The organism is Aeromonas sp. 159 (assembly GCF_963862045.1).
Taxonomy (GTDB): Bacteria; Pseudomonadota; Gammaproteobacteria; order Enterobacterales; family Aeromonadaceae; genus Aeromonas; species Aeromonas veronii.
In genome coordinates, this window is sequence record NZ_CAWLMI010000031.1 from 1 (window position 1) to 56,567 (window position 56,567).

Consider the following 56,567-nt stretch of genomic DNA (forward strand, 5'->3'; position numbering starts at 1 on the left):
AATCCCTCCCTCACCGCCAAATTGCAAAGCCCTGATGGAAACATCAGGGCTTTTTGCTTTCTGGCGCAATCCCCGCGTGGTTGCTGGCATAGGAATGCAAATCTTCATTCTTAATAGCGCAGCATCTGGCTAAGCCGCTTGGGCAATCGCAGTGAAATGCCTCGGTGACCTTGACGCCACGGCCAACCCATTGGTCGATCCTTTTAAAGTTTCCGCCCAATTCAGTAAAAGGGCCTCTCGAAAGAGAGGCCCTTTTCATTGCTCGCTGATTTGCTCTGCTCGGCACTTGAAAGGCATTCAGTGGTGATACCGGTTAATGCTCCACAGTCAGCGGATCCGGGGGCAGGTTCAGATGCTTGGTGATGGCCTGATAGAGCTGGGGGTAGTTATCGTCAAAATGGTGTCCTCCCGGCAGGGTGACGCTGGTGACGTTGGGTTGGTTGAGACGGGGGCAGAGGCGGTCGCCGTCATCATCATCGGCACCTTGCAGGCAGAGCATCGGCAGATCGCGGATGGTCTTCACCTGCGGCTCGGTCGGGTAGCTGCGCGCCTTGTGGGTCAGCATATCGCTGACGTGGATCTCGAAATCCGAGCTGGTAGAGGGGGAGAGCATCACGGCCCCGACCAGCCCCTGACGATAGTGCTCCGGCAACCGGTTGATGACGAAGGGGGCAATCTCTGCACCAAACGAGAAACCGACCAGCAGCCAGCGGGGGCGCTGCCAGCGGGCCTGATAATCGTCGAGGATCCGCTCCAGATCGGCGGTCACCTGCTCCGGGGTTTTTTTCTTCCAGTAGTAGGTGAGGGAGCTCCAGCCCACGACCGGCATGCCGTGCAGCTGAAACTGGGTGCTCAACCCCTTGTCGAGGGCTGCCCAGCCACCATCGCCGCTGAGAAAGATCACCATGGGGGCGTCGGAGGGCTGCTTGACCGGCAGCTCAATCAGGCTCAGGTCATCCTTGACCGGGGCGGCGTGCGCCGCAAAAGATGAAACGGGCAGTACGAGACTGAGTAACAGCAATATCAAGGCTCTCATTGGCCATGCTCCTATTTCTTGATCAGCCCCAGCGGGCCGCGGCTAATCAGGGTGATCAGGTGAGTCAGGGTTCTGGGCAGTACCAGCTTGCTGCTGCAGAGCAGGTAGCGGGGTTCCCAGCGGGGCGAAAATTTCTCCTTGTAGCGTCTGAGCCCCTGAAAGTTGTAAAAACGGCTGCCACGCACAAATAGGGTATTGCCAAGGCGGGCCCAATAGCTGCCGAGCGGGTGATCGTTGAAGCCGGACATGGGGGCCATCCCCAGATTGAAGCTGGCGTACCCCTGCGCCTTACCCCACAGCAGCAGCTCGACAAAGAGAAAATCCATGATGGGGGCGGTGCCGGTATCCAGGCTGTAGCGCATCAGATCGATGGAGAGCATCTCCTTGTTATCGCTCACCCAGAGGTTGGCAAAGCCGACAATCTGCCCCTCGTGCCATACCAGCGCAGCCGGGCTTAGGGTCATGTAGTCAGGCTCGAAGTGGCCGACCGAGAAGCCCTTCTCCTTGCCCATCTTGCTCTGCAGCCAGGTATCGGAGACGGTTTGTAATCTGGGCAGCAGGGGGGCCACGGCACTTGCCTCGACCACCTCGAAGGTCAGTCCTTCCCGTTTGCCCTTGGCGTGGCTTTGGCGCAGGTTGCGCAGCCGGCTGCCCGCCAGATCGAAGGTGGCCAGATCGACCATCGCCTCTTCACCGAGCTTGAAGGGGATCAGCCCCAGCTCCAGATAGAGCGGAAGATAGCGGGCCGAGACCTGATAAAAGACCGGGTTGGCGTCGTGCTCGTCGCACCGCTCGCGAAATTGCCAGAGCAGCTCTTCGATCTGCTCGGGGCGGCCGACCGGATCCCCCATCACAATCCAGCTGTTGCCCTCGATGCCATACATCAGGAAAGCGTCGCCGGCGGGATAGAACAGCAGGGACTTGTCCTGCAGCTGGGCCAGATAGCCGTGGATCCCCCCTTCGCGCACCACCAGATCGTGGGCGCGCGCAAGCGTCTCCTTGTCCGGCTTTTCACCGACTACGCGCAGCGGCGCAAGCAGCTGGGCAACCCCGGCCACGGCCAGCACGGCCACCACGCTCCCCATGGCGCGCAGGCCGCGGGCAGCCCCGCCGTGGGGCGAGAAGTGGAACCAGAGGGCGTGGTCATACTCCACCTGACGGTAGGAGAAGAGCAGCAGCCACAGCGCTCCCGGCAGCACGGCGCCGACCGAGATGAGCCAGCCCGGGGTGTACTGGGGATAGAGCAGCGACCCCTTGCGATAGAAAAGAGAGCGGCAGGGAGTCATGATGAGCAGGAAGCTGCCGAGCAGCAGGGCTGACTCCCAGTCCCCCCCCTTGAGCAGGGAGAAGGCGATACCCAGAGCCAGCAGCAGCTGGGTGATGCGAAACGCGGCGTCGTGACGGCGATAGAGGCTGCGAGCCAGCAGGATCAGGAGGATACCGCTCACGCTGCCGAGCACGTGGGAGAGCTCGAGCAGGTGGAGCGGCAGCACTTGCAGCCACACCTCGATGTGGCTGCGCATGGTCGGGATCATCCCCGAGCAGAGCAGCAGGCTACCGGCGGCGAAGGTGCCCATGCTGATAAGGGCAGGCAGAAATTCGCGCACTGCGCTCATCAGCCCCTGTAGCCGCTGCCAGCGCGCTTTTTGTTGCAGCATCTCCTGACTCGCAAAGAGCAGCAGGGCACAGAGAAAGGGAAGCATGTAATAGATGCAGCGATAGAGCAGCAGCGAGGCGAGCAGCTTGTCGGTTGGCAGATAGTTAGCCAGCAACAGGCTCATGCTCGCTTCGAACACCCCAATCCCGCCCGGCACGTGGGCCAGCACCCCGAGGAAGCTGGCCAGCACGAAGGCACTGAGCAGCACGGGGTAGGGGACGCTATCGGCGGGCAACAGCACAAACAGCACGGCAGCGGCGGCCATCCAGTCAGCCAGCGCGACCAACAGTTGCAACAGACGAACCTTGAAGCCGGGCAGGGTCAGCGTGTGTTTCCGCCAGGAGAGACGTGGGGCGGGCCAGCAGAGGTAGCTGGCCACCAACAGCAGAGCCATGACGCCCGCCAGCCTGAGTAGAGTATCTGCCCATTGCGGCCAGTCAGGCAGCAGCTGTGATACATCGCAGGTCAGTAGGGCACCACCTCCCCACGCCAACAGGCCGAGGAAGAAGGTGATGGAGCAGAACAGCACCACGCGGGCCACTTCCCCGGTGGCGAGCCCCAGTGCGGAGTAGAGGCGATAGCGTACCGAGGTGCCGGTCAGCAGGGCAAATCCCAGGGTGTTGGAGAAGGTGTAGGCGATAAAGGAGGTGATGCTGACCTGTTGCCAGGGAAGGCGCTTGCCCAGCGCATGGATCGCCAGTATGTCATAGCTGCAGAGGCAACCATAACTGAGCAGGGTCAGCAACAGGGCGCCCGCTAGTCGCGGCAGGGGTTGGGACCAGATGGCCACACGAATATCGTGCCAGTGCCATGCCTGAGTCAGGTGATACAGCACGGTCAGTGCGGTGCCGAGCAGCAGCAAGCTGCACAAGGGGCCGAGCCATTTAAGCAGATGACGCCACATGCCATGTTCCTGTGGTCATTGACCGTTTCCCGCAAAGGGGGAGCCGGGTTGTGGATCCGGTTTGGACGAGGGAGGCGCTCGTCAGGAAAATTTCGGGAAGAGATGGAAAGGGAGGCGTCAGCCTCCCTCTGTGTTATCCAGTGACCGGTTGGATCACTTGGTTTTCGGCGCGACTTTGACGGCAGGGGTCTTGGCGTGGGTGGCTTTATGGTGTTTTTTCACCACCTTGGTCTGGGTCGTCTGCGGCGTGGCTGTCTTGGTCGGGGTGGCCGCCATGGTGAAACCGGAAGTGAGGGCGAAGACGGCTGCCAGGGTCAGGGGAATGATCTTTTTCATGTTCAATTTCCTTATTCGGGTTGATGTTATGGAGCGTTCTCCATGACAGTCATCCTATGACGGTTGCAGCGGCCCTTCAGTGAGCGGTTGGTGACGGTTTGTATCCAAATGTACAGGCAGGGTGAGGCAGAAGCGGGCGCCGTGGTCACTGGCCAGCAGCTCCACATCCCCCCCGTGATGACGGGCAATGCTGCGCACGATGGCCAGCCCCAGTCCGGTGCCGCCGGTGCGACGATCCCGGCTCTGATCAAGGCGCACGAATGGTTCGAAGATCTGGGGCGCCAGCGCCGGATCGATCCCCGGTCCATCGTCGCTCACCTCCAGCAGATAGTTCTCCTGCAGCCGCGATATGGAGAGGGTAACCTCGCTCTCGGCGTAGCGCAGAGCATTGCCGATGAGGTTCTCCACCGCGCGCGTCAGCAGACGCTGATCGCCGCACCAGGGCATGTGGCGTGGCGGCAGATCGAGGGTGAGCCTCTTCTCGGGTGCCAGCGCCTGCCAGTCGCCAAGATGCGCTTGTGCCCAGTGGCTGAGTTCAAGCTCGTCCTGCTGCAGCGGCAGTTCGGGTCTATCCAGCTTGGCGTAAGTGAGCATCTCTTCGATCAGGGCGTCCAGCGCCCCCAGATCTCGCTCCAGCGCCTGTTGCTCCTGCTCGGCAGGGGCAGGATCGAGCATGGCAAGCCGATAGCGCAACCGGACCAGCGGGGTGCGCAACTCGTGTGCGATGGCATCGGTCAGTTGCTTGCGGCTGGCAATCATGGCCTGCAATTGGGTCGCCATTTGATCGAAGGTGCGTCCCACCCGGGCCAGACTGCTGCCCGGTGGCAGATTGGTTCGGCAGGAGAGATCCCCATCGCCTACGCGACGTGCGGTTTGCTCCAACTGCTGCAAGCCGCGCCAGTGGGGACGCAACCAGAGCAGAATGGGCAGGCCGAGGGATAGGCCGATCACCAGCAGCAGCCCCACATCGACCCAGTGCAGCTCGTGCAGGTAGGAGAGGTAGGGTACAGGGCCGACAATCAGCACCCGATCGGTATCGGGGATGCGCTGCAGGAAGGTGTCATCCTCCTCGACGATGACAATGTTGCCGGCGGCCAGAAAGGCCTGATCCTCGCTGGCCAGGGGCTGGCGCACCAGCTCACCGATCTTGAGGGGGAGGGTAAACTGACTGCTCTGCTCGGCCAGCCGATCGGGCCAGCGCTCTGGCGGGGTTCTTGCCAACTCGCCGGTCAACAGGCCAAGAGAGCCCTGCATCATGCGTTCGAGATAGCGATCGCCCGCCCGTTCGGCGGTCACCTGATAGACCACGCCCACCAGCAGGATGGCCAGGGTGAAGCAGCCGATCAGCAACAGATAGAATTGGATAAAGAGACGGCGCATGGCGGTGCTCCCGAAAGAGGGTTATTCCCAGGCGTGGGGGACGAAGAGGTAGCCTTTCTGGCGCACCGTCTTGATCTGGGTCGGGTTGTCGGGGTTATCACCCAGTTTGCGGCGCAGGCGGGAGATGGCCACATCCATGCTGCGATCCTGACCGTCGTACTCCCGGCCGCGCAAGCTGCGGAACAGGGCTTCCCGACTCAAGATTTGGCCCGCGTGGCAGGCGAGCTCCCACAGCAGATCAAAGTCGGCGGTCGAGAGGGCAATGCTCTCGCCATCGAGGCGCACATCTCGTCCCGGACCATCCACCCGCAGCCGACCAAATTGTAGTTGCTGGGGAACGCTGCTGGTGGCTGCCGGTTGGGTTGATGCTTGCTGGTGCTGGCGAAACTGCACCCTCAGTCTGGCCAGTAGCACGGGGGGCGGGGTGGTTTTAAGGATGTAGTCGTTGGCGCCCAGCTCCAGACTTAGGATCTGGTTCATGTCGCTATCCAGCGAGGTGAGCATTACGATGGGGCCGTCGAAGCGCGGCCGCAGATCCCGACAGAGGGACATGCCATCCTGCCCCGGCAACATGATATCGAGCAGCACCAGATCGGGCTGTTCGGCCTCGACCCGAGCCAGCGCCATATCCCCTCTGGGCTCGAGGAGCACATCCATATCGTGGCGACCGAGCCAACTGCTGATGAGCTGGCCAATCTCGGGATCATCTTCGACAAAAAGAATGCGTTGCATAGAAAAGCTCCAACGGGAAGCAGGAGAGAAGAAGAGCGATCAGCATATCAATGGCGCCTGGGAAATACAGAAAAAGAACCAGGCAGGCTGATGTGTGGGGGAGTGTGGCTGTGTGTATCGATGGGGAGGCGCACATCGTGACAAATGGGCAGAGCCGCGTTTATCGATCTGGAGGATGATGGCCTTGCAGACAAGGTAAGGCGCTGTCGAGCGCAAAAACAAAAAAACCGGCCAAGGCCGGTTTTTCGCGGAGCAGACCAGAAGGTCACTGCACCAATTCGATGGACGTCACCTTGCGGCGATTATCGACAGAATAATGGGGTGGCTGATGGGGCTCGAACCCACGACAACCGGAATCACAATCCGGGACTCTACCAACTGAGCTACAGCCACCACTGAAATTTTCATCAACGCTCGCCAATCCAGAAGGATTGGGGAACATCAATGGCGCGCCCTGCAGGATTCGAACCTGCGACCCACGGCTTAGAAGGCCGTTGCTCTATCCAACTGAGCTAAGGGCGCTTTGTATCAACACGTCTTAGGGACGAGTCGATGAACATGGTCGGTGATAAAGGATTCGAACCTTTGACCCTCTGGTCCCAAACCAGATGCGCTACCGGACTGCGCTAATCACCGAAAATCCCTGACCAGCATATCGACATGAGTCGTACTGGGCAACGGGCGGGCATCATAGCCAAGCGTAAGGGGCAGCGTCAACGACTTTTTCCCCCAGTAAATTCAAGTGCCTACTTATTGCCCGCTACAGGTCTGGCGTGCGTCTGCCGCTAACATCCCGGCTAAAAAAATGCGACAATGCGCGGCAGTTGAACACATGGTGAGTGGAGAACGATGTCTGCCAAAATCATAGATGGAAAACAGGTTGCGCAAACGATTCGCAGCCAGGTCGCGGCGCAAGTCCAACAGCGGTTGGCGGCAGGGAAACGGGCTCCAGGGCTGGCAGTCATTCTGGTGGGGGCGGATCCCGCCTCTCAGGTCTATGTCGGCAGCAAACGCCGGGCATGCGAGGAGGTGGGGTTTCTCTCCCGCTCCTATGATCTGAGTGCCACTGCCAGTCAGGAAGAGCTGCTGGCGCTGATCGACCAGTTGAATGCGGATAGCCACGTAGATGGCATTCTGGTTCAGCTGCCGTTGCCGGATCACTTTGATACCACTCAGGTGCTGGAGCGGATCCAGCCTGACAAGGATGTAGATGGATTTCACCCGTATAACGTCGGTCGTCTGGCCCAACGTATTCCGGCGCTGCGCCCCTGCACTCCGAAAGGGATCATGACACTGATCGAGACCACCGGCGTGAAGACACATGGTCTGCATGCGGTCGTGGTGGGAGCGTCCAACATCGTCGGGCGTCCCATGACCCTCGAATTGTTGCTGGCTGGCTGCACAACCACGACCTGTCACCGCTTTACCCGGGATCTGGAAGAGCAGGTTCGCCGTGCCGATCTGCTGGTTGTTGCGGTCGGTAAGCCCAACTTCATCCCTGGGGAGTGGATCAAACCGGGGGCACTGGTGATCGATGTGGGCATCAACCGTCTGGCTGATGGCTCGCTGGTCGGGGATGTGGAGTTTGAGACGGCGCGCAGCCATGCCTCCTTCATTACTCCGGTACCCGGTGGCGTGGGCCCGATGACGGTCGCCAGCCTGATGGAAAATACCCTGATCGCCTGCAGTGAATATCACGACTGATCATGGTTGGTGATAACCCTGTGATCCCGTGAGGAGGCAGGATTCGCCAGAAATATGACAATAAAAAACCGGTTGCTCAGAGAGGAACCGGTTTTTTATTTATCCAACGGGTGTTATTTACATATTTTGTGCTTCGTTTGGCACAATCACAGAGGCGTGATTTCCTTTCGGCCCCTGTTGCAGTTCAAAATTGACAGCCTGACCCGCTTTCAGGGTCTTGTAGCCCTCCATTTGAATCGTGGAGTAGTGAGCGAAGATATCCTCACCGCCCCCTTCCGGACAGATAAACCCAAATCCTTTTGCGTTGTTAAACCACTTAACTGTGCCGGTTGCCATACTTCTACATCCTTTTATTGATTACCCAGAAGTCGTTGAGTAACCTGCGCCAGCCCTTTATAACTAGGGACATGGGCCCATAGCAGACGGGCACAGATTAGCAAGTAACCAATCTAGTCTAACTTTTGAGCGAGTCAAGAAGTTGTTAACAGCTGATGTGATCTGGTTAACAAGTCTATTGACAACCTTGTGTTAGACGGTAGTAATCTAGAGGTACCAAAGCGCGATTATGAGCAAGCAGAAAGAACTCTTTGCTAATGAAGAGATTGCAGAAGCAGAGAAAACAAAGCTGCAGCCGCCACCCATGTATAAAGTTGTGTTGAACAACGATGACTACACCCCGATGGAGTTCGTGGTGGAGGTGCTGCAAAAGTTCTTTGGTATGGATTTGGACAAGGCGACTCAGGTCATGCTGAGTGTGCATTATAGTGGTAAGGGTGTCTGCGGCATGTTTACCGCAGAGATCGCCGAAACCAAGGTTGTCCAAGTCAACACCTATGCACGTAACAACGAACATCCACTGCTCTGTACTATGGAAAAGGCTTGAATCTGATGACTTGATGGCGAGTGTGACACCACATTGTAGCTGTACTAGGGGAGGTGCCTATGTTGAATAAAGATCTAGAAAAGACGCTGAACGAGGCTTTCAAACTGGCCCGTGACGAGCGTCATGAATTCATGACCGTCGAGCACCTGTTGTTAGCCCTTCTGGATAACAGTTCAGCCCATGAGGCGCTGAGCTCTTGTGGTGCCGATGTTGAGCAGATGCGCAAGGAGATCCGCGCATTCATCACCCAAACTACTCCGCTCATACCGCGCGATGATGAAGATCGTGAAACCCAGCCGACACTGGGCTTCCAGCGCGTGTTGCAGCGTGCCGTCTTCCATGTGCAATCCTCCGGCAATACCGAAGTAAGCGGCGCCAACGTGCTGGTCGCTATCTTCAGTGAGCAGGAGTCACAAGCTGCCTATTTCCTGAAAAAAGCCGAGATCAGCCGTCTCGACGTCGTCAATTTCCTCTCCCACGGGGTGCGCAAGGACAGCAAGCCGGATCTCGGCAGCAATAACAATCCCGAGTCTGATGATGATGTTTCGGCCGCACAGATCGAGAGCTTTGCCACCAACCTGAACCAGCTGGTGCTGGAAGGGCGCATCGATCCGCTGATTGGCCGTGATCAGGAGCTCAATCGTACCATTCAGGTGCTCTGCCGCCGTCGCAAGAACAACCCGCTGCTGGTGGGTGAAGCCGGCGTGGGGAAAACCGCCATTGCCGAAGGGTTGGCCTATCGCATCGTCAAGGGGGATGTGCCCGAGGTGATTGCGGGCAGTACCATCTATTCGCTGGATATGGGTTCTCTGCTGGCGGGCACCAAATACCGTGGTGATTTCGAGAAGCGCCTCAAAGTACTGCTCAAGCAGATTGAGCGTCAGGAAGGGGCCATCCTCTTTATCGACGAGATCCATACCATCATTGGTGCCGGTGCTGCTTCCGGTGGTCAGCTGGATGCGGCCAACCTGATCAAGCCGCTGCTCTCCAATGGTTTGCTCCGCTGTGTGGGATCCACCACTTATCAGGAGTACGCCCAGATCTTCGAGAAAGACCGTGCGTTGGCCCGTCGCTTCCAGAAGATCGATATTGTCGAGCCGACTATCGATGACACCACTCGCATCCTGATGGGGCTCAAGAGTCGCTACGAAGCCCACCACGGTGTACGCTATACCGCCAAGGCGATCCGTGCAGCTGCCGAGCTCTCTGCCAAGTACATCAATGATCGTCACCTACCCGACAAGGCGATCGATGTGATCGACGAGGCGGGTGCCGGTCAACGGTTACTGCCGGCGAGCAAGCGCAAGAAAGTGATCAATGTGCAGGAAATTGAGTCCATTGTGGCCAAGATCGCCCGCATTCCGGAAAAATCAGTCTCCTCTTCAGATAAAGAAGTACTGAAGAACCTGGAGCGCAATCTGAAGATGGTGGTCTTTGGTCAGGATAAAGCCATCGAGGTGCTGACCGATGCGATTCGCCTCTCTCGTTCAGGTTTGGGTAACGAGCGTCGCCCGGTAGGGTGCTTCCTCTTCGCTGGTCCGACCGGGGTGGGCAAGACCGAGGTCACCCAGCAGTTGGGTAAGGCGCTGGGTGTCGAGATGCTGCGCTTTGATATGTCCGAGTACATGGAACGCCATACCGTATCTCGTCTGATTGGTGCGCCTCCCGGCTATGTCGGTTTTGAGCAGGGTGGTCTGCTGACTGATGCGGTGATCAAGCATCCTCATTCCGTCGTGTTGCTTGACGAAATTGAGAAAGCTCACCCGGACGTATTCAATCTGCTGTTGCAGGTGATGGACAACGGCACCCTGACCGACAACAACGGGCGCAAGGCGGATTTCCGTAACGTGATTTTGGTCATGACTACCAACGCCGGTGTGCAGGAGACTCAGCGTAAATCGATTGGCTTCCAGCAACAGGATTTGAGCCACGATGCCATGGCGGTGATCAACAAGACCTTCAGTCCGGAGTTTCGCAACCGGCTTGATCACACCATCTGGTTCAACCATCTGGATATGACGGTGATCCATCAGGTGGTCGACAAGTTCATTGTCGAATTGCAGGTTCAACTGGATGCGAAGGGAGTCTCTCTCGAGGTGTCAGAGCGTGCCCGCCACTGGTTGGCAGAGAAGGGATATGACAGAGCCATGGGCGCCAGACCGATGGGTCGGGTAATCCAGGAGCACCTCAAGAAACCCCTGGCCAACGAGATCCTGTTTGGTTCACTGGTTGACGGGGGAATTGTGAAGGTTGAGTTGGTAAATGACAGCCTCAGCTTTGATTTTCAGGTCAATGTTGAAGCTGTTTCCCACTAAGCGTTAGTGATCAGAAAACGACAAAAAACCCCAACCGAAAGGTTGGGGTTTTTTGCTGAATTCCTGGCTTAGCGAGAGCGGAAAACAATACGTCCCTTGGAGAGATCGTAGGGAGTCAGTGCTACCGTTACTTTGTCTCCAGTCAGGATACGAATGTAGTTTTTGCGCATCTTGCCTGAAATATGAGCGATAACCACGTGACCATTCTCCAGTTCCACACGGAACATGGTATTGGGCAGGGTTTCGAGAATAGTGCCCTGCATCTCAATACTGTCTTCTTTAGCCATTGAATCCTCTTGATAAGCCACAACAAAAAACCGCTGGATCATGCCGGATTTAAGGCTATGTGTAAAGTTTACTCGGGCTTGGTGTCGATATTTTTCCATTCCCCCTGAATTAACAGTTCATGAGGGAGGTAATTGCGTTTGTAATTCATCTTGCGACACGCCTCTACCAGATAGCCAAGATAGAGCCAGCTTCGCCCGGTTCGCCTGGCCAGATCGAGCTGGCAGAGGATGGCAAAAGTGCCCAGGGAGCGATCGGCATAGTCAGGATCGAAGAAGGTGTACATGGCGCTCAAGGAGTGGGGCAGCAGGTCTGTGGTGGCTACACCGATAAGGCGGCCCTCTTTGCGCATCTCCAGGTAGAGCGGCGGCATCCAGTCACAATGGAGAAACCCACGATACTGGCTGCGGTTGGGGGGATACATGCTGCCATCGTGATGGCGTTCGCGGATATAGCGTTCGTAGAGCAGGTAATACTCGGGTTTGTCATCGTAGCTCAGGACGATCTCGATATCCCTGTTGAGCTGGCGGATCCGCTTCTGGCCGCGGCTGGGGCGAAAGCGCTCGCTGTGAATACGAAGGGACTGGCAGGCATGGCACGCCGGGCAGTGGGGACGATAGATGTCGTTGCCACTGCGGCGAAAACCGGCAGTCAACAATCGCTCGTAACCGTTGGCGTTGAGCAGATTGTGATCCATCAGTACCAGCAATTGCTCCTGTTCATGGTCCAGATAACTGCAGGGATGCTTGGGAGTCAGCCCTACTTTGAGGATCACTTCTTCAGTCATAGGCTGATTTCCCCCTCTTGCCAGCAGGAAGCCAATAGTGGTTGATGGCCAAGGCGTGCCAGTTCGGCCAGAAAACGGGCCCTTGGCCACTCCTCGATACCCAGGGTCGCCAGAAACGGGTTTTGCATCTGGCAATCGATGAGGGCGCCGCGATGGCGGGCGAAGTGGCGACAGAGTGCCACCATGGCAAGTTTGGCGCCGTTATCAATCCGGCTGAACATGGATTCACCGCAAAACAGTCGGCCGATAGAGAGGCCATACAGTCCCGCTTGCAGCTCTCCCTCCTGCCAGATCTCGATAGAGTGGGCATGACCCAGCCGGTGCAACTGCTGGTAGGCCTCGATCATGGGCTGGCTGATCCAGGTGCCATCGGCAGTGCGACGAGGGGCGGCGCAGGCGGTAATGACTTCATTAAAGGCGCGATTGACGGAAATATCGAATGGGGTACGGCGGATAATCTTCTGCAGTGTGCGCCCCACATGGAGTTGGTCGGGACGGATCACCCCACGGGGATCCGGTGACCACCACAGGGTCGGCTGGTGGGGTTCATTCCACGGGAAGATCCCCTTGTGGTAAGCTGCCAGCAATCTGGCAGGGGAGAGATCCCCGCCGATCGCCAGCAAGCCATTGGGCTCTTCCAGCGCATGGCTGGGGTCGGGAAACCAGCAAAGCTCATCATCCAGTTGGGTAAGATAGCGAGACATAAGGCAACGAGGTTCATAGATGAAGGCCATTATCCTGATAGTATCCAGCTTGCTCTGCTTTGTCACGGCGCCCGCCGGGGCGGAAGTTTACCAGCGCAATACCGCGCGGCCGGTCAATCAGGTGGTGTTTGGTCAGGTCGAAACGGTGCGCAATATTACCCAGCGCCAGATCCTGGAGTCAGAGCACTCTGGCTGGAAGACGCTGGGTGGTGCCGTGTTGGGCGGTCTGCTTGGCAACCAGTTTGGCGGCGGTCATGGCCGTGAAATCGCCACCGCCGTCGGCGCGCTCGCAGGTGCTGCAGCTGCGCAGCAATACCAGTCCGGGGGAACCGTGGTGGAAAACAAGTTGGTGGAGCTGCTGATCCGCAACGAGCAAAATGCCCTTATCAACGTGATCCAGGATTATGATCCCACCATGGTCTTTGCCAATGGGGACAAGGTGCGCATTCTCTACTTCGATGATGGGGTGCGGGTCGACAAGACTTACTGACTTTCGATAGTCTCGGTGATGGGGAGACTGTGGCAGGAAAGGAACCCGCAGACTCTCCTGCTGGAAAGTCTGTCGGGCGGTAATACACGGGACTGATGCCCTGAGGATTCAGATAGTTATCTCTTGAGAGACTATCTTGTCGCGACCGGTGTTCTTTGCCTGATAGAGCAGCCGATCCGCTACGCTCAGCGCCTCGTCCATGGATATCCGCCCGACACTGATCACGCCGTAACTGGCGCGAACAAAGAGCGGGGTTTCCGGTGACAAGGGTTGCTGGCGCAGCTGCTGACGCAGCCCTTCAAGACGCTTGATCAACACGGGGACGGTACAGTGAGGCACCATCATGGCAAACTCCTCTCCGCCAAAGCGGGCGATCATGGCATCGGGGAAGAACTGGGTCAGTAGCCGGGTCAGATGGCAGAGCAGTTGATCGCCGATGGCATGGCCCCAGTGATCGTTGACCTGCTTGAAGTGATCCACATCAAGCACACAGAGTGCGAGAGGCGTCTGCTGGCGCTGATGTTCTTCAAACCATTTTTGCCCTTCGTTGAACCAGTAGCGCCGGTTGTAGAGACCGGTCAGATAATCACGATTGGCTGACTCCTGAATGCTGTTGAACTGCTCGAGCGCTTCCAGATTGTGGCTGACCCGACACTGTAGCTCTTCCGGCTCGAACGGCTGGTTGAGAAAGTCGTTGGCGCCCTGCTTGAGGTAGCGAGCAGAGAGACCGCGCTTGTCCGAGACCGAGATCCCGATAATCGCGAGCTGCTGCTTGCTGTAACGCTCTCTCAGCATCCGCACCAGACTGATGCCATCGATATCCGGCATATAATAGTCGACCAGTGCCAGCCGGATGTCCGGGTGTTGCTCCAGCATCGCCATCGCTTCACGGGCATGACTGGCCTCATGCACCTGCAACAACTGCTTGCGCAACTGGGCCATGGTGCGGTGACGGGAGGTGCGTGAGTCGTCGACCACCAGCACTTCGATAGACTGGTTGAGATAGAGGCGGTGCACCAAACTGACGGCATATTGCAGCGAGTGGCGCGAATCCTTCATCACATAGTCCAGCACGCCGGTTTCCAGCCAGGCGGCACGTTTATCCTCGCTGATGTCGGCAGTGAGGATCACCACCGGCAAACCTCGAGCCAGCAGCTCGTTGACCGCTTCGCCACGGGGCGCATCCGGCAAGGTCAGGTCCACCAGCGCGACCACATACTCCTCGCCCCGGCAGTGACGGGCACCTTCGAGGGTATCGAAGGCGTCAATCTCGAGGCCTGTCTGCTGGGCAATGGCCTGAGTCAGCATACGGCGGATGGTCAGGCTATCTTCGACAATCAATATCTTCTGTTTCATTAGACTCCTTTAAATAAAAAAGGCATACCGACTGGTATGCCTTATATCACAACTACGCTTGTTTATTGCGCGTCGAGGTAGCGTTCGGCATCGAGGGCTGCCATGCAGCCGGTACCGGCAGAGGTGATCGCCTGACGGTAGTTGTGGTCGGCCACGTCGCCGGCAGCGAAGACACCTTCAATGCTGGTCTGGGTGGCAAAACCGTCGAGGCCGCCACGTACCTTCAGATAGCCGTTTTGCATCTCCAGCTGGCCATCGAAGATCTGGGTATTGGGCTGGTGGCCGATGGCGATGAAGACGCCCATCAGCGGCAGCTCGCTGGTGCTGTTGTCCTGAGTGTTGCGCAGGCGCACACCGGTGACCCCCATCTGATCGCCCAGCACTTCGTCCAGGGTCTGGTGGGTGTGCAGCACGATATTGCCGCTCGCGACCTTGTCGTGCAGACGCTTGATCAGGATCTTCTCGGCACGGAATTCGTCGCGGCGGTGGATCAGGTGCACCTTCTTGGCGATGTTGGCCAGATACAAAGCTTCTTCAACAGCGGTGTTGCCGCCGCCGATCACCGCCACTTCCTGATTGCGGTAGAAGAAACCGTCACAGGTGGCACAGGCAGAGACGCCGCGCCCCTTGAAGGCCTCTTCGGAGGGCAGACCCAGATACTTGGCGGAGGCGCCGGTCGCGATGATCAGGGCATCGCAGGTGTACTCGCCGTTGTCGCCCTTGAGACGGAACGGGCGCTGAGTCAGTTCGACACTGTTGATGTGATCAAACAGGATGCGGGTGTCGAACTTCTCTGCATGCTCTTTCATGCGCTCCATCAGGGCCGGGCCTGTCAGCCCTTCCGGATCACCTGGCCAGTTTTCCACTTCGGTGGTGGTGGTCAGCTGACCCCCTTGCTGCATGCCGGTGATGAGCAGGGGATTGAGGTTGGCGCGGGCGGCGTAGACGGCCGCGGTGTAACCGGCCGGGCCTGACCCTAAGATCAGCAATTTGCTGTGAGTGACTTGGCTCATGATGTCATTTCCGGGATGTGATGAGTTTGCGCGATTGTAGGTAATTCGTGATCCGGGGTCAAAGGCTGGTGAGTCGATTGCACTAATCGTGTTCACAAGGGGTGACATGCAAAATAAAGGCATAAAAAAACCGCCCATCGCGGGCGGATTTTCACTCATCTCCAACTGGCGCAGGCCAGCGCAGATCAGTTCAGCAGGGTCAGGGGATCCGTGTAGGCAAGGCCATGTGCCACGGCCACTTCCTTGCAGGTGAGCTTGCCCTCCATCACGTTGAGCCCGTGCAGCAGGTTGGGATCGCTCAGCAGTGCCTGACGATACCCTTGCTGGGCCAGCTTGATGATAAAGGGGAGGGTGGCATTGTTGAGCGCCACGGTCGAGGTGCGGGCCACCGCCCCCGGCATGTTGGCGACACAGTAGTGCACCACTTCATCGACGATATAGGTCGGATCCTGGTGGGTGGTGGCGTGGGAGGTTTCCACACAGCCGCCCTGATCGATGGCCACATCGACGATGGCAGAACCCGGCTTCATGCGCGCAATGTGGTCACGGCGGACAAGTTTTGGCGCAGTGGCGCCCGGTACCAGCACGCCGCCGATGACCAGATCGGCCGCCAGCAGATGGCGCTCCAGCGTCTCGCTGTTGGAGTAGACTACTTTGGCCGCTCCCTGGAACTCGTTATCGAGACGGCGAAGGGTATCGACGTTGTTGTCGAGGATGGTCACATCTGCGCGCAGGCCAATGGCCATGCGGGCTGCATTAGAGCCGACCACGCCGCCACCGATGATCACCACCTTGGCCGGTTCGACACCGGGTACGCCGCCGAGCAGCACACCGCTACCACCGCGCGATTTTTCCAGTGCCTGGGCACCCGCCTGAATAGACATGCGACCTGCGACTTCCGACATGGGGGCCAGCAAGGGCAGGCCGCCACGGCCGTCGGTGACGGTTTCATAGGCGATACAGATGGCGCCGCTTTTCAGCAGGGCTTCGGTCTGGGGCAAGTCTGGCGCCAGATGCAGATAGGTAAACAGGGTTTGACCCGGGCGCAGCATGGCACATTCGACAGGCTGAGGTTCCTTGACCTTGACGATCATCTCGGCTTTGGCGAAAACCTCTGCTGCAGAGGCCAAAATTTCGGCTCCAACAGCGATATAATCTGCATCGCTGAAGCCAATGCCGTTTCCGGCACCGCTTTGGACGAAAACAGTATGGTTTCGTGCTGTCAGTTCACGTACACTGGCCGGAACCATGCCTACGCGGTATTCATGGTTTTTTATCTCTTTAGGTACACCGATAATCATGCTATCCCTCGTCTATAGATTGGTGTTTCATGTTGCCAAAATGTTAACCAACATTTGCGCCTAGTATATTCAGGTATTGACAGGATTTGTGACCATAATTATAAAATGACTGGTGATTCTTACCAAAAAATAGCCAAAGGATGGAATAAAATGATGGAAGCTAAGAGTCGGCTAAAGGATTTGGACAGGATTGACCGCAACATTCTTAATGAACTGCAAAAGGATGGCAGGATTTCGAATGTTGAGTTGTCCAAGCGAGTTGGCCTGAGTCCTACACCGTGTCTGGAACGGGTTCGTCGCCTCGAGCGACAAGGTTATATCGAAGGATATGCCGCTATTCTGAACCCTCATTATCTGGACGCATCTCTGCTGGTGTTTGTAGAGATAACCCTCAATCGCGGGGCGCCTGATGTGTTTGAACAGTTCAACAAGGCTGTTCAGGTGCTCGAAGAGATCCAGGAGTGTCATCTGGTTTCCGGTGACTTCGACTACCTGCTCAAGACCCGAGTCAGCGACATGTCGGCTTACCGCCGTCTGTTGGGGGAAACCCTGCTGCGTCTGCCCGGTGTCAATGACACCCGCACCTATGTGGTGATGGAAGAGGTCAAGCAGAGCAGTCGTCTGGTGATCAGCACCCGATAAAGCAGGTTATGCCGTGGTATCTTTTCCATATGAGACACCATGACAGTCAGAAACGAGCGGCCGGTCCGCTCGTTTCTTCTTGTAAAGATAATTGCAAATATGGCCCCGTCCCATCAGGCTCTGGCTGACAATCGATGGGCTTTTCGGGGATACTAGGCCCCCTTATTTCCTGCATTACATGTTTTCAGAAAGGAGCCGGAGTTTGGCCGATAAAAAGCTGTTTACTCCTTTATCAGGTACACAACGGATCTTCGAAGCCGTCTTGATCGCCATCACCCTGATGGCTGCTTATCTTCTGCTTGCCCTGTTGTCCTATCACCCCGCGGATCCCGGCTGGTCCCAGACCTCCTGGCAAGGGGAGGTGAAGAACCTCGCCGGTAGTGCCGGTGCCTGGCTCGCCGATATCACCATGTTTACCTTTGGTGCCTTCTCCTATCTGGTGCCGCCGCTGGTGGTGCTGCTGGGCTGGAGTCTGTTCTGGCGCCCGAGCCGTCTGCTCGATGTGGATTACCTCACCCTGGGGGTGCGGATCATCGGCTTTATCCTGACCGTGCTCGGCATGTCGGCCATTGCCAGCATGAACTTCAACGATATGCAAAACTTCTCCGCCGGTGGTCTGGTGGGGGATGTGATCGCTTCTGCAGTGGTGCCGCTGTTTGGCGGCGTCGGGGCCAACCTGATGCTGCTCTGCTTCGTGGCAACCGGCATCACCCTGTTTACCGGCTGGTCCTGGCTCACTATTGTCGAGCAGATCGGTGCGGCCTGTACCGGTTCGGTCAGCGCTGTTTACCACTTCCCGACCACCCTCGGCCGCTGGCTGACCGGTGGCTGGCGTCAACCCCGCAACGAGGGGCCGGATCCCTTGCTAGAAGGCGGGGTAGGGGCCATCGCGTTTGATGACGAGGAAGATGAGCCGCACACCAGCTGGACGCGCAAGCCCAAGGCCAAGAACCAGAAGGCTGCCGCCGAAGAGTGGCTGCCGGAACTCGACGACGATACCTTCGAGTTCGATCCCCAGTTTGATGATGAAGATGATGAGCCGGCTCCGGCTGCCAAGCCGAAACGTGCGGTGGCGGCTGCCAATGGGCGCCGTCAGCCGGTACTGGCTGTGGCCGATGACGATGATGATGACGATCTGGATCTGCCGTGGGCCGAAGGGGACGACGAGGTCGCCGCGCCGGTCGCTGTTGCACCGACCAAGCCCAAGCGTCGTCCGCAGTCAACAATGCCGCCGTTGCCGAGTATCGAGCTGCTCGACCGTCCACCCGCCAAGACCCAGATGATGAGCAAGGATGAGCTGGATCGAATGGGCCGTCTGGTGGAGGCCAAGCTTGCCGACTACAACGTGCAGGCCAAGGTGGTGGGTGTCTATCCGGGCCCGGTCATTACTCGTTTCGAGCTGGATCTGGCGCCGGGCATGAAGGCGAGCAAGATCACCAACCTCTCGCGCGATCTGGCCCGCTCTTTGTCTGCCAGCAGCGTGCGGGTGGTTGAGGTGATCCCGGGCAAGACCTATGTGGGGATCGAGCTGCCCAACCGGGTGCGTCAGACCGTTTACCTGCGCGAAACCCTCGACTGCGATGCTTTCCGCGATAGCCGCAACCCGCTCACCATGGGCCTGGGTCAGGACATCGCCGGCGAGCCGGTGGTGGTGAACCTGGCCAAGATGCCGCACCTGCTGGTGGCCGGTACCACAGGTTCCGGTAAGTCGGTGGGGGTCAACACCATGATCATCTCGATGCTCTACAAGTCATCCCCCGATGATCTGCGCTTCATCATGATCGACCCCAAGATGCTGGAACTCTCGGTCTACGAAGGGATCCCGCATCTGCTGACCGAGGTGGTGACCGACATGAAGGATGCCGCCAACGCCCTGCGCTGGTGTGTGGGCGAGATGGAGCGCCGTTACAAGCTGATGTCGGCAGTCGGGGTGCGCAACCTCAAGGGCTACAACGACAAGGTACTGGCTGCCATCGAGGAGGGGGAACCCCTGCTGGATCCGTTGTGGCGTCCGGGTGACTCCATGGATCAGATGCCGCCGGAGCTGGAGAAGCTGCCCCACATCGTGGTGGTGGTGGACGAATTTGCCGACATGATGATGATCGTCGGCAAGAAGGTGGAAGAGCTGATCGCCCGTATCGCCCAGAAGGCGCGGGCCGCCGGTATTCACCTTATTTTGGCGACCCAGCGTCCGTCAGTGGATGTGATTACCGGTCTTATCAAGGCCAACATCCCGACCCGTATTTCGTTCCAGGTATCGAGCAAGATCGACTCGCGCACCATCATCGATCAGGGCGGCGCCGAATCCCTGCTCGGTATGGGCGACATGCTCTACATGCCGGCCGGTACCTCCAACCCGACCCGGGTACACGGTGCCTTTGTCGATGACCACGAAGTGCACAAGGTGGTGGCGGATTGGAAACTGCGCGGCGAGCCGAACTACATCGAGGAGATCCTCTCCGGTGAGTCGGGTGGCGAAGGTGGCAGCGGCGAATATGGCGGTGGTGGCGATGAAGAGCTCGACCCCCTGTTCGACGAAGCTGTCGCTTTTGTGGTGGAGTCCCGCCGTGGCTCGACCTCCAGCGTCCAGCGCAAGTTCAAGATTGGTTACAACCGGGCAGCCCGTCTCATCGAGCAGATGGAGAATCAGGGCATCGTCAGCTCACCGGGTGGCAATGGTCAGCGCGACGTGCTGGCACCGCCGCCGGTGCGGGACTAAGCCTCACCGTTTCATACTATCCCTGGCCATGCCCTCCGCGGGCGTGGCCTTTTATCGAGAGCGTCTTTATGAAGAGCGTGATGAAAAAACAACTGTTGATGGGTACCGTGCTGCTGATGGCCAGCAGCCAGGTGTGGGCCGATGCGGCCAGCGATCTCAAACATAAGCTGGCGGGGGTGAGCCTCTTCTCCGCCAAGTTTGCCCAGACCGTCTATGACAGCAAGGGCAAGGAGCTGCAAAAGGCCAGCGGCGATCTGCTGGTGCAGCGGCCAAACCGTTTCAACTGGCACACCACCTCGCCGGACGAGAGCCTGATCGTGGCCGATGGTCAGGATGTCTGGGTCTATGATCCCTTCGTCGAGCAGGTGACCGCCCTCAAGCTGAAAGATGCGGTGCTCAACACCCCCTTTATTCTGATCGCTGGCAATGACGACAAGTTCTGGAAGAACTATGACGTGACCCAGCAGGGGGATGTCTATACCGTCACCAGCCGTCACAAGGATGAGCTGATCGCCTCCTTCCGTGTCACCTTCGACAGACAAGACAACATCAGTCGTTTCGATGTGAAAGAGGCGCAAGGGCAGTGGAGTGAATTCACCCTTAGCAACTTCAACCGCAAGCCGGTGCTCAAGGGCAACGAATTTGTTTTCAAGATCCCGAAGGGGGTCGAGCTGGACGACCAGCGCTAATGAGCAAGCGGTCGTTGGATTGCTCGCCACTGCGCCAGTCAAAGGCGAGTGGCGTGACGCTGGGTGGTCAATACAGATGAGCAACTTGACGCTGGATTTCTCATCGGACTTTCGTCCGCTGGCGGCCCGGATGCGGCCGCAAAACCTCGACCAGTATATCGGTCAGCAACATATCCTGGGGGCTGACAAGCCCCTGCGCAAAGCCATTCTGGCGGGTCACTGCCACTCGATGATCCTGTGGGGGCCGCCCGGTACCGGCAAGACCACGCTGGCGGAGCTGATGGCTCACTACTGTCAGGCGGAAGTGGAGCGACTCTCTGCGGTCACCTCCGGGATCAAGGAGATCCGCGCCGCTATCGACAAGGCGAAGGAGAACAGCTGGCGCGGAGTGCGCACCATCCTGTTTGTGGATGAGGTGCACCGCTTCAACAAGAGCCAGCAGGATGTGTTCCTGCCCCACATCGAAGATGGCACCATCACCTTTATCGGTGCCACCACTGAAAACCCCTCGTTCGAACTCAACAACGCACTGCTCTCACGAGCCCGGGTCTATCTGCTCAAGCGACTGGAGGAGAGCGATATTCTCGCCATGCTCGATCAGGCGATGACCGATCCCCGTGGTCTCAATGATCCGGCACTCACCTTTGCCCCCGGCGTCAAAGAGGCGTTGGCCAAGGCGGTGGATGGGGACGGGCGAAAATCCCTCAACTATCTGGAGCTGTTGGCCGACATGGCCGAAACCGACAGCACAGGGGCGCGGGTGATCGACAGTGCCCTGCTCGCTGCCGTGGTGGGGGAGCACGTGGCCCGCTTCGACAAGGGGGGCGATCACTTCTACGACCTTATCTCGGCGGTGCACAAATCCATTCGCGGCTCGGCGCCGGATGCGGCGCTCTATTGGTACGCCCGTATGGTGAGCGCCGGTTGCGATCCCCTCTATATTGCCCGCCGCTTGCTGGCGATTGCCTCGGAAGATGTGGGCAATGCCGATCCCCGTGCTATGCAGGTCGCCCTGTCGGCCTGGGATTGCTTCCACCGGATCGGGCCAGCGGAAGGGGAGCGGGCTATCGCCCAGGCGATCGTCTATCTCGCCTGCGCCCCGAAAAGCAATGCGGTCTATACCGCCTGGAAGGCGGCGCTTCATGATGCCAAAAACCTCCCTGACTTCGAGGTGCCGGTACACCTGCGCAATGCGCCGACCAAACTGATGAGCGATCTGGGCTATGGCGCCGAGTATCGCTACGCCCATGACGAGCCGGGCGCCTATGCCGCGGGCGAGCAGTATTTCCCGCCCGAGCTTGCCGGCAAGCAGTACTACCAGCCCACCGATCGCGGCCTTGAAAAGCAGATTGGCCAGAAGCTCGATTACCTCCATGAACTGGACAGGCAAAGTCCGCAGCAACGGGGCAAATAGCCCCTTTGTTACCCCGTGTGGCTGAAAATTGGTCAGGCGTTTGAATATGCAGGACGGTTTGCGTGTCAAAGTCGGTAAAAACGACACAAATAGTCCCTGTTCGGGCGGGGGGGCGGTCTGCTACACTGCCCGTCTGACCCCGCTTGTCTTGGCCTTGCGCCATCTTCTTGATCTCGAAGGCCTGATTGTTGAGGCCCGATTCTGAAGACGATTGGGGTGCGCCAACCGATGTTAACTTCCGGATCTGTTTCCCAGCCCGTCATGACGACTCAGGCCCAGATCCCATTTTAAAAAAGTAGGTAAACCATGCTGGATCCCAAATATCTGCGCAGCGATATCGAAGAGGCTGCCGCTCGTCTGGCGACACGTGGCTACGTTCTGGACGTAGCGGCTGTCAATGCTCTGGAAGAGAAACGCAAGGATCTGCAGTCCCGTACTCAGGAGCTGCAGGCCGAGCGCAACGCCCGCTCCAAATCCATCGGTGAAGCTGCCCGTCGTGGTGAAGATGTTGCCCCGCTCAAGGCCGAAGTGACCAAAATCAACGACGAGCTGGAAACCAGCAAGGTCGAGCTGGATGCCCTGCTGGCCCAGCTGAAAGCCATTGCCGACGCCATCCCCAACCTGCCGAGCGAGACCACTCCGGTGGGCCGTGACGAGAACGACAACGTGGAAGTGCGCCGCTGGGGGACCCCGCGTGAGTTCAGCTTCCCGGTACGCGATCACATCGATCTGGGCGAAGCGGCCAAGGGCGTTGACTTCAAGAATGGCGTCAAACTCTCCGGTACCCGTTTTGTGGTGATGAAGGGTCAGATTGCCCGTCTGCACCGTGCCCTGGCTCAGTTCATGCTGGATCTGCACACCCAGCAGCACGGTTACACCGAGTGCTACGTGCCCTATCTGGTGAACCCGGACAGCCTCTATGGTACCGGCCAGTTGCCGAAATTTGCTCAAGACCTGTTCAATACCGGTATCGAAGGTGAAGGGGAAGAAGAGGGCAAGGTGCGCAAGTTCTCCCTGATCCCGACCTCCGAAGTGCCGCTCACCAACATGGCCCGTGACGAGATCTTTGACGCGCAAGAGCTGCCAATCAAGATGACCGCCCACAGCCCCTGCTTCCGCTCTGAAGCCGGTTCCTACGGTCGTGATACCCGTGGCCTCATCCGTATGCACCAGTTCGACAAGGTTGAAATGGTTCAGCTGGTTCACCCGGAGAAATCCTGGGATGCGCTGGAGGAGATGGTGGGTCACGCCGAGAAGGTGCTGCAACTGCTGGAGCTGCCGTATCGCGTGATGGCGCTCTCTACCGGTGACATGGGCTTCTGCGCTTCCAAGACCTACGATCTGGAAGTGTGGCTGCCGGCCCAGAACACTTACCGCGAGATCTCCTCTGTCTCCAACTGCACCGACTTCCAGGCGCGCCGCATGCAGGCTCGCGTGCGTATCGACGGCAAGCCGCAGCTGCTGCACACCCTGAACGGCTCCGGTCTGGCGGTGGGTCGTACTCTGGTTGCCGTGATGGAGAACTACCAGCAGGAAGATGGCCGCATCGCCATCCCGGCTGCGCTGCAATCCTACATGGGTGGCCTGACCCACATCGGGTAAGTTCACGCCGCTGACCACAACGCCATGGCATTGCCATGGCGTTGTGCATTCTGGCGCCGATCAACCGTTTTAGTGCTGAAAAAATGCGGCTTTTCGGCGTCGCTTTGAACAGTTAACACATTTTTATCAAGCAATGCGCAATCGTTTTTGTTAGACTGCGCCGCAATTTCGCAGGACATCTTTTTCTATGGTCTGGATTGATTACGCCATCATCGGCATCGTCGGTTTCTCTGCTCTTATCAGCCTGGTGCGCGGCTTCGTCAAGGAGGCCATGTCTCTTGTCACCTGGTTCGTCGCCTTCTTTATTGCCAGCCATTTCTATCCCGATCTCGCCGTCTATTTCACCTCCTTCTCCGACGCGCTGGTTCGCAACGGTCTGGCCATCGCGGCGCTGTTTGTGGCGACTTTGATCCTCGGCAGCGTGGTCAACTATGTGGTGGGCCTGTTGGTGGACAAGACGGGTCTCTCCGGTACCGATCGGGTGCTGGGGGTCTGCTTCGGTGCAATTCGCGGGGTGCTGATCGTCAGTGCCCTGCTTTTTTTCATGGATACCTTCACCAGCCTCTCCCAGAGCGACTGGTGGGTGGCGTCCAAGCTGGTGCCGGAGTTCAAGCCGGTGATCCAGTGGTTTTTCGGGTTCATGTTGAACTCATCCAGTTTTCTTAAACAGGTATAGTGACTTCGAGGTAGCAAAGACATGTGTGGTATTGTCGGTATAGTTGGCACCACCCCCGTCAATCAGGCCCTCTACGACGCCTTGACGGTGTTGCAGCACAGGGGACAGGATGCCGCCGGGATCGTGACCATTGATAGTGGAAACTTCCGGCAACGCAAGGCCAATGGCCTGGTGAAGGACGTGTTTGAAGTGCGCCACATGCAGCGTCTGCAAGGGAACATCGGCATAGGTCATGTCAGATACCCCACCGCAGGCAGCTCAAGTGCCGCTGAAGCCCAACCTTTTTATGTGAACTCGCCCTACGGCATGGTGCTGGCCCATAACGGCAACCTCACCAACGCCAAGGAGCTCAAGGAGCAGCAGTTCAAGGTCGCCCGCCGTCACATCAACACCACCTCCGACTCGGAAGTGTTGCTGAACGTGTTGGCCCACGAGCTGGATCGCTGTGACAAGATGGCCCTGCGTCCCGAAGATATCTTCGCCGCGGTGCGCAGAACCCATCAGCAGATCCGCGGCGCTTATGCGGTGGTTTCGCTGGTGATTGGTCATGGTCTCATCGGTTTTCGCGATCCCAACGGCATTCGCCCGCTGATCCTGGGTCGTCGGGTCGACGAGCAGGGGCAGGTGGAGTACATGCTCGCCTCAGAGAGCGTTGCGCTCGACGCCATCGGTTTCGAGACGGTGCGGGATATTGCGCCGGGTGAAGCCATCTACATCACCGAGCAGGGCCAGCTCTTCTCCGAGCAGTGTGCGGAGAACCCGCAGATGAGCTCTTGTATATTCGAATATGTCTATTTCGCCCGTCCCGATTCGTGCATCGACAAGGTCTCGGTCTACGCCGCCCGCCTCAACATGGGTCGCAAGCTGGGTCAGAAGATTGCCCGCGAGTGGGAAGATCTCGATGTAGACGTGGTCATCCCCATCCCCGAGACCTCCTGTGACGTGGCGCTGGAGATCGCCCATACCCTCGACCTGCCGTACCGTCAGGGCTTCGTGAAGAACCGCTACATCGGCCGTACCTTCATCATGCCGGGCCAGACCCAGCGCAAGAAGTCGGTGCGTCGCAAGCTCAACGCCATCAGCTCCGAATTCAAGGGCAAGAAGGTGTTGCTGGTGGATGATTCCATCGTGCGTGGTACCACGTCCGAGCAGATCATCCAGATGGCCCGTGAAGCGGGGGCAGCCAAGGTCTACTTCGCCTCGGCGGCGCCGGAAATTCGCTTCCCCAACGTCTACGGCATCGACATGCCCACCGCCAACGAGCTGATCGCCCATGGCCGCGAAGTGGAAGAGGTGTGCAAGCTGATTGGCGCTGACGGCCTGATTTTCCAGGATCTGGAAGATCTGGAAGCCGCCGTGCGGGAGATCAACCCGGATCTGCGTCACTTCGAGACCTCGGTCTTCAATGGTCACTACGTCACCTCCGACGTGGACCAGTCCTATCTGGATCACCTCAACGCCCTGCGCAACGATGACACCAAAGCGGTGCGTGAGTGGCAGGAAGGCACCAGCAATCTGGAAATTTTTAACGAAGGCAGTTAAACGTTTGCGGTTTTGCCGGATGGGATAGCGAGATGGGGGCCAGTGGCCCCCATTGTCGTTTTTGCCTCGCACCGCCAGAAGGGGTAGGGTGTATCTGTTTGAAAAATATCCGCTTATCTTGCCGGATATGGGCATGGCCAGCGGGATCCGCTAGCATAGGCGGCAACATATATGACCGATACGCTTTTAACCTGCGTGTTTAACAAACGAGAGTTTAGATGGATGACCTGTTAGCCCCTGTGCGCCAGTTTTTGCAGTGCGAGACCCCGGATGAGTGGGTGGAGATGGCGCGGGATCCGGCCCGTTTACCGACCCTGCTCATCGATCACGCCAACTGCGAGACCAAGGCTGCACTCACTGCCCACAGTCTGGTGCGCCGCTACTGCCTGCCGAAGGGCAAGCGCCATCTGCTGCCCAAGCTGGAGTTTTATCGCGAGCTGGATGCCATCCCGGAGAAGGCCGAGATCCTGGGCAAACGCAGCATGGGGGAGTCTGATCGCACCGTCTTTGCCGAACTGGAACGCAATCCGCTGCTGTTTCCCATGGTGCGACTCATTCAGGAGGAGCTGCACCACTTCGAGCAGGTGCTGGAGATCATGCAGGCCCGCGGCATCGAATACGGGCCGGTGACGGCCTCCCGCTATGCCCGCCAATTGATGCAGCATGTGCGCACCCATGAGCCGGCCACCATAGTCGACAAGATGATCATCGGCGCCTATATCGAGGCCCGCTCCTGCGAGCGCTTTGCCAAGCTGGCGCCCCATCTGGACGAAGAGCTGAGCCGTTTCTATGTCTCTTTGCTGCGCTCTGAAGCGCGCCACTATCAGGATTACCTGAGCCTGGCCGAACAGTACGCAGGGGAGGATATCAGCGAGCGGGTGGCCTTCTTTGGCAAGCTGGAAGCCGAGCTAATCTGCTCGCCGGATCCACAGTTCCGGTTTCATAGCGGCCTGCCTGTCACATCTGACAGTTGTTGACGCACAGGGGGCAAACTACTATTGCCCTGTTCCTACTACGAGCGACAAGTAGTTACTTTTGAGCGCAATTCCCGGCCCTGAGCCGGGATCTTTTTTTCTGTCGTACCTCCTTCCTGCCTTTGGCGCTCTATGCTGAATCCCTGGCTATTTTTGCGTATTCCCCTTGCGATGAAATCCTGTTCGATCAGCCGGTTATTGTGGTGATAAAGTGCTCATTCAATTGGCTCACCCTTGTAGAAACGGGCGAAACCGTGTACTTTTTTGCCTTCGCAAGATTTGAATAACCAATCAATAGGAGCGTGTATGCGCATTGTTCTGTTGGGGGCTCCGGGCGCCGGCAAAGGTACCCAGGCTCAGTTCATCATGGAAAAACACGGTATTCCCCAGATCTCCACCGGCGACATGCTGCGTGCGGCGATCAAAGCGGGCACCGAGCTCGGTCTGAAAGCCAAAGCTGTGATGGACGCAGGTCAGCTGGTCTCTGACGACATCATCATCGGTCTGGTCAAAGAGCGCATCGCTCAGCCGGACTGCGCCAAAGGCTTCCTGTTGGACGGTTTCCCGCGCACCATTCCCCAGGCGCAAGCCATGAAGGACGCCGGTGTCGTGGTTGATTTCGTGCTGGAGTTCGATGTGCCGGACGAAGAGATCGTCAAGCGCATGAGCGGCCGTCGCGTTCACTCCGGCTCCGGCCGTACCTACCACGTGGTGTTCAACCCGCCGAAAGTGGAAGGCAAGGATGACGTGACCGGTGAAGATCTGGTGATCCGCGCCGACGACGAAGAGACCACAGTACGCAAGCGTCTGGATGTATATCATCAGCAGACCGCGCCGCTGATCGGTTTCTACGGCAAAGAGGCGGAAGCGGGCCACACCCGTTACGTCAAGATCGACGGCACCCAGCCGGTTGATCTGGTCAGCAAGCAGCTTGCCACCATTCTGGGCTGATCTTTGCTGCCGGCACTGTTTCCCGTGCCATCAGATAAATAAAGAGAAGGGCCCTGTCGGGCCCTTTTTGCATAATGACAGATAGACAGGAAGCCAACGTGACCACGAAAACCGGAATATTGCTGGTCAATCTGGGTACCCCAGCCGCACCGACCACCGCTGCCGTCAAAGCATTCCTCAGCCAGTTCCTGCACGATCCCCGTGTGGTGGACCTGCCCCGTTACCTCTGGTGCCCGCTGCTCCACTTCATCATCTTGCCGACGCGCTCGCCCAAAGTGGCCAAGCTCTATCAGCAGGTGTGGACCGAGCAGGGCTCGCCGCTGATGGTGATAAGCAAGCAGCAGCGTGCTGCGCTGGAGCAGGAGCTCAAGCGGGAGGGGGTTGAGGTGCCGGTGGAGCTGGCGATGACCTATGGTTCCCCGTCAGTGAATGATGGCTGGCAGGCGCTCAAGGCCAAAGGGGTCAACCGGGTGATCCTGTTGCCGCTCTATCCGCAATATTCGGTCAGTACCACCGCCTCGGTCTTCGATGCCTGGGGCAAGGCGATGAAGAGAGAGCGCAATCTGCCGGTGGTACGGCTCATTCGTGATTATCACGCCCATCCCGAATACATTCAGGCGCTGGCCATGAGTGTGCGCCGTCACTGGGAGCAGCACGGTCAGGGTGATCACCTGCTGATGTCGTTCCACGGTATTCCAGAGCGCTACGAGAACGAAGGGGACCCCTATGGTCACCAGTGTCGCCATACCGCCAGCTTGCTGGCCGAGGCGCTCGGGCTGGAGGCCGGGCAGTGGACGGCCAGTTTCCAGTCCCGCTTTGGCAAGGAGGAGTGGCTCAAACCCTACACAGACGTGACCATTGGCGGTATGCCTGCTGCGGGCATCAAGCGGCTCGATGTGATTTGCCCTGCCTTTGCGGCCGACTGCCTCGAAACCCTTGAGGAAATTCAGGTACAGAATCGGGAGATCTTCATGGAGGCCGGTGGCGAGCGGTTTGAATATATTCCGGCCCTCAACAGCGATCAGGCCCATATCAGGATGATGGTCTCGCTCATCTGCCGCGAATTGGCATGAGTGACCGGCAGTCAGTCAAACAAGGAGTCGAGTCATGGTACATATCACGCTGATCTACGCAGGCCTGCTTGGGCTGCTGTTTCTGGGGCTCTCCTTCTGGGTGGTCAGACGCCGCGCCCAGTTCGGGGTGATGATAGGGCAGGGGGAGGCCCCCGAGCTGCTGGCGGCGATCCGGGCCCACGGCAATTTTGCCGAGTATGTGCCGCTGACCCTGCTACTGATGGCGCTGTGCGAGCTCTCCGGTGCCGGTGCGCTCTGGCTGCATGCCGGTGGCTCCATGCTGCTGGTCGGTCGCATCCTGCATGCCATTGGTATCCAGATCCCCAAAGCCCCCAATGTGCCCCGTTTTCTGGGCACTTTGCTGTTCTGGCTCGTCCTCGGCCTCTTCTCGCTGCTGGCCCTGTTGCAGGGCATGGCGGCCGCCTGAAAACAGGCGCTTTTTTATGCTAAGGAACCACCCCGGGTTGGGTGGTTTTTTTATGGTGAAAAGGCAAACGTTTTTCCTTGCGGGCCTTGTCTATACTGACTCCATTATTTAAACAGGGCGACTTTTCGGGGCGGCGGATTGTGTTAAAATCCCGCCCCTCTTTCCCCCAGAGCACAGAACATTGCCATGAAATTTCCCGGTCAGCGCAAGTCCAAACACTACTTCCCTGTCGACAGACGCGATCCCCTGGTGCCGCAAAATCCCCTGTTAACCGAGCTGGGCAAAGCCTACGTGGTCGGGATTGATCAGACCCTGGTTGATATTGAAGCCCATGTGGATGAAGACTTTCTGACCCGTTATGGTCTGAGCAAGGGGCACTCCGTCGTCATTAGTGATGATGTAGCTGAACGGATTTATGACGAGCTCAAGGCCAACAACATGGTGGTGAGCGAGTTTGCCGGTGGTACCATCGGCAACACGGTACACAACTACTCGGTACTGGCCGACTCCCACTCCATCCTGCTGGGTGTGATGAGTCAGGACATTCGCATCGGCTGCTACGCCTACCGTTATCTGTGCAACACCTCTTCCCGCGTCAATCTGGACTATCTGCAGCCGGTGGATGGCCCCATCGGCCGTTGCTTCACCTTCATTACCGAGTGCGGCGAACGCAGCTTCGGCATCAACGCCGGCAAGATGAACCAGCTGGATGTGCAGCACATTCCGGAGGATGTGATCAAAGGGGCGTCTGCACTGGTGATCACCGCCTATCTGGTACGCGGTGACGATGGTGATCCGATGAAAGAGGCGGCCATGACCGCGGTGCGTTATGCCCGTGAGGCCGGTATTCCCGTGGTGCTGACCCTGGGCACCCGTTTCGTCATCGACGAAAATCCCCAGTGGTGGCGCGACTTCATTGCCGAGAACGTGACCGTGCTGGCGATGAACGAAGACGAAGGGGAAGCCCTGACCGGCATAGCTGATCCGCTCGGTGCTGCCGACAAGGCGCTCGACTGGGCCGATATGGTGCTCTGTACTGCTGGCCCCATCGGCCTCTACATGGCGAGTTATACCGACGAGGACTACAAGCGCGAGACCACTCATACCCTGTTGCCGGGCGTTATCCCCGAGTTCAACATGTATGAGTTCAGCCGCCCGATGGCCCGCGCCAAGTGCCGTAAACCGGCCCGCATCTACTCCCACATCTCCCCGTATATGGGTGGCCCGGAGAAGATCAAGAACACCAACGGGGCAGGGGATGGCGCGCTTTCCGCCGTGCTGCATGACATGGTGGCCAACTCCTATCACCGGATGAATGTGCCCAACTCCGCCAAGCACATCTCCGAGTTCCTGACTTACTCCTCACTGGCCCAGGTTTGCAAATACGCCAATCGCGTCAGCTACGAGGTCTTGGCCCAGAGCAGCCCACGTCTCTCCCGCGGTTTGCCGGAGAAAGAGGACAGCCTGGAAGAGGTTTACTGGGAGCGTTGATCTCCTGAATCTGCAAGACGCCTCCATCGGGAGGCGTTTTTGCAGGCAAATGGGGGTTATCCCGGCTTTTTTCCCGGAATAACCCCAATATGCTTGAGTCCATGTCACTTTTACGACACCATTTGGCCATCGTATTGTCGCCCGACAATGCCGCAGCACCCGAAAGAAAGAGAGAATCCCATGAGCATGCTTAACGACAACCTTGACGCCAATTTCCAACTGTTTATCGAACAAGTCCGCGAGTCGGGTCAGGTGTGGGGTCTGCGCTATGGGGAAGACTGGGTCGTCTGCCGCTCCGCCGAATTTGAAGATGCCGACGTGATGCCGCTCTGGTCTGCCGAAGAGGACGCCCGTCTGCACTGCGTCGACGAGTGGGCCGATTACGAGCCGGAAGTGATCGATCTGGAAGAGTTTCTCGATATCTGGATCAACGATCTGGATGAAGATGATGTGCTGGTCGGCCCGAACTGGAACGCCGATCTGGAAGGCCAGGAGCTCGAACCCATCGAGCTGGCCAAGGCACTGGTTGAACTGGACGCCTGAAAGCGCCTCCACTGATGGCCTGAACGCACAGGCCATCGGGACAAAGACCGGCATCCGTGAGGGTGCCGGTCTTTTTTATGGTCGAATGGCCCGATTGATGAGTTAAAAGCCGATTTGCCTTTGCACCTGTCAGAGGGATGGTCCATCATCAACCTTTTGCCAAGGGAGGAGCGCCATGTTTGTATTCGACGTAACGGGAGCTGCGGGTGAGAAGGCCAGCATTCGGGTGCAGGCGCTGGATTGGGCGCAAGCCGGACCAGTGACCTTCCAGTGCGATGACGATCAGCTGGCGGTCCTACTCCTGAGCGGTTGTCGTTGCGATGCTGTGGGCTTTTTCAACCTGTTGGCGGGGTGCAAACCGCTCTATATCGAGCAGTGGCTCAGCTACCTGCAAGAGAGTGGCCGCATTGGCAAGTGGAGTCACCAGACCGAGAGTCCCGCCGATGGGGACTATCTGGCCAGAGCCGGTCTGGAGCACGATGAGCTCAATACCCTGCTTGGCCAGGTCTATCAGGTGGCGGGGTTCAATCGCCTGCAAATCAACCGTTACCTCAAAAACCGCCACAATCCTACTACACTGGCGACCCGTTACGATCAGAAGGAGCTGGAGCGCTATCGCCAGCTCAATGACATCATTCTGACCCTTTTGAAGCTGAAGCATCCTCAGTAAAGAGCCCCAGCTGGCTGATATCCGGTCGCAGCGGTTGCGGCCGGGCGATCAGATAGCCCTGCAAACCATCCACGTACATCCCCTGCAGCAGCTGTTTCTGGCCAAGCTGTTCCACCCCCTCTGCAATCACCTGACACCCCATCCGATGTGATACATCGACGATCATCCGCACGAACTGCTGGTTGGTCTGATCCTGCTCCAGCCCGGTGATCAGGGCAGGGTCCAGCTTGATGTAGTCGGGCTTGAGCTCGCGAAACAGGGTAAAGGAGCCGATCCCCTTGCCGAAGTTGGCGATGGCCGAGCGGCTGCCGTTGCGGCGCAGCAGTTCAAACACCCGCTTGGCGCCGGTCAGGTTGCGTTCCAGATGCTCTTCATCCAGTTCGAACACCAGATTGGCACTGGTATTGGGATCTTTGAGCAGCTGGCGGTCAAGCCAGATCAGGAAGGCGCTATTCTGCAGCAGGTTGGGGGAGAGGTTGATCCCCCAGCGACTCTGGTTGGCACCAAAGGCCCGGTACTGACGCATGATGTGGGTAATGACCAGCTGCTCCAGCCGCATCACCATATCGAGCCGCTGTGCCATGGCAAACAGGGTGTCGGTGGGCAGGGCGGTGCCGTCATTGCCGCTGAAGCGGGTGTAGATCTCGTTGTAAGCCAGCATGCTGCGGTGCAGGGGTTGGATCGGCTGGTAGGTAAAGCTGAGGCGCTCCTGTGCCAGCACTTCGGTCAGCACGTCGCGCCAGTGGTGTTGCCCCTGCAGATCGGAGGCGCTGTCATCCTGCTGGATGGCCCAGCCGTTGATGGTTTCAGTCTGGGCGCGAGCCAGCGCCAGATCCGCTCTGGCCAGCACGGCTTCAATTTTCTGGCCGCTGCTGAGCTTGGTCAGCCCCGAGTAACCGGTGCTCTCCAGCTCGTGCTGATCCTGATAGTGATCGAAGGCCACCTTCAAATCCTGTCCCAGCAGATGGGGAGGAATATTGGCCACCGGTTGCACCAGCACGGCGAAATCGGCCCCCGAAATGCGGTAGACCTGATTGCCCGGGAAGCGGCTTACCACCCGCTTGATAAGGGCCGCCATGTCCTTGATGTAGGCATCACCAGATTGGAAGCCGCGCTGGGCGTTGATCTTGCCAAGCTCGGTGGCACGGATCAGCACCAGGGTTGCGGTTTGGGTATCCTGATCCCGCTGCAGCAACTCGGTCATGTCGCGGCGAAACGCGTGGCGGTTGAGTAGCTGGGTCAGCTCGTCGGTGGTGGCCAGATTGCTGAGCTCGGTCAGCTGGCGATGAGCGCTCTGCTCGGCACTTTCGAACTGCTCCAGCAGCTGTTGCAGCACCTCCCGGGAGGCGGGCTCATCGAGTTGTGAGGGATCCCGCCCCCTGATCGCCTTGATCCAGGTGAGCTCCTGATGCTGGAGCATGCCATCCATGGTGCGTATGGCCAGCATCAACAGCAGGATCATGCCAAGCAGTGTGGTGGCCAGAATAATGGCCAAAGTGAGCGGTGTGCTCTGAAGGGCCAACCAAACTGCTTGCAGGAGCAGCAGGGGTATGGTCACTATGGTGGCGATCAGAAAGAGGGTACGTCCGAGCTTGTGAACCATCTTGTCATCCTTGAAGTGGCTGCTTTGTGGGGGAATTTTAACCAAGCTGGCGGAGCAAAGCATGCTATTCCTCGCAACTCGGTGAAAAGGGTCAATTGAGATCGGTTAAATGTGAGTGAAACCACTTTCACAGGTGCCGAAACAGGCGAAGATGAGTTGAAAATAGATCAAACAAGGCAGAGGTAAATCATGTTGTTAGAGCCCGAAAATAGTGCCAAAGCACGACAATTATTGAACCAGAGTATGGCACTGGTGCTGGCGGGTGGACGTGGTAGTCGCCTGAAGCAGTTGACTGACAACCGCGCCAAGCCTGCCGTCCATTTCGGTGGCAAATTCCGGATCATTGATTTTGTGCTCTCCAACTGTATCAACTCGGGGATCCGCCGCGTTGGTGTAGTCACCCAATACAAATCCCACAGCCTGCTGCGTCACCTGCAATCGGGCTGGTCCTTCCTGCGTTACCAGATGAACGAATTCATCGACCTGCTCCCTGCCCAGCAACGGGTGGACGAGGTGCACTGGTATCGCGGCACCGCCGATGCCATCTATCAGAACGTCGATATCATCCGCGACTACGGCCCCAAATACCTGGTGGTGCTGGCGGGGGATCACATCTACAAGATGGATTACGCTGCCATGCTGCTCGACCATGTGCGCCTTGGTGCCAAGGTGACGGTCGCCTGTATCGAGGTGCCGCGGGCCGAGGCATCGGCCTTCGGGATCATGGATATCGACGAGCAGCGCAAGATCCGCGCCTTCGTCGAAAAACCGGCCAATCCGCCCGCCATGCCGGGTTGCGAAGATCGCTCGCTGGCCTCCATGGGGATCTACATCTTCGAGGCGGAGTACCTCTACCAACTGCTGGAGGAGGATATTCACAATCAAGACTCCAAACACGACTTCGGGATGGATGTGATCCCCCGCATCGTGGAGGAGGGGATGGCATTTGCTCACCCCTTCAACATGTCCTGTGTCGGGGCGCGCGAGGGGCAAAAGCCCTATTGGCGTGACGTGGGCACGCTGGACTCCTTCTGGGAAGCGAACATGGATCTCGCCTCCGTGCTGCCCGAGCTCGATATCTACGATCAGAACTGGCCCATCTGGACCAGCCAGACCCTGACGCCACCGGCCAAGTTTGTGCAGGATCGCAATGGTCAGCATGGCATGACCATCAACTCCATGTTCTCGGGCGGTACCATCGTCAGCGGGTCATTTGTGCTCAACTCGGTGCTCTTTACCAATGTGCGGGTGCACTCCTTCTGCACCCTGGATCAGGCCATCATCTTCCCCGGGGTAGAGATTGGCGCTGGTTGCCGTCTGCGCCGGGTGGTGGTGGACAAGGGATGTGTGCTGCCCGATGGGCTGGTGGTGGGCGAGAATGCCGATGAGGATAGCCGCCGCTTCTACCGCTCCGAGCAGGGGATTGTGCTGGTGACCAAGGAGATGCTGGACAAGCTGGTTTGAGGAAAGTCCTTGAAACTGTGTCAGACGCTGTAATGCAAAGGGAGCCAAACTGGCTCCCTTTTTTATGCTGGTGAATGGCGAAGATTACTCGCTAACCACCGCTTTGGCGGCCATCACCATGGCGGTGCCGTGCTTGCCACCGGCAGCTGTCACTTGCGGTACGCCATCTTCATCGGTGTCGCTGCCGGCACCTTCGATGATGTTCTCGCCGGAGTCGCCGATCCACTCGGCCATCTGCATGCCACCGTTGACGGTGCCACGGAACCAGCTGACGTACTGACCGGTCAGCTTGGCCAGCTCCAGCTCGGGCGCCTTCTCGGCCCCTTCGTTGCGCAGGTTCAGCATGGCTGAGCGCAGGGCGCCGGAGATGGCAGCCTGGGTCCAGGGAGTGTATTCACCCTGTTTACCCGCCAGCCAGGTGCCCGCCTTGGCATTGAAGTAGGCCTTGTCGGCAGCGATAAACAGCTCGCGGGCGGCAGTGCGGTACTTGGCATCGGTGGTGGCGAGGAACGCAGCCGTCAGACCACGGATGGCGGCGAACTGCGCATCGATGGAGTGGCCGGCATCGAGCTTGCCACCCAGGGTGATGCCGTCATGCACCAGACCATTTTTGCCCTTGAGGTTGGCAAGGATGAAATCGGCCTGTTTGCGGATAAGCTCAAGCGCCTGCTGACCCTGCTGGGTCTTGAGGTTCAGCTCGCCATTGTCACCGGCGGCGTAACCGACCGGCAGCGCGTCCTGAGCTCGCTGGAAGATCTGCAGGGCGACCAGTGCGTAAGCGGCGTCAAAGGTGGTGACGTGCTTGCCCTGTTTGCCTGCCTGCCAGCTGTCGACCAGGGTACCAGCCTTGGTATCAAAGTGCAGGGCCGCCAAGTTCTTGAAGGTGAGGTTGGAGAGATTGATCGCCAGCGAGAAGGCATCGCTGCCCGCAACGGCTTTGCCCAGGTTATTGGCCTTGTTGGCAGCCGGTGCGGCGGCAAACGGCGCGCCGTCAAACACGGCGTGGAAGGCCGGGTTCTGGTTGGTGTTGGCGCTGCGCTGATCGCTGAAGGCATAGAACTCGGAGAGCGGCCACAGCATCATCCAGGCATCGCGCAGCTGGGCGGAACCATCCACCACCTCCAGCTTGCCGATGGCACCGGCATCGTTGTTGCTGGTTTCGGTCACTTTCACCTGATGGGGGAAGTAGACAACGCCCTTGGCCGGATCGTACTGCGGGGTGATCTTGGCGCCCAGTTGCTTGCCATCGAAGCCAAGCTGGTTCTGCATGATGGTCAGCTTGTCGATGGATTGCTCGGTCAGCATCATGCCGTTGAAACCGTCAGCGGCGGAGACGCCCAGCTTGTGCTTGCCATCCTGATCCATGGTGGCGGAGGCGGCTTCCACCTCTTCATCGGTCTCGGCCACGTGCATGCCGCCGAGGAAGTCTTGCGACCACATCACCTCTTTGAGCAGGATGCCGCCCACCGCTGCGGGCACCAGCAGGTTGTCACTGCCGCTCCAGCGCAGGGTGCTGTAGTCGCGGAAGTAGGCGGGTACCTGGGTCTTGACGGTTTTTTCGGTGCCTTTGGCGGTCTTGATGGTGATCTGGTCGCCATTGACCGGGGTGGCGTTGACGGCCTGGGCAAACTCCGGATTGGCGGAGGCGTAGGGCAGGGAGAGGGGATACATGCCCTGCGGCACTTCATCAGCCGGGAAGCCAACGGCATCGGCCATGGCCAACACCCGTTGCCCCAGAGAGGCCATGGTGCCGCCACGGGCCAGGTTTTGCGGCCCATTCACCAGATGAGGGCCCATACCGGATTGGTAGTTGAGGGCGTACATCGCCTCTTCGGAGTATTCGTAGGATTCGATGCCGGCAGCGAAGTCGAACGGGGTCGGCTCATCGGCACGGTTGGCATCCAGCACGTCCAGATCCAGCCCCAGCGCTTCGGCCAGCGGCTCACCGGAGAGCTCGAATTCGGTATAGGCCAGCATGTTGGCGGCGGTATTGAATGCCTTGTCTTCGACCTTGACGGCAGCGTGTGCGGCGCCGCTGATCAGTGCGCAGGCGATCGCCTGAACCAGTACGGTTTTTCTCATGTCCCTTCTCACCATTGGTTTTATTATTGACGCTTCTCATGACGAATCTAAATGAGAATGGTCTGCATTATGCTGTGTTGAGGGGGACTTGAGAAGTAAAAAACCGCCCCATTCGGCTGCACGTTAAACCGGATGTGCGCTGTCGAAGAGGACGGTTATCTGTTTATTGCGATGAAAGTGCCAGTGCGGCGGCGATCAGAGCAGCTTGAACGGGATCACCAGACGGCCCGGCTCCACCTTGAGGGCTTCGACCTTCTCCTTGATCCTGGCTTCATTCTTGCGGCTACTGTCGAGGCGGTAGACCGGCGTCTGCGACAGGAACAGGGAGAGCGACTGATTGAAGGTGGGCAGCAGCGGGGTGAGGGCGGCCCCGATATCGGCCGGCTCGGTCTTCACCGAGACCAGCTCAAGGTCGCGTAGATAGATGGCGCCTTGATCGGCCACATAGTCCGGGCGTGCGCTCAGGGCAAAGCGGATCTTCATCTGCTGGCTGCCAAGGGGGCTGCTCACCTGCAGGTCGCCAGCGGCGTCCAGCTCGATGCGATCTGCTTGCTTGCGGCCGATACGGCTCTGCATCTCATCCAGACGGATCTTGCTCGACATGATGCCGGGGATCCCCAGCTGTTTTTCAAAAGAGACCTGATCTTTGAGGTACTGGTTGATTTCGGCCTCGCTGACGTTGTATTGGGTCAGGGAGCAGGCCCCCAGCAGCAAGGCGAGGGGGAGTAACAACAGCTGTTTCAACATGATGGATTCCGCTTGGGCAACTATGATGGCGCTATCTTACGCGATAACGGGCGTGGAATGAGAGCCTCATACCGTGGGAAATCACGGAGTTGCTGCATTCCCGATTGTTTTTTGGCAACCGACGGGTTCATCATCGACGGGTGAGCGGAATAGGGCCGATCAGTTGGCTGCGGGTGTGGGTCTACGCACAGAGAACGAGGAGAGCGTAATGGTTCGGATGGGCAAGGTTGGCCGCAGGGCGCTGCTGTGGCTTGGCTGCATGATGGCACTGTGGAGCCCGTCGCTGTGGGCTGAGGTGAAAGTGATCCCGGTCTTCGAGGCGCAGGCGGCGGTGCAGACCCTCAAGGAGATCTATCCCCAGCTTGGGGTGAGTGCCATGGGGAATCAGCTGGTGCTGAGCGGGACGCCAGCCCAGCTGCAGGAGGCCGAAGCCACGCTGGCGCAGGTCAACCAGCCACCGCAAAGCCTGCTTATCGAGTGGCGGGTCGATGGTGCCGCCAGCGGTCAGCAACTGGGGGGCTCAATCAGTCGCGACGAGGCCAAGCGGCAGTGGCTGGTCGATGGCAACGCCCGGCAGTACCAGCGCAGCCAGAACGACAGCTGGCAGGTGCGCGGGCTGTCGGGCCGTCCCGTGCTGCTACAGATGGGCTCCTATCAACCGGTCACCTTCTATCAGTGGAATGGGGGAGCCGTGGTGGGGATGATGCCGCTGGTGAACGGCCTCTATGCCACGGCCACCTTGATTGGGGATCGGGTGCAGATTGCGCTGAGCAGCGAACAGGCGAGGCTGGATCAGGGCACCATCAATCGTGGGCAGAGTGCCACCGAGGTGAGCGGGGCCCCGGGCCAGTGGCTGACGGTGGGGGAGCTCTCGACCAGCTCAGCGGATCAGGGGAGTAGCCTCGGCACCCAGCTACAGGGGGGGCGAGGCAGCCAGAGCGAGCGCCAGACCCTGCAGATCCGGGTCACTCGTCAATAGGTATCAGCCCCGTTAGTGGGGCTCATCGGCAGCATATTCGCGCAACTGGCGACTGCGCAGCAGATACCAGAGCGCCCAGAGGCTGGCGACCAGCACCAGTGCGGTGGGCCAGCTGAACGACCACTTTTGCAGATTGAGGCTGTGCAGTTGCATCAGCAGGCCGCTGACGGCAGAGCAGAGTAGCAGCAGCGGGCTGTGGCGCCGGAGTCTGGCGCGAATGCTTTGGGTCTGCTGATAGGTGCCGCCGCAGGCGAGCAACGCCAGCATGGCGGGCACGTCGGTCAGCAGGCTGATGTAGAGGGTGATCTTGTCCGGATAGAAGAGGGTCAGGATCTCGCTGCCGCTCTCGCGGGTGACCCCTGCCATCAAAAAGAGCCAGACCGAGCGGGTCAGCAACAGGGCGATGGGCCAGAACCAGAGAGGCGGGCGCAACTGGCCGTGATCGTCATATCGGTGTTCGGGGTAGAGGGTCATTGTTGCCCGTTATCCACTTGAATTGAGTGATGGAAGGGATATGGGGCGACGAAGCGTCCTTTGCAAGGCGTTGGGCGTGGCGCAAATTAATCGGGGGGCCATGCCCCCCAATCCGTTTCTTCAGATATCGCAGCGTGCGTCGGCGGCGTTACAGCCAGCCTTTGCGCTTGAAGAAGAGGCCGGTGCCGAGCGATGACATCACCATCAGCACCAGTGACATGGGATAACCATACTCCCAGGCGAGCTCCGGCATGCGGCCGAAGTTCATGCCGTAGATACTGGCGATCAGGGTCGGCGGCAGGAAGATGACCGCGGCCACCGAGAAGATCTTGATCACCTTGTTCTGCTCCAGATTGGTCACCCCCATGGAGGCCTCCAGCTGGAAGTTGATCTTGTCGAACAGGAACTGGGTGTGGGGCAAGAGAGACTCCACGTCGTGCAGCATCTCGTCGATCCACTTGTTCTGCTCAAGGCTCATGCGCTGGCGCAGGCTGCGTTTGAGGAAACGCAGGGCGCGGCGGGTATCGTGCAGAGAGAGACGGATCTGGCCGTTGGCCTCTTCCTGTGCCATCAACTCTTTCAGCATTGGGTTGATCTGATCCGGCTCGAAGATCTGATCGGCGGTGTTTTCCAAGGTCTTGTAACCATCTTCGATAAGGTCGGAGAGGTACTCCACCTTGAGGTTTTGCACCTCCAGCAGGATATCGAGGGCATCCTCCACCTCCAGCCGATCCTGGCGCATATAGTGGCGCAGCAGGCGCACCAGCCCGATGTCATCTTCGCGAATGCTGATCAGCAGGTTGTTGCGCAGGGTAAAGGAGACGTGGACACCCTTGGTGTCACGACCGATCCGCTGGGGAAACAGGGAGTGAATGTGCAGACCATCGGTATCCCAGTAAAAACGGGCGGATGCTTCGATGTCGTCGAGCTCTTCCTTGTCGGGGACCTCTTCCAGGAACAGGCCCGTCAACCATTCTCGCTCTGCCGTGTCCGGCTTGTAGGCATCCAGCCAGACCGTGTTGTCAGGTACTATGTCGTCAGGCCCGAGCGTGACTATGTCCAGCACCTTGTTGTTGAGAATGTAGGCGGTGATCATCTGTCCCCCCTTAAAAAGTCATGGGTAATCAGGGATGGTTGCACAGGTCATGCGGCCTTAGATCGCTGCAGAAGGCGATCCCGTGGATAAGCAGATCGGGCCGATGGAAAACCTGAATGCGGCGAACTATACAGTGGCGGGCCGCGCTTGTCAGGGGCTATTCATCAGGGATTCAGCTTGTTTGTTCAAAAAAACAGCGAGGTCGGATCACCTGAGCGGCTATGCGGGGTAGAACCCAGCCTTTGGCTGGGGGAGGGCTAGCTGGGGCTGCTTGTTGCCGCTGCCCCGCTTCATTACATATTCGGATAATTGGGCCCGGATCCCCCCTGTGGCGGCGTCCAGATAATGTTTTGACTGGGGTCCTTGATATCGCAGGTTTTGCAGTGGATGCAGTTGGCGGCGTTGATCTGCAGTTTGGCCGCGCCTTCCATTTCCAGCACTTCAAACACCCCTGCCGGGCAGTAGCGTTGGGCGGGTTCGGCCCAGGTGGGCAGATTGACCTCGACCGGAATGCGCTCGTCCTGCAGCTTGAGGTGGCAAGGCTGATCCTCGTCGTGACTGGTGTTGGCCAGATACACAGACGAGAGTTTGTCAAAGCTCAGTCTGCCATCGGGTTTGGGGTAATGGATGGGCTCGCAGCGGCTGGCCACGCGCAGCTGACGGTAGTCGTGAGCCTTATCGAGCAGCTTGAAGGGCGAGTTTGCGCCAAACAGCCGTTGCTCCAGCCAGTTGAAGGCACCGCCCAACCAGGGACCATAGCGATGAAGAGCCGCGCCGAAGTTGCGCGCCGCCTTGAGTTCGCGGGCCAGCCAGCTCTGGTGCAGCTCGTCACCATACTGGGCCAGATCCCGTCCACCCTCATCGCCCCCCCGCAGCGCCATCGCGACGGTTTTTGCCGCCAGCATCCCCGATTTCATGGCGGTGTGGATCCCCTTGATGCGGGAAAAGTCGAGGGTGCCCGCATCACAACCGATCAGCAGGCCGCCCGGGAAGTGCATGCGGGGCAGGGAGTGCCAGCCCCCCTTGGTGATGGCGCGGGCGCCGTAACTGATGCGTTCACCCCCTTGCAACACGCCGGCGATAAGCGGGTGATGCTTGAGACGCTGGAATTCGTCGAACGGGCTGAGCCAGGGATTCTGGTAGTTGAGATCGACAATCAGCCCGACTGCCACCTGATCCCCCTCCATGTGATAGAGATAGAAGCCACCGTGGCTATTGCCGCCCCCCTGCTTGCCAAGGGGCCAGCCACTACCGTGCAGCACCTGTCCCGCCTTGCCCCGATCTGCTGGCAGTTGCCACAGCTCCTTGAAGCCGATGGCATAGTGCTGGGGCTGGGCAGGGCTTGCCAGGTTGAAGTTGGCGATCAGCTGCTTGCCGAGATGGCCGCGGGCCCCCTCGGCAAAGAGGGTGTAGCGGCCGAGCAGCGCCATGCCGGGCACATGATCTGCTTTCGGATTGCCCGCCCGATCCAGCCCCAGATCGCCTGTGATCACCCCCTTGACCCGGCCCGCTTCCATGATAAGTTCGCTGGCGGTAAATCCCGGGTATATTTCGACTCCCAGTTTTTCCGCCTGTTGGCCAAGCCAGCGGCAGAGATTGCCGAGGCTGACGATGTGACAGCCCTGATTGTGCATCCGGGGTGGCACCGCCCAGGCGGGGAGTTGCAGGGAGCGTTGCTCGCTTTGCAGCAGATGAACCTGATCGTCGCTGACCGGCACGCCGAGCGGCGCTTGCTGCCAGCCATCCGGCAGCAGCTCTTGCAAGGCGACGGGATCAAACAGGGCGCCGGAGAGCAGATGGGCGCCAATTTCCGCCCCTTTCTCCAGCAGACAGACAGACAGAGTGGCATCCTGCTGTTTCAGGGCGATGGCTGCACTGAGCCCCGCCGGACCGCCGCCGACGATGACGACATCAAATTCCATTGCTTCCCGTTCCATCTTGCCTCTGCGCTCTGGTTGGCCTAGGGTAATGCTGGTAGTTTACGTAAACGTAAAGTGGTTGTAAGCAAAACTGAGCAAGAAAAAGCAAAAAATCAGGGAAGAGCGTACTGCAACAAACGCAGAGGCACACTAATGAATTTAATCCAAAGAGACGAGGCATGACCCCATGAAGCTGCTGGTCGCAATCAAACGGGTAGTGGATTACAACGTCAAGATCCGGGTCAGGGCGGACGGCTCCGATGTGGAGCTGGCCAATGTGAAGATGGGGATCAACCCCTTTTGTGAAATCGCGGTGGAGGAGGGGGTCAGGCTGCGGGAAGCCGGGGTTGCCAGCGAACTGGTGGTGGTGACCTTCGGCCCTGACGCTGCCGCCGAGCAACTGCGCCATGGGCTGGCGTTGGGGGCGGATCGGGCGCTGCATTATGTCACCGATGAGACGCTCACCCCGCTGACGGTTGCCCGCGCCTTGCACAAGGTGTGTGAGCAGGAGCAGCCGGATCTGGTGCTGCTCGGCAAGCAGTCCATCGATTCAGACAACAATCAGGTGGCCCAGATGCTGGCTGCCCTCAATGATTGGCCGCTGGCGACCTGCGCGTCAGCCCTCAAGGTGGAAGCTGGGGAACTGCTGGTGACTCGCGAAATCGACGGTGGCCTCGAGACCCTCGGCATGCCGTTGCCTGCGGTGGTGAGCGCCGATCTGCGTTTGAATGAACCGCGTTTTGCCTCGCTGCCCAACATCATGAAGGCCAAGCGCAAGCCGCTTGATAGCGCTCCGTTCTCGACACTCGCCGTTGAGGTGGCCAACCAGACCCGTTTGCTCGGGGTGATGGCGCCGCCAGCCCGCAGCGCAGGGATCAAGGTGGGCTCGGTGGACGAGCTGGTGGACAAACTCAAACACGAAGCGAAGGTGCTGCCATGAGCGTGCTGATCATTGCCGAACATCATCAGGGCCATCTGGCCGACAACGTGGCACAACTGGTGACCGCCGCCGGATCCATCGGCGGTCAGGTTGATCTGCTGTTGCTGGGTCAGGGGCTGACCGAGGCGGGTGAACAGGCGGCAGCTCTCGGCGGTGTCGACAAGGTGTTGCTTGCCGAGCATCCCCTGCTGGCCGACGGGCTGCTGGATGGGGTGGACAAGCTGCTGGCCAGCTGGTGCGAAGGTTACAGCCACTGCCTGATGGCGGCGAGCACCATGGGCAAGGCGCTGCTGCCACAAGTAGCGGCTCGGCTCGGGGTGGAGATGCTCTCCGAGGTGACGGCTATCGAGAGCAGCGACACCTTCCTGCGCCCCATCTATGCGGGCAATGCCATTGCCAGAGTGGTGAGCTCGGCGCCCGTCAAAGTGATGACGGTGCGGGCTACCGCGTTTGCCAAGGCGGCGACGGGCGGGCAGTCTCCCATCGAACGCTTGGCCGTGCCCGAATTCGCTGGTCGTACCCGGTTGGTCGAGCGCCGCGCGGTGCGCTCCAGCAGGCCCGAACTGACCGCCGCCCGGGTAGTTGTCTCCGGTGGCCGGGCTCTGGGCTCCAAGGCTCAGTTTGCGCTGATTGAGGCGCTGGCCGACAAGCTGGGCGGTGCTGTGGGGGCATCGCGAGCCGCCGTTGATGCAGGATATGTCGCCAACGATCTGCAAGTGGGGCAGACCGGCAAGGTGGTGGCGCCGGAGCTCTATATCGCGGTCGGTATCTCGGGGGCCATCCAGCATCTGGCGGGGATGAAGGAGTCGAAGGTTATCGTGGCCATCAACAAGGACAGCGACGCCCCCATCTTTCAAATAGCGGACTACGGACTGGTGGGGGATCTCTTCACTCTGCTGCCGGAGCTCACCGCCAAACTGTAAATTTGTCAGAAATGGCTGAGCTGAGGTGGTTTATGCGCTCTGCCCGCCATTTCTGTGCATGTTCCCTGCAAGCCCTGACCCGTTCAGGGCTTTTTCTACTGCAAGGGGGACGCAGAGTGACGGTAAAAGGTTGAGCCAGCTCCCAAAAAGCCTTTGATCCGTTGGCTGCTCTTGTGTAAAACCTGACAAGTCATCGATTACTCTCATCCACTCACGGAAAGCGTCATGAGCAAACAGATTTACAACTTCTGCGCCGGCCCCGCCATGCTGCCGGTTGAAGTCATGGAGCGCGCCCAGCGCGAATTTTGTAATTTTCAGGGGCTGGGAGCCTCGGTCATGGAGCTTTCCCATCGCGGCAAGCCCTACATGGCGGTGGCCGAGAAGGCTGAAGCGGATCTGCGCGAGCTGCTGGCGGTGCCGGACAACTACAAGGTGCTCTTCATGCACGGTGGCGGCCGCGGTCAGTTCTCCGCCGTGCCCATGAACCTGCTGGGCGGGGCCAACAAGAAGGCGGACTTCCTGCTGACCGGCGTCTGGTCCCAGAGCGCGGTGGATGAAGCCAAAAAGTATGGCGATATCCAGACCTTCCAGGGGGTTGCCAAGAACGAGCAGGGGATCTCCCACCTGCTGCCGACCCCGGCGTTTCGCGCCGATGCGGCCTATGTTCACTACTGCCCGAACGAAACCATTGACGGCATCGAGATGTTCGACATCCCGGCCACCGGCGAGGTGCCGCTGGTAGCAGATCTCTCCTCCACCATTCTCTCCCGTCCTCTCGACGTGAGCCGCTTTGGCATCATCTATGCCGGTGCCCAGAAGAATATCGGCCCGTCCGGGCTCGCCATCGCCATCGTGCGCGATGATCTGCTGGATCAGGCCAGAGCCGATGTCCCCTCGATTTTCGACTACAAGCTCACCGCCAAGAACGACTCCATGTTCAACACGCCGCCCACCTACGCTTGGTATCTGGCCGGTCTGGTGTTCGAGTGGCTGAAAGAACAGGGTGGCCTCGAGGCGATGGAAGCGCGCAACAAGGAGAAAGCCGACTTCCTCTATGACTATCTCGATCAGTCGAGCTTCTACGGCAATCAGGTGGATGTCAGCTGCCGTTCGCGGATGAACATCCCGTTCCAGTTGAAAAATGCCGAGCTGGACAAGCAGTTCCTGGCCGAATCGGAAGCCGCTGGCCTGCTGGCCCTCAAAGGACACCGCATTGTCGGTGGCATGCGCGCCAGCATCTACAATGCCATGCCGCTGGAGGGAGTGAAGGCCCTGGTGAGCTTTATGGATGGCTTTGCCAAACGCCACGGCTGATAAGAGTGCCCCTATGTGTTTGCTGGTGGCCTCTCGTGACAACTCGTGAGCCGCTTCCAGCTATTGCAGTGATTCAAGACGCCTGGGATACCCCGGCGTCTTTTTTTCAACAGAACCTGCGCGCTGGCGTTTGCCGTGCGATTTCCCCTGAAAGTGCCCTTGCCGAGCGGGACGCAGGCTGTTAACGTCCGGACAGGCGTTTATTTTTGAGATAGCACAGGAAGTCTATGAATTCGTTGCGTTTGGAACCCATTTCTCGTGTAGCCGGTGAGGTCAATCTGCCCGGCTCCAAGAGTGTCTCTAACCGTGCGCTGCTGCTGGCGGCGCTGGCTCGTGGCACCACCCGTCTGACCAACCTGCTCGACAGCGATGACATTCGTCATATGCTGGCTGCGCTGACCCAGCTAGGGGTCAAGTACAAGCTCTCCGCCGACAAGACCGAGTGTATCGTTCAGGGTCTGGGCCGCAGCTTTGCGGTGAAAGAGCCGGTCAATCTGTTCCTCGGCAACGCCGGTACCGCCATGCGACCGCTCTGCGCCGCCCTGTGCCTCGGCTCAGGTGAATATACCCTGGGCGGCGAGCCGCGCATGGAAGAGCGTCCCATCGGCCATCTGGTGGATGCCCTGCGTGAAGCGGGTGCCCATATCCAGTACCTCAAACACGATGGTTATCCGCCGCTGGTGGTGGATGCCAAGGGGCTGTGGGGCGGCGATGTGCACGTCGATGGCTCCGTCTCCAGCCAGTTCCTGACCGCGTTTTTGATGGCAGCGCCGATGGCGGCCGGTGATACCCGGATCCACATCAAGGGGGAGCTGGTCTCCAAGCCTTACATCGACATCACTCTGCACATCATGAAGCAGTTCGGGGTGGTCATCGAGCACGACAACTACAAGCTGTTCTACATCAAGGGCAACCAGACCTACATCAGCCCGGGTGATTTTCTGGTGGAAGGGGATGCCTCCAGCGCCTCCTACTTCCTCGCAGCGGGCGCCATCAAGGGCAAGGTGCGGGTCACCGGTATCGGTAAGCACAGCATTCAGGGTGATATCCACTTCGCCGACGTGCTGGAGAAGATGGGCACGCGCATCACCTGGGGTGATGATTTCATCGAGGCGGAGCAGGCGCCGCTGCACGGAGTGGATATGGACATGAACCATATTCCCGATGCGGCCATGACCATCGCGGTTGCCGCGCTGTTTGCCGAGGGGCCGACCTCCATTCGCAATATCTACAACTGGCGGGTGAAGGAGACCGATCGTCTGCACGCCATGGCGACCGAGCTGCGCAAGCTGGGCGTCGAAGTCGAGGAGGGGCATGACTTCATCACCGTGACCCCGCCGACCCAGCTCAAGCATGCCGAGATCGATACCTACAACGATCACCGTATCGCCATGTGCTTCTCGCTGGTGGCGCTGTCGGATACACCGGTCACCATCAATGATCCCAAGTGCACCTCGAAGACCTTCCCGGATTACTTCGACAAGCTGGCCAGTATCAGCCAGCGTGGCTGATCACTGAAAAAACCGTCATCACCGACGCTTCGGGCCCGCGCTGAGCGGGCCTTTTTGCCTTCCTCATCCGCACTTCCATTTTGCTTAGCATCATTTCAATAACTTGCAAGATTGATATATAAAATAGTTTTGTGATTGCTGTAATTTCCTATTTACACATGCCCTGTCGCGGGCTATGTTGAGATTTCCTAATCGCAGTCATCTAGCAGGAAGCCTTGTCATGCAGCATCAAACCGACGACGTTCGTATCAGTGAAATCAAAGAGTTATTACCCCCGGTTGCGGTGCTTGAGAAGTTTCCGGCTACCGAGGTTGCCTCGTCCACCGTTTTTGAATCCCGTCAGGCCATTCACAATATCCTGGCCGGCGAAGATGATCGTCTGCTGGTGGTGATTGGTCCTTGCTCCATCCATGATCCGGTCGCCGCGCTGGAGTACGGCAAGCGCCTCAAGGCGCTGCGCGACGAGCTGAAAGATGAGCTGGAGATCGTGATGCGGGTCTACTTCGAAAAACCGCGTACCACAGTGGGTTGGAAGGGGCTGATCAACGATCCGTACCTCGACAATAGCTGCAAGATCAACGATGGTCTGCGCATTGGTCGCAAGCTGTTGCTGGATCTCAACGACATGGGGCTGCCAACTGCCTCCGAGTTCCTCGACATGATCACCCCGCAATATGTGGCGGATCTGATGAGCTGGGGCGCGATCGGCGCCCGTACCACTGAATCCCAGGTACACCGCGAGCTGGCCTCCGGTCTCTCCTGTCCGGTGGGCTTCAAGAACGGCACTGACGGCACCATCAAGGTTGCCATCGATGCCATTGGCGCTGCCAGTGCGCCGCACCACTTCCTGTCGGTCACCAAATACGGTCACTCCGCCATCGTGGCGACCCGCGGCAACCCGGACTGTCACATCATTCTGCGTGGTGGTCGTGAGCCGAACTACAGCGCGGCTCATGTCAGCGAAGTTGTGAAGGGGCTGGAGAAGGCCGGTCTGCCTCAGAAGGTGATGATCGACTTCAGTCACGCCAACAGCAGCAAACAGTTCAAGAACCAGATGGTGGTGGCCGAAGACGTAGCAGGTCAGCTGCGTGCCGGCAGCAAAGCGGTGTTTGGTGTGATGGTGGAGAGCCATCTAGTAGAAGGCCGTCAGGATCTGGTGGAAGGGTGTGAACTCACGGTCGGCCAGAGCATCACCGATGCCTGCATCGGTTGGGCTGATACCGAAGTGCTGCTGCGCAACCTAGCGGATGCCGTCGCAACCCGTAACGCCCGTTAAAGCTATCCTGGTGGCGCTGTTAATCGTCAACGCGCCGCTGGAACAACAACGATGCCGTTCGGGCAAGTCGAATCCATAAAGCAAAAGCGCGACCCTCGGGTCGCGCTTTTTCGTTGGTGAAGTGGATTACCAACGGTAGGTTTTCAGCAGAGCCTCCAGTTTCTGGCACTGCTCTACCAGCTGAATGCTGGCGAGATTGGCGGCGTGCGCCTGACCCAGGGTGTCGTTGGAGGTGTTGCGAATATCGCTTACCGAGCTGTCAACCTCATGGCAGACCCTGTCCTGCTCTTCGGCCGACTGCGCCATCTGGGCGTTGAGGTCGTTGATGCGGGCGATGCGCTCGATGATGTTCTGCATGGCTGCCAGGGTCGCTTCGGTCTTGCTGATGCTCTCATCGGCTTTGCTTTTTGCATCCCCGATCACCGTAACTGCGCTCTGGGCCTCATTTTGCAGGGCGGCGATCATCTGGGAGATCTCTTCGCTGGCGGCGCGGCTGCGGTTGGAGAGGGCCCGCACTTCATCGGCCACCACCGCAAAGCCACGGCCTTGCTCACCTGCCCGCGCCGCTTCAATCGCAGCGTTGAGGGCCAGCAGGTTGGTCTGATCGGCAATCCCCTTGATCACCTCGAGCACACCGTCAACCGCAAGACAGCGGCTGTCGAGTTGCTGGATCACCTGATCCACCCGATCGATCTCTGCCGACATCTCGCCCATATCGGTGATGGAGTGCTGGGCGAGGCGGCTGGTGTCGGCGGCATCCTGATTGGTGAGGGCGGAGAGCTCGGCGCTGTGGCGGGCATGTTCGCGCACTTCATGAGAGCTGGCGGCCAGCTCGCTGACGGCGGCGGCAACCTGGGTGGTCATCCCCTCTTGCTGGCGGGCCGAGTTTTCGGTCTGGGTCGCGACCTGACGGATCTGGTTCGACTCCTGATAGAGCTGGTGGGTCGCCCCTTCCACCTCCTGCAGGCTGTGGCGGAATCCCTGCACCATGTCATTGACGGCGCGGGTCATCTGGCCCAGTTCATCCCGGCTGTGATTGACCAGGGGGAGGGCGAGGTCGCGCTCTTTGGCCATCCGGATCATGGTGAGCTGCAGCTGGCGCAGTGGGTGTTTCACGTAGCGTTGCAATACCCACCAGAGCAAGCCGAAGCCGAGGCTGAAGACGGCGGCCAGGCTGCCGCTCAGGATCAGGTTGTTGTGGCGGATCTCGCCGAAGGTGTGGCTGAGGTCATAACTGATCCGCACCGCCCCCATCACGGTCCCCTCATTGACCTGGTGACAGGTGAGGCACTGGGTACCGCGATACTCCTTGTAGGCTTTGAACGGTTTGATCAAGGTGAGCAGGTTGCCCTGCTGCTCCAGAATGGCTTCACCCTGATTGATGGCACGCTCATCGAGGGGATCCTGCGCTTTCTGATCCGGATGACCCGGGCCAAACAGGTTGCTGACGGCCGGCGCGCGCACCAGACGGGCCTCAACGATGCCCGCTTCACTCTTGAGTTTGGTCTGCACTATCTGCCGGTTGGCCATGCCACCGGTCATCATCAGCACGTTCACCTGATCCATATAGGTGTTGGCCATGCTCTCAACTTTCTCCTCTGCCAGCCGGATGGCGAGATCCCGTTGCAGCCAGGCGGAGAGTTCGAAGCAGAGGCCAAAGGTGGTGCTGATGACCAGCGCAAGAGGGAGGAATATTTTCCAGTTCAAGGAGAGGTTATGCATTTTGGGCAAGTTCCATGCGCTTGGTGTTGTTATGTGATCCCGTATCATCTTGATCGTAGACGAAGAAACGGCGGGAGATGGTTCTCTATCGGCACACGATAACCACTCTTGAGTAAATAATCTGTTAAGCAGATCGGTAATGCAGGTTGCCAAAATGGCTTTCAGGAGGGGGGCTGCTCCTCGGGTTGATCCAGAACAAATTGCCAGTAACGATAATTGTTATCATTGTCATTATTTGCTGATAATAGTGACCATCATGAATCTGACCACTTCCATGACCGGTATTGCCACGCCGGATCCCCTCAAGTTTGCTTTTAGCGCCAAGACCTCGGCTCACGCCAGTCGGGGAGGGATGGGCCCCTTCCCGCTGGATGAGGCTGGCTGGCAGAGCTGGTGGCAGCGAGAGAGTGAAGCGGAGGAGCGCGCCCTCTACATCCATATTCCGTTTTGCCGAAAGCGCTGCAGCTTCTGCAATTTCTTTGAAAATGGCGCCAATCCGGCGCGGATCAACCGCTATGTCAACGCCCTCTGTACCTCTCTTGCGCAGGCGGCTGACACCCCGCTGGCGCAGAGCATGCCGTTTTCAGCCGTCTATGTAGGGGGCGGTACGCCGACCGACATGAGCGCCGACGAGCTGGCCATGCTGGCCGCCGTGATCCGCCGTTTTCCGTTGTCGGCCGATGCCGAGGTGACGCTGGAGGGGCGGCTCAACGGCTTTGATGATGAGAAATGGCAGGTGGCGCTGGCGGGGGGCTTTAACCGCTTCTCCTTCGGGGTGCAGAGCTTTGATACCCGGGTGCGTCAGCAGGCGGCCCGTTTCGATGACAGGGAGACGCTGCTGACCCGTCTGGGTGATCTGACCCGGGATGATGCGGCTGTGATCGTGGCGGATCTCATCTTTGGTCTGCCCGGTCAGGATGATGCCGTGTGGCAGCAGGATATCCGCGATGTGATAGCGAGTGGTGTACACGGGGTCGATCTCTACCAGCTCATCGCCATGCAGGGCACAAATCTGGAGCGGGCGCAGGAGAAGGGCACTCTGGATTGGCTCGCCGATGGCCAGCAGCGGGCGGCCATGTATGCCTATGGCGGGGCGCAACTGGAAGCTCACGGCTGGGAGCGTCTCTCTTGCAGTCACTGGCGGCGCAGCCCGGCCGAGCAGAGTCGTTATAACCAGATGGCCAAGCGCGGTGCGGAGATCCTCCCCTTTGGCGCCGGTGCTGGGGGCAGCATTCTTGGCCACGGCTTGATGTATGGACGGGATCTGGCCCCCTGGCATGACGCGTTGGCCAGTGGCAAGCGGGCGCCCGGGATGGTGATGGGACGCAATCCCAATGCAAGGATGGACGGTCTGCTGCGTGGCGCCCTCGACAGTGGCGTGCTGGCGCTGGATCGTCTGCCAGCGCCTTTGCTGACCCATCTGATGCCGCTTTTTGCCGCCTGGCAGCAGCACGGGCTGGCCGAGATCGAGAACGCACGGTTGCAACTCACCCTCGCCGGCCGCTTCTGGAACGTCAATATGCAGGCTGGCTTGTTCGAGTTCTTGCAGCTCAATCCGCTCGATGGTTCAGCGCCGCCCAGCCATGGTACCGCCGCGGTGCGCCATTCGCTGGTTTGAGCCCGAGCGGAGCATTTGCACGGAACACTTGCACGGCTCCGTGCGATCCATAACGAAAGAGGGAGCCTTAGTGGCTCCCTCTTTCGGCTTGGCAGTTAGCGTCGTGCGAGCTTACTCGTCGCTGCTCTCCTGATAGCTGTCGCGCATTGCTTTGGGCAGACGGCGCATCGGCGCAAAGCCGATATCCTCGCCCACCACTTCCCGCTTGCGGGACTTGTTTTGAGGAGACTGGGCGGGATTTTTGCTGGCGTCACCCTTGGCTTTGCCCTTGCCTGCGGCTGGCTTGCCCTTGGCATTGCTGCTCTTGGCGTTGGCATGGCCGCGAGCCCGAGGCGGGTTTTGCACCGGCTTGCTACCCGGCAGAGTCTGGCGACTCGGCTTGCCGCTTGGCTCATACCCTTCCAGGATCTCTACGGACAGGGATTGGCCGATCAGGGCTTCGATCGCCTTGAGCTGACCCAGCTCGTCCTGGCTGACCAGCGAGATGGCCTCGCCGCCACGACCGGCGCGGCCGGTACGGCCGATACGGTGGATGTAATCTTCCGCCATCTGGGGCAGTTCAAAGTTGATCACGTAGGGCAGTTGATCGATGTCCAGACCGCGGGCGGCGATATCGGTCGCTACCAGCACCCGCACCTCGCCACTGCGAAAATCGGCCAGCGCCCGGTTGCGGGCACCCTGGCTCTTGTCACCGTGGATCGCCACGGTATTGAGACCATCTTTTTGCATCTGCTGGGCGAGGCGGTCGGCGATCTGCTTGGTGCGAACAAACACCAGCACCCGTTGCCAGTTGCCACGGCCAATCATGTGGGAGAGCAGCTCGCGGCGGCGTTCCCGATCTACCTGAATGATGCGCTGGGTCACCTGCTCGGCGGCAGTATTGCTGGGGTCCACCTCGATCAGGGTGGGGTCGTTCAGCAGGTCATCCGCCAGCGCCTTGATGTCGTTTGAGAAGGTGGCAGAGAAGAGCAGGGTTTGCCGCTCTGCAGGCAGCGCCTTCATGATGCGGCGGATGTCGACGATAAAGCCCATGTCGAGCATGCGATCCGCTTCATCCAGCACCAGCACTTCCAGCTGGCTCAGGGTCAGGGCGCCCTGGGTCAGCAGATCCAGCAGACGGCCCGGGGTGGCGACCAGAATGTCCACCCCCAGCTTGATGGCGTCCAGATTGGGCTTGATGCTGACACCGCCATAGGCGATCAGAGTCTTGAACGGCAGGTGGTGGGCATACTTGATGATGCTCTCGCCCACCTGTGCCGCCAGTTCGCGGGTCGGGGTCAGTACCAGTGCGCGCACCTGACGACGGCCACGACCATGGTTGGCCAGCAGACGCTGCAACATCGGCAGGGTGAAACCGGCCGTTTTGCCTGTGCCTGTCTGAGCGCCGCCGAGCACATCCTGACCGGCCAGAATGGCCGGAATCGCTTGCTGCTGGATGGGGGTTGGCTGTTCGTAACCCAGCTCCTTGACGGCCCGCAGAATATGCGGAGACAGACCCAGTTCGTTGAATGACATGTTCGAGAGAAACTCCTGAGATGAGCCTTTGGCTCAACGGGCAGCCAGCGTGTTGGGGCCAGCCACGATATGGAAATGATAACGGGGCCGTAATATAGCAAAAGACCGGCCGATGCGCAGTAGCTGTCGCACCGGCCGCCATACAATCGTTCAACGCAGTGGCGTAAAACGGTGCGGGAGCATCAGAGCATCTCGCGGATCTGCTCGGCCAGACTCTCCGGTTTGGCCTGGGGGGCGAAACGCTCCACCACGTTGCCATCGCGGTCGATCAGGAACTTGGTGAAGTTCCATTTGACGTTTTCCAGCCCAAGAAAGCCCGGTTTCTGTTGCTTGAGCCACTGGTAGAAGGGGTGGGCATGCTCACCGTTGACATCGCACTTGGCCATGATGGGGAAGGTGACCGGATAGTCGAGGGAGCAGAAGCGGGCGATCTCGTCCGCATCCCCCGGCTCCTGCTGACCGAACTGGTTGCAGGGGAAGCCCAAAATCACCAGCCCCTTGGGGCCGAGCTCCCGATAGAGCGTTTCCAGCCCTTCATATTGGGGAGTAAAGCCGCAGCGACTGGCCACGTTGACCACCAGCACTACCTTGCCCGCCAGTTGAGTCAGCGGGTAGGGGGTACCATCCAGTCGTTGCAAAGTGAGATCGGGCAGAGGCATATGAAGATCCTTTCGTGGGGGATGCGCGGGTTGTGCCGTGAGTGGTTCGGTCGGTGACAGAGACAAGCGCCGGATGAACAGCAACATGGCGATGCGGATACGGTATCGGCTGGCTCTTGGCACCGCAAGGAGGCCGCGGCGCCTCCTCGTACCGATTGCAAGGGCCATCACAGTTTCGACAGCCAATACGCCTGTTGGCGGAGCGGGATCACAACTGGCGATAAAAAGCGGGGAAGCGAGCAGCAACTCGCGTATTGATGTTGGGACTTCTCAAGATAAGCAAACCGGTTTGTGACTTTGCCGGTAAGTCGCTACAAAGCGCCCTCTTTCCACTCATTGTGAGCCAATCTTGGACTATCAAGCTGCCATGGATGCCATTTACACCCGGGGATGGGTGATAGTGGATGATTTTTTGACCGCCGCCGAGGTGGATGCCCTCAAAGCCTGTTTGCCAGGCGAATGGCAACCGGCCGGGATCGGCCGTGACGCCCTGCACCAGGGCAATCCCGATATTCGCCGTGACCAGATCCACTGGCTGGAGCCCTCCCTCGGTGCGCCGGTGGCCGACTACCTCGCCCGGATGGAGTCCCTGCGTCTTGCCGCCAACCGGATGCTGATGCTGGGATTGTTCGACTACGAGGCCCACTTCGCCCGCTATCGCAGCGGGGATTTTTACGCCACCCATCGGGATGCCTTTGCCGGTCGCTCCAACCGCCGTCTTACCACTGTGTTTTACCTCAACAACGACTGGCTGCCCGAAGCGGGTGGAGTGCTGCGCATGTATGACGACAAGGAGCAGTTTCTGATGGATGTCAGCCCCAAGGGGGGGCGGCTGGTCATGTTTCTCTCCGAGGAGTTTCCCCACGAGGTGCTGCCTGCCAATCAGGAGCGCTACAGCATTGCCGGCTGGTTTCGGGTCAATGGCAACGGCATGGGAAGGGTCGATCCCCCGCGCTGAGGGGCAATGTGTCCCGATTTTGACACAGGGGAGACTTTTCACTGCAAGAAGTGGGGTCATGGGTCTCCCATCAGCTGACAAGGGTTGATCTCCCTTGCTACACTGGCGCGCACTTATGTTCGTATCTGGCTTCGTCCGGTTTTTATGGTGGTTGGCTTATCAAATGGTCATGACGAGGCCGCTTCTCCCAAGGGATCACATCTAATGAAGAACATGCATGTCTTGCTGCTGTGCGGCGGCGGTGGCTCAGAGCACGAGGTTTCTCTGCGCAGCGCCAATTTCCTCGAGCAACAACTGGGCCTTCTGCCCGGTGTCGAAGTGACCCGCGTCGAGATGTTCGCCGATCGCTGGCTCAGTGCCGATGGCCGCGAGTGCAAGCTGGGGCTCGACAAGCTGCTTTCGTTTGACAGCGTGGCCCGTCCGGTGGATTACGTGGTGCCCTGCATCCACGGCTACCCGGGTGAGACCGGCGATCTGCAATCCTTCCTCGAACTGGCCGGATTGCCTTATCTCGGTTGCGATGCCGAGGCGAGCAAGATCTGCTTCAACAAGATCAGCACCAAGCTGTGGCTCTCCGCCATCGGCATTCCCAACACCCCATACCTGTTCCTGACCGAACAAAATGACGCTGCGCTGGCCGAAGCGAAGGCCGCGCTGGCCAAGTGGGGCAAGGTCTTTATCAAGGCGGCCTCCCAGGGCTCTTCCGTTGGCTGCTACTCCGCCAGCAACGAAGCGGATCTGATAAAAGGCATTGCCGATGCCTTCGGTTACTCCGAACAGGTACTGATCGAGAAAGCGGTCAAGCCGCGCGAGCTGGAAGTAGCGGTTTACCAGTACGGTGACGAGCTGGTGGCGACTTATCCGGGCGAGATCTGCGTGCCGCAGGACAAGTTCTACACCTATGAAGAGAAGTACAGCAGTGCCAGCCATACCGAGACTGCACTGCGTGCCGAGGGGCTGACCCAAGCGCAGGCCGATGCGATCCACGAGTATGCCCTCAAGGCGTTCCGTCAGCTGAAACTGACCCATCTCTCGCGCATCGACTTCTTCCTGACCGAGGAGGGGGAGATCTTGCTGAATGAAATCAACACCTTCCCGGGCATGACCTCCATCTCCATGTTCCCGAAACTGCTGGAGCATCACGGTCACCGCTTCGCCGACTACCTTGAGCAGATCCTGCGCAAGGCCAGCTAAGCGTGCTCTCCCGCTCGCGGGATGAAGAAGAACCCAATAAAAAATCCCCGCCAATTGGCGGGGATTTTTTATGTCTTTATCAAGCGGGGCAGGCCAGCTTGAAGGGATAAACAAGCGGGGATGACTCTTCCCCGCCTGTTGCTACCTGTGGGTGTTACCGGTGGTTAGCCGCGAGCCACCCGAAAGCGCACGCTGCGGGAGTGGCAGGGCGCCAGCTCGCCAAACTCGCCTGCGGCCAGCTCAAGGGGCAGGGGCTGTTCGTCCATCCGCACCGCTT

General features: G+C 59.0%; 51 protein-coding genes and 3 tRNA genes (1 of these 54 running past the window's edge). 28 read left to right on the forward strand and 26 right to left on the reverse strand.

The window, feature by feature from the left end:
- Window positions 1–313: 313 nt before the first annotated feature.
- The 8 genes from AACR14_RS06045 to AACR14_RS06080 form a co-directional block, all read right to left on the reverse strand.
- A complete protein-coding gene (locus AACR14_RS06045) occupies window positions 314–1,036 on the reverse strand; it encodes an AcvB/VirJ family lysyl-phosphatidylglycerol hydrolase (RefSeq protein ID WP_019445522.1) in 723 nt (240 codons plus the stop codon).
- A gap of 11 nt (window positions 1,037–1,047) precedes the next feature.
- Window positions 1,048–3,597: a bifunctional lysylphosphatidylglycerol flippase/synthetase MprF gene (mprF, locus tag AACR14_RS06050; protein ID WP_019445523.1), complete on the reverse strand. Its 2,550-nt coding sequence runs from the start codon at window positions 3,595–3,597 to the stop codon at window positions 1,048–1,050.
- A gap of 153 nt (window positions 3,598–3,750) precedes the next feature.
- Complete coding sequence (locus AACR14_RS06055) at window positions 3,751–3,933, reverse strand: hypothetical protein (protein ID WP_005359970.1); 183 nt, start codon at window positions 3,931–3,933, stop codon at window positions 3,751–3,753.
- Between the two features lie 54 nt (window positions 3,934–3,987).
- Window positions 3,988–5,313: a two-component system sensor histidine kinase RstB gene (gene rstB, locus AACR14_RS06060; RefSeq protein WP_019445524.1), complete on the reverse strand. Its 1,326-nt coding sequence runs from the start codon at window positions 5,311–5,313 to the stop codon at window positions 3,988–3,990.
- 21 nt (window positions 5,314–5,334) lie between these two features.
- Window positions 5,335–6,045 carry a two-component system response regulator RstA gene (gene rstA, locus AACR14_RS06065; RefSeq protein WP_019445525.1) on the reverse strand — a complete coding sequence of 237 codons (711 nt, stop codon included), beginning with the start codon at window positions 6,043–6,045 and terminating at the stop codon, window positions 5,335–5,337.
- 317 nt (window positions 6,046–6,362) lie between these two features.
- Window positions 6,363–6,438, reverse strand: a tRNA-His gene (locus AACR14_RS06070).
- A gap of 52 nt (window positions 6,439–6,490) precedes the next feature.
- Window positions 6,491–6,567: transfer RNA gene (locus tag AACR14_RS06075), tRNA-Arg, on the reverse strand.
- Window positions 6,568–6,604: 37 nt separating this feature from the next.
- Window positions 6,605–6,681 (reverse strand) — tRNA-Pro (locus AACR14_RS06080).
- Window positions 6,682–6,894: 213 nt separating this feature from the next.
- Here AACR14_RS06080 and folD point away from each other — a divergent pair.
- Window positions 6,895–7,749: a bifunctional methylenetetrahydrofolate dehydrogenase/methenyltetrahydrofolate cyclohydrolase FolD gene (gene folD, locus AACR14_RS06085; RefSeq protein ID WP_005337113.1), complete on the forward strand. Its 855-nt coding sequence runs from the start codon at window positions 6,895–6,897 to the stop codon at window positions 7,747–7,749.
- A 117-nt stretch (window positions 7,750–7,866) separates the two neighbouring features.
- Here folD and cspD read toward each other — a convergent pair whose 3' ends face one another.
- Entirely contained in the window at window positions 7,867–8,085 is a 219-nt protein-coding gene (cspD, locus tag AACR14_RS06090) for a cold shock-like protein CspD (protein ID WP_005300025.1), read from the reverse strand.
- Window positions 8,086–8,314: 229 nt separating this feature from the next.
- Here cspD and clpS point away from each other — a divergent pair, with 229 nt between their 5' ends.
- On the forward strand, window positions 8,315–8,632 hold the full coding sequence (clpS, locus tag AACR14_RS06095) for an ATP-dependent Clp protease adapter ClpS (protein ID WP_005337111.1): 318 nt from the start codon (window positions 8,315–8,317) through the stop codon (window positions 8,630–8,632).
- 59 nt (window positions 8,633–8,691) lie between these two features.
- Window positions 8,692–10,947, forward strand: a complete 2,256-nt coding sequence (gene clpA, locus AACR14_RS06100; protein WP_005337110.1) for an ATP-dependent Clp protease ATP-binding subunit ClpA — start codon at window positions 8,692–8,694, stop codon at window positions 10,945–10,947.
- A 68-nt stretch (window positions 10,948–11,015) separates the two neighbouring features.
- Here clpA and infA read toward each other — a convergent pair whose 3' ends face one another.
- The 3 genes from infA to aat form a co-directional block, all read right to left on the reverse strand.
- Window positions 11,016–11,234: a translation initiation factor IF-1 gene (gene infA, locus AACR14_RS06105; RefSeq protein WP_005300033.1), complete on the reverse strand. Its 219-nt coding sequence runs from the start codon at window positions 11,232–11,234 to the stop codon at window positions 11,016–11,018.
- Window positions 11,235–11,302: 68 nt separating this feature from the next.
- Window positions 11,303–12,019 (reverse strand): arginyltransferase, encoded by a 717-nt coding sequence (locus AACR14_RS06110; RefSeq protein ID WP_019445526.1) that lies wholly within the window; start codon window positions 12,017–12,019, stop codon window positions 11,303–11,305.
- Entirely contained in the window at window positions 12,016–12,723 is a 708-nt protein-coding gene (gene aat, locus AACR14_RS06115) for a leucyl/phenylalanyl-tRNA--protein transferase (protein WP_019445527.1), read from the reverse strand. The genes AACR14_RS06110 and aat overlap by 4 nt, the downstream gene beginning before the upstream one ends.
- Before the next feature lie 19 nt (window positions 12,724–12,742).
- On the opposite strand from aat, the gene AACR14_RS06120 reads away from it, so the two are divergent.
- The gene (locus tag AACR14_RS06120; protein WP_019445528.1) at window positions 12,743–13,213 is read left to right on the forward strand and encodes an outer membrane lipoprotein; all 471 of its coding nucleotides are present in this window, start codon (window positions 12,743–12,745) and stop codon (window positions 13,211–13,213) included.
- 108 nt (window positions 13,214–13,321) lie between these two features.
- Here AACR14_RS06120 and AACR14_RS06125 read toward each other — a convergent pair whose 3' ends face one another.
- The 3 genes from AACR14_RS06125 to ald form a co-directional block, all read right to left on the reverse strand.
- Window positions 13,322–14,569, reverse strand: a complete 1,248-nt coding sequence (locus AACR14_RS06125) for a diguanylate cyclase (RefSeq protein WP_019445529.1) — start codon at window positions 14,567–14,569, stop codon at window positions 13,322–13,324.
- Window positions 14,570–14,631: 62 nt separating this feature from the next.
- Window positions 14,632–15,582 carry a thioredoxin-disulfide reductase gene (trxB, locus tag AACR14_RS06130; protein WP_019445530.1) on the reverse strand — a complete coding sequence of 317 codons (951 nt, stop codon included), beginning with the start codon at window positions 15,580–15,582 and terminating at the stop codon, window positions 14,632–14,634.
- Window positions 15,583–15,767: 185 nt separating this feature from the next.
- Window positions 15,768–16,883, reverse strand: coding sequence for an alanine dehydrogenase (gene ald / locus AACR14_RS06135; protein WP_005337098.1), 1,116 nt, complete (start codon window positions 16,881–16,883; stop codon window positions 15,768–15,770).
- 150 nt (window positions 16,884–17,033) lie between these two features.
- On the opposite strand from ald, the gene lrp reads away from it, so the two are divergent.
- The 5 genes from lrp to serS all read left to right on the forward strand — a co-directional run bounded on the left by lrp (window position 17,034) and on the right by serS (window position 23,949).
- Window positions 17,034–17,525, forward strand: coding sequence for a leucine-responsive transcriptional regulator Lrp (gene lrp / locus AACR14_RS06140; protein ID WP_005300047.1), 492 nt, complete (start codon window positions 17,034–17,036; stop codon window positions 17,523–17,525).
- Window positions 17,526–17,727: 202 nt separating this feature from the next.
- On the forward strand, window positions 17,728–20,244 hold the full coding sequence (locus AACR14_RS06145; RefSeq protein WP_019445531.1) for a DNA translocase FtsK: 2,517 nt from the start codon (window positions 17,728–17,730) through the stop codon (window positions 20,242–20,244).
- Window positions 20,245–20,324: 80 nt separating this feature from the next.
- A complete protein-coding gene (lolA, locus tag AACR14_RS06150; protein WP_041201846.1) occupies window positions 20,325–20,933 on the forward strand; it encodes an outer membrane lipoprotein chaperone LolA in 609 nt (202 codons plus the stop codon).
- 76 nt (window positions 20,934–21,009) lie between these two features.
- Entirely contained in the window at window positions 21,010–22,347 is a 1,338-nt protein-coding gene (locus AACR14_RS06155; RefSeq protein WP_019445533.1) for a replication-associated recombination protein A, read from the forward strand.
- Window positions 22,348–22,653: 306 nt separating this feature from the next.
- Window positions 22,654–23,949, forward strand: coding sequence for a serine--tRNA ligase (gene serS / locus AACR14_RS06160; RefSeq protein WP_005337087.1), 1,296 nt, complete (start codon window positions 22,654–22,656; stop codon window positions 23,947–23,949).
- 2 nt (window positions 23,950–23,951) lie between these two features.
- On the opposite strand, the gene AACR14_RS06165 is transcribed toward serS, so the two are convergent.
- Window positions 23,952–24,128: a hypothetical protein gene (locus AACR14_RS06165; protein WP_155395816.1), complete on the reverse strand. Its 177-nt coding sequence runs from the start codon at window positions 24,126–24,128 to the stop codon at window positions 23,952–23,954.
- Window positions 24,129–24,136: 8 nt separating this feature from the next.
- Between AACR14_RS06165 and AACR14_RS06170 the strand changes: the two genes are divergently transcribed.
- The 9 genes from AACR14_RS06170 (at window position 24,137) to AACR14_RS06210 (ending at window position 32,296) form a co-directional block, all read left to right on the forward strand.
- On the forward strand, window positions 24,137–24,625 hold the full coding sequence (locus tag AACR14_RS06170; RefSeq protein ID WP_005337086.1) for a CvpA family protein: 489 nt from the start codon (window positions 24,137–24,139) through the stop codon (window positions 24,623–24,625).
- A 21-nt stretch (window positions 24,626–24,646) separates the two neighbouring features.
- Window positions 24,647–26,167, forward strand: coding sequence for an amidophosphoribosyltransferase (purF, locus tag AACR14_RS06175; RefSeq protein ID WP_019445534.1), 1,521 nt, complete (start codon window positions 24,647–24,649; stop codon window positions 26,165–26,167).
- Window positions 26,168–26,385: 218 nt separating this feature from the next.
- The gene (gene miaE / locus AACR14_RS06180; protein WP_005346385.1) at window positions 26,386–27,144 is read left to right on the forward strand and encodes a tRNA isopentenyl-2-thiomethyl-A-37 hydroxylase MiaE; all 759 of its coding nucleotides are present in this window, start codon (window positions 26,386–26,388) and stop codon (window positions 27,142–27,144) included.
- Window positions 27,145–27,447: 303 nt separating this feature from the next.
- The gene (gene adk / locus AACR14_RS06185) at window positions 27,448–28,092 is read left to right on the forward strand and encodes an adenylate kinase (RefSeq protein ID WP_005337083.1); all 645 of its coding nucleotides are present in this window, start codon (window positions 27,448–27,450) and stop codon (window positions 28,090–28,092) included.
- A gap of 98 nt (window positions 28,093–28,190) precedes the next feature.
- On the forward strand, window positions 28,191–29,165 hold the full coding sequence (gene hemH / locus AACR14_RS06190) for a ferrochelatase (RefSeq protein ID WP_005351231.1): 975 nt from the start codon (window positions 28,191–28,193) through the stop codon (window positions 29,163–29,165).
- Between the two features lie 34 nt (window positions 29,166–29,199).
- Complete coding sequence (locus AACR14_RS06195) at window positions 29,200–29,592, forward strand: MAPEG family protein (protein ID WP_019445535.1); 393 nt, start codon at window positions 29,200–29,202, stop codon at window positions 29,590–29,592.
- A 186-nt stretch (window positions 29,593–29,778) separates the two neighbouring features.
- The gene (locus AACR14_RS06200) at window positions 29,779–31,083 is read left to right on the forward strand and encodes an inosine/guanosine kinase (RefSeq protein WP_019445536.1); all 1,305 of its coding nucleotides are present in this window, start codon (window positions 29,779–29,781) and stop codon (window positions 31,081–31,083) included.
- 180 nt (window positions 31,084–31,263) lie between these two features.
- Entirely contained in the window at window positions 31,264–31,626 is a 363-nt protein-coding gene (locus tag AACR14_RS06205; protein WP_005337077.1) for a DUF2750 domain-containing protein, read from the forward strand.
- A gap of 175 nt (window positions 31,627–31,801) precedes the next feature.
- Window positions 31,802–32,296 carry a hypothetical protein gene (locus tag AACR14_RS06210; RefSeq protein ID WP_019445537.1) on the forward strand — a complete coding sequence of 165 codons (495 nt, stop codon included), beginning with the start codon at window positions 31,802–31,804 and terminating at the stop codon, window positions 32,294–32,296.
- Here the strand turns inward: AACR14_RS06210 and AACR14_RS06215 are convergent.
- Window positions 32,259–33,899, reverse strand: coding sequence for an EAL domain-containing protein (locus AACR14_RS06215; RefSeq protein ID WP_026034950.1), 1,641 nt, complete (start codon window positions 33,897–33,899; stop codon window positions 32,259–32,261). The two genes, AACR14_RS06210 and AACR14_RS06215, sit on opposite strands and share 38 nt — an antisense overlap.
- Window positions 33,900–34,088: 189 nt before the next feature.
- On the opposite strand from AACR14_RS06215, the gene glgC reads away from it, so the two are divergent.
- Window positions 34,089–35,363, forward strand: a complete 1,275-nt coding sequence (gene glgC, locus AACR14_RS06220; RefSeq protein WP_005337070.1) for a glucose-1-phosphate adenylyltransferase — start codon at window positions 34,089–34,091, stop codon at window positions 35,361–35,363.
- A gap of 84 nt (window positions 35,364–35,447) precedes the next feature.
- Here glgC and AACR14_RS06225 read toward each other — a convergent pair whose 3' ends face one another.
- Together AACR14_RS06225 and AACR14_RS06230 are read right to left on the reverse strand one after the other, a co-directional pair.
- Window positions 35,448–37,445, reverse strand: coding sequence for a hypothetical protein (locus tag AACR14_RS06225; protein ID WP_019445539.1), 1,998 nt, complete (start codon window positions 37,443–37,445; stop codon window positions 35,448–35,450).
- Between the two features lie 195 nt (window positions 37,446–37,640).
- Entirely contained in the window at window positions 37,641–38,192 is a 552-nt protein-coding gene (locus AACR14_RS06230; RefSeq protein WP_005337065.1) for a lipoprotein, read from the reverse strand.
- A gap of 259 nt (window positions 38,193–38,451) precedes the next feature.
- On the opposite strand from AACR14_RS06230, the gene AACR14_RS06235 reads away from it, so the two are divergent.
- A complete protein-coding gene (locus AACR14_RS06235; RefSeq protein ID WP_236284577.1) occupies window positions 38,452–39,171 on the forward strand; it encodes a hypothetical protein in 720 nt (239 codons plus the stop codon).
- Window positions 39,172–39,183: 12 nt separating this feature from the next.
- Here AACR14_RS06235 and AACR14_RS06240 read toward each other — a convergent pair whose 3' ends face one another.
- From AACR14_RS06240 to AACR14_RS06250, 3 genes are all read right to left on the reverse strand, one after another.
- Entirely contained in the window at window positions 39,184–39,645 is a 462-nt protein-coding gene (locus tag AACR14_RS06240; RefSeq protein WP_019445541.1) for a DUF2919 domain-containing protein, read from the reverse strand.
- A gap of 148 nt (window positions 39,646–39,793) precedes the next feature.
- A complete protein-coding gene (gene corA / locus AACR14_RS06245; RefSeq protein ID WP_005337059.1) occupies window positions 39,794–40,741 on the reverse strand; it encodes a magnesium/cobalt transporter CorA in 948 nt (315 codons plus the stop codon).
- 293 nt (window positions 40,742–41,034) lie between these two features.
- Window positions 41,035–42,678, reverse strand: a complete 1,644-nt coding sequence (locus AACR14_RS06250) for an electron transfer flavoprotein-ubiquinone oxidoreductase (protein WP_026034951.1) — start codon at window positions 42,676–42,678, stop codon at window positions 41,035–41,037.
- Window positions 42,679–42,847: 169 nt separating this feature from the next.
- On the opposite strand from AACR14_RS06250, the gene AACR14_RS06255 reads away from it, so the two are divergent.
- The 5 genes from AACR14_RS06255 (at window position 42,848) to aroG (ending at window position 48,624) form a co-directional block, all read left to right on the forward strand.
- Window positions 42,848–43,600 carry an electron transfer flavoprotein subunit beta/FixA family protein gene (locus AACR14_RS06255; protein WP_019445543.1) on the forward strand — a complete coding sequence of 251 codons (753 nt, stop codon included), beginning with the start codon at window positions 42,848–42,850 and terminating at the stop codon, window positions 43,598–43,600.
- Window positions 43,597–44,523 (forward strand): electron transfer flavoprotein subunit alpha/FixB family protein, encoded by a 927-nt coding sequence (locus AACR14_RS06260; RefSeq protein WP_019445544.1) that lies wholly within the window; start codon window positions 43,597–43,599, stop codon window positions 44,521–44,523. Before AACR14_RS06255 ends, AACR14_RS06260 begins: the two co-directional genes overlap by 4 nt.
- Before the next feature lie 225 nt (window positions 44,524–44,748).
- Window positions 44,749–45,837, forward strand: a complete 1,089-nt coding sequence (gene serC, locus AACR14_RS06265; protein ID WP_005345045.1) for a 3-phosphoserine/phosphohydroxythreonine transaminase — start codon at window positions 44,749–44,751, stop codon at window positions 45,835–45,837.
- A 227-nt stretch (window positions 45,838–46,064) separates the two neighbouring features.
- A complete protein-coding gene (gene aroA, locus AACR14_RS06270; protein ID WP_019445545.1) occupies window positions 46,065–47,348 on the forward strand; it encodes a 3-phosphoshikimate 1-carboxyvinyltransferase in 1,284 nt (427 codons plus the stop codon).
- A 220-nt stretch (window positions 47,349–47,568) separates the two neighbouring features.
- On the forward strand, window positions 47,569–48,624 hold the full coding sequence (gene aroG / locus AACR14_RS06275; RefSeq protein WP_019445546.1) for a 3-deoxy-7-phosphoheptulonate synthase AroG: 1,056 nt from the start codon (window positions 47,569–47,571) through the stop codon (window positions 48,622–48,624).
- Between the two features lie 126 nt (window positions 48,625–48,750).
- Here the strand turns inward: aroG and AACR14_RS06280 are convergent, their stop codons facing one another.
- Window positions 48,751–50,346, reverse strand: coding sequence for a methyl-accepting chemotaxis protein (locus tag AACR14_RS06280; RefSeq protein WP_019445547.1), 1,596 nt, complete (start codon window positions 50,344–50,346; stop codon window positions 48,751–48,753).
- 256 nt (window positions 50,347–50,602) lie between these two features.
- On the opposite strand from AACR14_RS06280, the gene hutW reads away from it, so the two are divergent.
- Window positions 50,603–51,964 (forward strand): heme anaerobic degradation radical SAM methyltransferase ChuW/HutW, encoded by a 1,362-nt coding sequence (gene hutW, locus AACR14_RS06285; protein WP_041201844.1) that lies wholly within the window; start codon window positions 50,603–50,605, stop codon window positions 51,962–51,964.
- A 111-nt stretch (window positions 51,965–52,075) separates the two neighbouring features.
- Here the strand turns inward: hutW and AACR14_RS06290 are convergent, their stop codons facing one another.
- Entirely contained in the window at window positions 52,076–53,479 is a 1,404-nt protein-coding gene (locus AACR14_RS06290; RefSeq protein WP_005337040.1) for a DEAD/DEAH box helicase, read from the reverse strand.
- A gap of 182 nt (window positions 53,480–53,661) precedes the next feature.
- Window positions 53,662–54,138 (reverse strand): glutathione peroxidase, encoded by a 477-nt coding sequence (locus tag AACR14_RS06295; protein ID WP_019445549.1) that lies wholly within the window; start codon window positions 54,136–54,138, stop codon window positions 53,662–53,664.
- A 349-nt stretch (window positions 54,139–54,487) separates the two neighbouring features.
- Between AACR14_RS06295 and AACR14_RS06300 the strand changes: the two genes are divergently transcribed.
- Window positions 54,488–55,096 carry a 2OG-Fe(II) oxygenase gene (locus AACR14_RS06300; RefSeq protein ID WP_019445550.1) on the forward strand — a complete coding sequence of 203 codons (609 nt, stop codon included), beginning with the start codon at window positions 54,488–54,490 and terminating at the stop codon, window positions 55,094–55,096.
- Window positions 55,097–55,300: 204 nt separating this feature from the next.
- Entirely contained in the window at window positions 55,301–56,290 is a 990-nt protein-coding gene (locus tag AACR14_RS06305; protein WP_019445551.1) for a D-alanine--D-alanine ligase, read from the forward strand.
- 164 nt (window positions 56,291–56,454) lie between these two features.
- Here the strand turns inward: AACR14_RS06305 and mngB are convergent, their stop codons facing one another.
- On the reverse strand, window positions 56,455–56,567 hold the end of the coding sequence (gene mngB / locus AACR14_RS06310) for a mannosylglycerate hydrolase (protein WP_019445552.1). It continues 2,542 nt past the right edge of the window; 113 of the gene's 2,655 nt are visible here — the last part of the coding sequence; its start codon lies beyond the right edge, outside the window; the stop codon is at window positions 56,455–56,457.

Bases quoted from the DNA above. Each gene is read 5' to 3' on its own strand.
- AACR14_RS06045 (WP_019445522.1), bottom strand. From the start codon at position 1,036: ATGAGAGCCTTGATATTGCTGTTACTCAGTCTCGTACTGCCCGTTTCA.
- mprF (WP_019445523.1), bottom strand. From the start codon at position 3,597: ATGTGGCGTCATCTGCTTAAATGGCTCGGCCCCTTGTGCAGCTTGCTG.
- AACR14_RS06055 (WP_005359970.1), bottom strand. From the start codon at position 3,933: ATGAAAAAGATCATTCCCCTGACCCTGGCAGCCGTCTTCGCCCTCACT.
- rstB (WP_019445524.1), bottom strand. From the start codon at position 5,313: ATGCGCCGTCTCTTTATCCAATTCTATCTGTTGCTGATCGGCTGCTTC.
- rstA (WP_019445525.1), bottom strand. From the start codon at position 6,045: ATGCAACGCATTCTTTTTGTCGAAGATGATCCCGAGATTGGCCAGCTC.
- folD (WP_005337113.1), top strand. From the start codon at position 6,895: ATGTCTGCCAAAATCATAGATGGAAAACAGGTTGCGCAAACGATTCGC.
- cspD (WP_005300025.1), bottom strand. From the start codon at position 8,085: ATGGCAACCGGCACAGTTAAGTGGTTTAACAACGCAAAAGGATTTGGG.
- clpS (WP_005337111.1), top strand. From the start codon at position 8,315: ATGAGCAAGCAGAAAGAACTCTTTGCTAATGAAGAGATTGCAGAAGCA.
- clpA (WP_005337110.1), top strand. From the start codon at position 8,692: ATGTTGAATAAAGATCTAGAAAAGACGCTGAACGAGGCTTTCAAACTG.
- infA (WP_005300033.1), bottom strand. From the start codon at position 11,234: ATGGCTAAAGAAGACAGTATTGAGATGCAGGGCACTATTCTCGAAACC.
- AACR14_RS06110 (WP_019445526.1), bottom strand. From the start codon at position 12,019: ATGACTGAAGAAGTGATCCTCAAAGTAGGGCTGACTCCCAAGCATCCC.
- aat (WP_019445527.1), bottom strand. From the start codon at position 12,723: ATGTCTCGCTATCTTACCCAACTGGATGATGAGCTTTGCTGGTTTCCC.
- AACR14_RS06120 (WP_019445528.1), top strand. From the start codon at position 12,743: ATGAAGGCCATTATCCTGATAGTATCCAGCTTGCTCTGCTTTGTCACG.
- AACR14_RS06125 (WP_019445529.1), bottom strand. From the start codon at position 14,569: ATGAAACAGAAGATATTGATTGTCGAAGATAGCCTGACCATCCGCCGT.
- trxB (WP_019445530.1), bottom strand. From the start codon at position 15,582: ATGAGCCAAGTCACTCACAGCAAATTGCTGATCTTAGGGTCAGGCCCG.
- ald (WP_005337098.1), bottom strand. From the start codon at position 16,883: ATGATTATCGGTGTACCTAAAGAGATAAAAAACCATGAATACCGCGTA.
- lrp (WP_005300047.1), top strand. From the start codon at position 17,034: ATGATGGAAGCTAAGAGTCGGCTAAAGGATTTGGACAGGATTGACCGC.
- lolA (WP_041201846.1), top strand. From the start codon at position 20,325: ATGAAAAAACAACTGTTGATGGGTACCGTGCTGCTGATGGCCAGCAGC.
- AACR14_RS06155 (WP_019445533.1), top strand. From the start codon at position 21,010: ATGAGCAACTTGACGCTGGATTTCTCATCGGACTTTCGTCCGCTGGCG.
- serS (WP_005337087.1), top strand. From the start codon at position 22,654: ATGCTGGATCCCAAATATCTGCGCAGCGATATCGAAGAGGCTGCCGCT.
- AACR14_RS06165 (WP_155395816.1), bottom strand. From the start codon at position 24,128: ATGTCCTGCGAAATTGCGGCGCAGTCTAACAAAAACGATTGCGCATTG.
- AACR14_RS06170 (WP_005337086.1), top strand. From the start codon at position 24,137: ATGGTCTGGATTGATTACGCCATCATCGGCATCGTCGGTTTCTCTGCT.
- purF (WP_019445534.1), top strand. From the start codon at position 24,647: ATGTGTGGTATTGTCGGTATAGTTGGCACCACCCCCGTCAATCAGGCC.
- miaE (WP_005346385.1), top strand. From the start codon at position 26,386: ATGGATGACCTGTTAGCCCCTGTGCGCCAGTTTTTGCAGTGCGAGACC.
- adk (WP_005337083.1), top strand. From the start codon at position 27,448: ATGCGCATTGTTCTGTTGGGGGCTCCGGGCGCCGGCAAAGGTACCCAG.
- AACR14_RS06195 (WP_019445535.1), top strand. From the start codon at position 29,200: ATGGTACATATCACGCTGATCTACGCAGGCCTGCTTGGGCTGCTGTTT.
- AACR14_RS06200 (WP_019445536.1), top strand. From the start codon at position 29,779: ATGAAATTTCCCGGTCAGCGCAAGTCCAAACACTACTTCCCTGTCGAC.
- AACR14_RS06205 (WP_005337077.1), top strand. From the start codon at position 31,264: ATGAGCATGCTTAACGACAACCTTGACGCCAATTTCCAACTGTTTATC.
- AACR14_RS06210 (WP_019445537.1), top strand. From the start codon at position 31,802: ATGTTTGTATTCGACGTAACGGGAGCTGCGGGTGAGAAGGCCAGCATT.
- AACR14_RS06215 (WP_026034950.1), bottom strand. From the start codon at position 33,899: ATGGTTCACAAGCTCGGACGTACCCTCTTTCTGATCGCCACCATAGTG.
- glgC (WP_005337070.1), top strand. From the start codon at position 34,089: ATGTTGTTAGAGCCCGAAAATAGTGCCAAAGCACGACAATTATTGAAC.
- AACR14_RS06225 (WP_019445539.1), bottom strand. From the start codon at position 37,445: ATGAGAAAAACCGTACTGGTTCAGGCGATCGCCTGCGCACTGATCAGC.
- AACR14_RS06230 (WP_005337065.1), bottom strand. From the start codon at position 38,192: ATGTTGAAACAGCTGTTGTTACTCCCCCTCGCCTTGCTGCTGGGGGCC.
- AACR14_RS06235 (WP_236284577.1), top strand. From the start codon at position 38,452: ATGATGGCACTGTGGAGCCCGTCGCTGTGGGCTGAGGTGAAAGTGATC.
- AACR14_RS06240 (WP_019445541.1), bottom strand. From the start codon at position 39,645: ATGACCCTCTACCCCGAACACCGATATGACGATCACGGCCAGTTGCGC.
- corA (WP_005337059.1), bottom strand. From the start codon at position 40,741: ATGATCACCGCCTACATTCTCAACAACAAGGTGCTGGACATAGTCACG.
- AACR14_RS06250 (WP_026034951.1), bottom strand. From the start codon at position 42,678: ATGGAACGGGAAGCAATGGAATTTGATGTCGTCATCGTCGGCGGCGGT.
- AACR14_RS06255 (WP_019445543.1), top strand. From the start codon at position 42,848: ATGAAGCTGCTGGTCGCAATCAAACGGGTAGTGGATTACAACGTCAAG.
- AACR14_RS06260 (WP_019445544.1), top strand. From the start codon at position 43,597: ATGAGCGTGCTGATCATTGCCGAACATCATCAGGGCCATCTGGCCGAC.
- serC (WP_005345045.1), top strand. From the start codon at position 44,749: ATGAGCAAACAGATTTACAACTTCTGCGCCGGCCCCGCCATGCTGCCG.
- aroA (WP_019445545.1), top strand. From the start codon at position 46,065: ATGAATTCGTTGCGTTTGGAACCCATTTCTCGTGTAGCCGGTGAGGTC.
- aroG (WP_019445546.1), top strand. From the start codon at position 47,569: ATGCAGCATCAAACCGACGACGTTCGTATCAGTGAAATCAAAGAGTTA.
- AACR14_RS06280 (WP_019445547.1), bottom strand. From the start codon at position 50,346: ATGCATAACCTCTCCTTGAACTGGAAAATATTCCTCCCTCTTGCGCTG.
- hutW (WP_041201844.1), top strand. From the start codon at position 50,603: ATGAATCTGACCACTTCCATGACCGGTATTGCCACGCCGGATCCCCTC.
- AACR14_RS06290 (WP_005337040.1), bottom strand. From the start codon at position 53,479: ATGTCATTCAACGAACTGGGTCTGTCTCCGCATATTCTGCGGGCCGTC.
- AACR14_RS06295 (WP_019445549.1), bottom strand. From the start codon at position 54,138: ATGCCTCTGCCCGATCTCACTTTGCAACGACTGGATGGTACCCCCTAC.
- AACR14_RS06305 (WP_019445551.1), top strand. From the start codon at position 55,301: ATGAAGAACATGCATGTCTTGCTGCTGTGCGGCGGCGGTGGCTCAGAG.